The sequence below is a fragment of the Vibrio lentus genome (assembly GCF_002875945.1).
Classification (GTDB): Bacteria; Pseudomonadota; Gammaproteobacteria; order Enterobacterales; family Vibrionaceae; genus Vibrio; species Vibrio apostichopi.
In genome coordinates this window covers 1-57264 of record NZ_MCZK01000104.1, presented here as the reverse complement: position 1 = coordinate 57264, position 57264 = coordinate 1, and the positions used below count along the sequence as shown (strand labels likewise).

Here is a 57264-nt window from a genome sequence, read left to right as displayed (position 1 = left end):
AGTGTGGATGTCTCTTAACCCGCCGGGTGTTGATTTGATGTCCGGTTCTAGATTGTAGGTGGTGTCGTGGTAGCGAGCATGACGCTCTCTTTGCTCTTGAATCTTGGCTTTGTAAAATGTCTCACTTGGCCAGAATGAATCGGAATGAATCTTTAGTTTCAGCTCTTGGAAGGTGTCTTCACTGCCACACAGTAAGCGCGATTCTTGCAAGTTGGTCGCTACCGTTAAATCGTCACTACCAATCTCAATGCACTCGGCAATGGTACGCACCGCATGGCCAACTTCGAGTCTCAAATCCCAAAGTAGCGTGATGAACTGACTGACTTTTTCACCAAGCGCTGGAGGCAGCGTCTTTTGCGATACGATTAAGATATCAATGTCGGATAACGGGTGCAGTTCGCCGCGGCCATAACCACCCACAGCGACCAACGCAATATGAGGCAGTTTGCTGAACCCAAAATGATCCCATAATCGGTTGAGGAGCAAGTCCATATATTCAGAGCGTAGCAACACTAGGTCTGTCACAGGATGATGATTGAGAAATTCATCTTTCTGATACTGCGTGAAGATTTCGAGTTGATTTTTTAATTCGCAGATTTCAATTTGTTCGTCATTGAACGTAATAGGGCATTGATAAGGCATAGTCTGCTATCCGTGCAAGCAAATGAGAGTATTTAACAATTTAACAGAAGGTGATGGAAAATCGAAATTACGCAGATAAAAAAATATCCCCGACAATGCGGGGATATTTTTAAAAGTCTGATGTATTCAGCTTGTTGAACTAAGCGTTCTTCATGATACGTGGAATCGTATCGTCGCTGCGTAGTGTTAGTACTTCACAACCTGTTTCCGTTACAACCAGTGTGTGTTCCCACTGTGCAGAGTTCTTGCTGTCTGCTGTGTACACTGTCCAGCTATCTTCGTCATCAAGACGGCAGCCAAACTTACCAGCATTGATCATTGGCTCGATTGTGAAACACATGCCAGCTTTCAGTACGGTACGGTCACTGTTTTTGTAGTGAACCACTTGTGGATCTTCGTGGAACTCAGAACCGATGCCGTGGCCACAGTAATCTTTCACGATAGAGAACTTAGCGCGTGGGTTGTTCTTATTGTTGGTTTTGATGTACTTCTCGATAGCCGTACCAATTTGACCAAGCTGAACACCTGGTTTTACTTGGCGCATGCCTTCGTAAAGTGCTTCTTGAGCAACCATGCATAGACGTTTGTTTGCTGGAGAAACTTCACCCACAAGGAACATCTTAGATGTGTCACCGTGGTAACCTTGCGGACGAGTGCTTAGGTCAGCATTTTCGTCATCAGGAACAATCACAGTGATATCAACGTTTAGAATATCGCCATCTTTCAATACAGCAGGTTTGAATTGACCTGTACTACCAGTCTCATCTTGTGATGCTGGAATACCGTGACATACGATGTGGTTGATAGACGTACAGATTGACTTAGGGAAACCGTGGTAATCAAGTGGTGCTGAGTATGCGCCTCTTTCTAGAGCGTACTCATGACAGATCTTATTCAGTTCTTCTGTCGTGGTACCTACTTGGATATGAGGTTCAATCATCTCTAGAATTTCAGAAGCCAGCTTACCGGCAACGCGCATTTTTTGAATTTCTTCAGCAGTTTTAATTTTTACAGCCATTGCATATCTCTTAATTTGGTAGCACCTAAGTGTGCATATTGGGGCTATTCTAGCAGTGCAGCATTTTAGCGCAACATTCTGATACCCATATAATGCTGGTGGATACTACTAAGCGTGATTGAATAGTGTTCAACTTTAAGCCGATTGCCTCTTGCGTTATTGATACTATTTATAAGAGAAATACAGCGTCAAAGATCAGTATAGCAACCGCCATTTTTATATTTTTTTCTAGCCATAGATGGACAAAATATGGTATAAAGCGCGCCGGACATCAGGACTGTTTTCTCCAATTGGCGAAACAAGCTTCGTGTCCACTAACTTATATCTTTAAATCACACACATTCCGACACATGTTCCGGGGTGCCTCAACAACACAGATAACGGCTGAAAAAGTGGTTAGTTGTTAGGGGTCGGATTCATGGGGAGTGTGGAGGCCTAACCCCATAGAGGATTTTAAAATGGCAACTGTATCAATGCGCGATATGCTTAAAGCTGGTGTTCACTTCGGTCACCAAACTCGTTACTGGAACCCAAAAATGAAGCCATTCATCTTTGGCGCTCGTAGCAAAGTTCATATCATCAACCTAGAAAAAACTGTACCAATGTTCAACGAAGCTCTAGCTGAAATTGCTAAAGTTGGCGAGAAGAAAGGTAAAGTTCTTTTTGTTGGTACTAAGCGCGCTGCATCTGAAGCTGTTAAAGAAGCTGCTATCAACAGCAACCAGTTCTACGTTAACAACCGCTGGTTAGGCGGTATGCTAACGAACTACAAAACTGTTCGTCAGTCTATCAAGCGTCTGAAAGAACTTGAAGCGCAAGCTCAAGACGGTACTTTCGACAAGCTTACTAAGAAAGAAGCTCTAATGCGTACTCGTGAAATGGAGAAGCTAGAGAAATCTCTTGGTGGTATCAAGAACATGGGCGGCCTTCCAGACGCTCTATTCGTTATCGATGCTGATCACGAACACATCGCAGTTAAAGAAGCAAACAACCTAGGTATCCCAGTTTACGCTGTAGTTGATACTAACTCTAACCCAGACGGCGTTGACTTCGTTATCCCAGGTAACGATGATGCAATCCGTGCAGTACAGCTTTACCTAAACGCTGCTGCAGACGCGGTTAAAGAAGGTCGTAACAAAGATGTTGCTGCTGTAGCTGCTGAAAAAGACGGTTTTGTAGAAGCTGAATAATAGCGGCTCTGAGCCATATTTAGTTCATATTAAGCGGTCATAATCGATGGCTTAACGGACTGAATACAGTCAATATCAGGGGCCAATTAATTAGGCCCCTGTTTTTTATCTTTTTTAGAATTTACTAAGGAATAGAGAATGGCAACTGTAACTGCAGCTCTAGTTAAAGAACTTCGTGAACGCACAGCAGCGGGCATGATGGAATGTAAAAAAGCGCTTGTTGCTGCTGAAGGCGACATCGAGCTAGCAATTGAAAACATGCGTAAATCTGGCGCAGCGAAAGCAGCTAAAAAAGCTGGTAACGTTGCTGCAGAAGGCACAATCATCATTAAAGAAGAAGCTGGCGTTGCTGCTCTTCTTGAAGTGAACTGCCAAACTGATTTCGTAGCTAAAGATGCAGGTTTCCTTGCATTCGCTAACGAAGTTGCTGAAGCGGCTCTAGCTGAACGTCTAGACATCACTGCTCTTCAAGCTAAATTTGAAGACGCACGTATCGCTCTAGTAACTAAGATCGGTGAGAACATCAGCATCCGTCGTGTTGAGCTTGTTGAAGGTGTTGCACTAGCTTCTTACCGTCACGGCGAGAAAATCGGTGTTGTTGTTGCTGGTGAAGGCGAAGCTGAAACGCTTAAGCACATCGCTATGCACGTTGCTGCTTCTAAGCCTGAGTACGTTAACCCATCTGACGTACCTGCTGACGTAGTAGAAAAAGAAAAAGCTGTTCAAGTAGAAATCGCTATGAACGAAGGCAAACCACAAGAGATCGCTGAGAAAATGGTTATCGGCCGTATGAAGAAATTCACGGGCGAAGTATCTCTTACTGGTCAAGCTTTCATCATGGAACCTAAGAAAACTGTTGCTGACATTCTTAAAGAGAAAGGCGCATCAGTTACTACCTTCGTTCGTTTAGAAGTTGGTGAAGGTATCGAGAAAGCTGCTGAAATGAGCTTCGCAGACGAAGTTGCAGCGGTACAACAAGGTTAATCCTTAGCGTATTGATTGAAAAAAAGACCGTGGCAAATGCTGCGGTCTTTTTATGAATAGTGAATTATTTTTGGCTTTTAGCTGTTATGAATGCGAACTGAGCTAATCAGTTTTTATCCATGACTGTTAATCATCAACTCTTTGGAAGGTAAACTCCATGACTACGAACCCTAAACCGGCGTATCAACGTATTCTGTTAAAACTTAGCGGTGAAGCACTACAAGGCGAAGAAGGTTTTGGTATTGACCCGACGATCCTTGATCGTATGGCTCAAGAAGTAAAAGAATTGGTTGAACTAGGTGTTCAAGTAGGTGTTGTTATCGGTGGCGGTAACCTTTTCCGTGGTGCAGGCCTTGCTGAAGCAGGTATGAACCGCGTTGTTGGTGACCACATGGGTATGCTTGCAACGGTAATGAACGGCCTTGCAATGCGTGATGCTCTACACCGTGCTTACGTAAACGCACGTGTAATGTCTGCTATCCCTCTTAAAGGTGTGTGTGACGATTACAACTGGGCAGATGCAATCAGCCAACTGCGTCAAGGTCGCGTTGTGATCTTCTCTGCAGGTACTGGTAACCCATTCTTCACTACAGATTCTGCTGCGTGTCTACGTGGTATCGAAATCGAAGCTGACGTAGTTCTAAAAGCGACGAAAGTAGATGGTGTATTTACTGCTGACCCAGTAGCAAACCCAGACGCAGAGCTGTATGATACTTTGTCTTACAACACGATTCTTGAGAAAGAATTGAAAGTAATGGATTTGGCTGCATTTACGCTAGCACGTGATCACAAAATGCCAATCCGTGTATTTAACATGAATAAACCAGGCGCACTACGCCGCGTGGTTATGGGTGAAACTGAAGGTACATTAATCAGCGATGCTGACTAATTTTTCGGGCTTACTGAGGTTTACACTTTGGTAAGCTTATCCTTATCACTCCAAATAAAAAGCTTTCTTGAAGAAAGAACATAATCAAGGTGAAATTGTGATTAACGAAATCAAAAAAGACGCTCAAGAGCGCATGGTAAAAAGTGTTGATGCACTAAAAAACAGCCTGCAAAAGATTCGTACAGGTCGTGCACACCCGAGCCTACTTTCTGGTCTGACTGTTGAGTACTACGGTGCACCAACGCCTTTGACCCAAGTTGCTAACGTTATTGCTGAAGACGCACGTACTCTAGCGATCACTGTATTTGATAAAACACTGACGCCTCTTGTTGAAAAAGCAATCATGTCGTCTGACCTAGGCCTAAACCCTATGTCTGCTGGTACAGTTATCCGTGTTCCACTTCCACCGCTAACGGAAGAGCGTCGTAAAGACCTAGTTAAAATCGTTCGTGGCGAAGCTGAAGGTGGCCGTGTTGCTATCCGTAACATCCGTCGTGACGCGAATGGCGATCTTAAAGCACTTCTGAAAGACAAAGAAATTTCTGAAGATGAAGATCGTAAAGCACAAGACGAAATTCAAAAGCTAACTGACGTTGCTGTTAAGAACGTAGATGAAGTTCTAGCGACGAAAGAAAAAGAGTTGATGGAAGTTTAATTTCCCATATTCTTTACTTACCGGAAAAACGCTGTACTCACTGTTCAGCGTTTTTTTATGCTACTCTGTTCGACTATTAGAATTTGATTCACTCTTTTATGCATAATTCTCAAGCGTTCACAGACTCTCTTCCTAAACACATTGCTATCATTATGGATGGTAATGGCCGCTGGGCAAAAGCTCAGGGCAAGCCTCGCGTCTTTGGCCATAAAAACGGTGTTCAAGCCGTTCGAAAAACCATCTCTTCTGCTGCCAGACTTGGCATCAAAGCTGTTACACTTTTTGCATTTAGCAGCGAGAACTGGCGTCGACCAGAAGAAGAAGTCGGTATTTTGATGGAACTGTTTATCTCAGTCCTCTCTAGTGAAGTAAAAAAGCTTCATAAAAATAATCTACAGCTTCGTGTTATTGGTGATAAAAGTCGTTTCAACGATCGACTACAAAAGAAGATAGAAGAAGCTGAGGCTTTGACTAGCGCCAATACCGGTATGGTTATCAATATTGCTGCTAACTACGGCGGTAAATGGGATATTCAGCAAGCAATGACCTCTATTGCTCAGCAGGTAAAGTCTGGTGATATTAATGTAGAAGACATTGATGAAGCTATGATTACACAGCACCTAACAATGTCTGATATTCCTGAAGTTGATCTGCTGATTCGCACTAGTGGTGAATGTCGCATTAGTAACTTTATGCTTTGGCAATTGGCTTACGCTGAAATGTATTTCACTGAACAATTCTGGCCAGACTTTAATGAAGACAGCTTAGTAGAAGCTGTGACTTGGTTTGTAAACCGTGAGCGTCGTTTTGGATGCACTGGTGAGCAGATTAAAGCTCTGATGGACAGTTAATAAGGATTTTTTGGTTTGAAACAACGAATTATTACGGCGTTGATTTTGGCTCCCCTAGTTATTCTAGGTATTTTCGAGTTATCACTTCCCACATTTATACTTTCATTAGCGGTAATTACGCTATTGGGCTTTTGGGAGTGGACTCAGTTTGTTGAAAGCAAATCGCGTTATTTAGCGTTGATTCCAACGGTTGTGGTTAGTGCTGCCAGTTTTGCTTTTATCCCTTTTGATGCATTTAGCCTTAACAACCTTTCTAGTGCTCACTACGCCATTCTTAGTATTGGTTCGATCTGGTGGGTGATAGCGAGTTGTATGGCGGTGACTTACCCTAAGTCTATGCCAGCATGGAAAGACTCTTCTATTCTTAGACACGGCTTTGGATTGCTTACTCTGCTGCCTTTCTTTTGGAGTGTGGTGATTCTACGCGCTAACGGTATCGATACAGATCCTTACCATGGTGCAAAGCTAGTGATGTTTGTTTGCTTGCTCGTGTGGGCTGCAGATAGCGGCGCATACTTCTCAGGTAAGAGTTTTGGTAAACGTAAGATGGCTCCAGCGGTAAGCCCTAATAAGACGATTGAAGGTCTTATTGGCGGTATTATTACTGCGGTGATCGTGGCTTGGATCTTTGCTGACTTGTTTGATATCCAGTTTACCAGTCCTCTTCACATGATTGTTATCACCCTCGTGACGGTTGTTATCTCTGTTCTTGGTGATCTTGTTGAAAGCATGTTTAAGCGTGTTTCCGGGGTCAAGGACAGTAGTAATCTGATTCCTGGTCATGGTGGTATACTTGATAGAATAGATAGCTTAACGGCTGCATTCCCTGTCTTTGCTCTGCTTTATTTAGCATTCTAATAAAAAGGGCAGTGATTCTGCCCTTTATTACATTTCTACGGTCATATGCGATGCGAAATCTAACTATCCTTGGTGCTACAGGCTCTATCGGTGCAAGTACACTGAAAGTGGTCGAGAAAAACCCGACGCTCTATTCAGTTGTCGCACTAGCAGCAGGTACGAATGTCGACAAGATGTTGGCGTTAGTTGAAAAGTGGAACCCTAGCTACGTAGCTATGGCGTGCCCAGATGCAGCGTCTCGATTAGCTGAAATTTTGTCTGCCAGCCATCCTAAAACAGAGGTGCTCTCTGGTCCTGAAGGGATGTGTCAGGTCGCTTCTTTAAAAGAAGTAGACACTGTGATGGCCGCGATTGTTGGGGCGGCGGGTCTGCTTCCTACTATGTCGGCAGTTAAAGTTGGCAAACGTATCTTACTGGCTAATAAAGAAGCCTTAGTGATGTCAGGACAGCTGTTCATCGACGCAGTAGAAAAATATGGCGCTGAGCTACTTCCTGTCGATAGTGAGCACAATGCTATCTTTCAATGCCTACCGCAAAATGTACAAACCAATCTAGGTCGTTGTAATCTGGAAGAGAACGGTATCAACCATATTCTCTTGACGGGTTCTGGAGGTCCTTTCCGCTATACCGATGTTGCAGAGCTTGAATCAGTTACTCCAGAGCGTGCTATCGCACACCCTAACTGGTCAATGGGACCTAAGATCTCTGTTGATTCAGCAACTATGATGAATAAAGGCTTAGAGTACATTGAGGCTAAGTGGTTATTTAATGCCTCTCAAGAGCAACTCAAAGTCATTATCCACCCTCAGTCTGTGATTCATTCTATGGTTCAGTACAAAGATGGCTCGGTACTGGCTCAAATGGGCGAACCCGATATGGCGACCCCCATAGCTTTGACCATGTCTTACCCTGATCGTACTGAAGCGGGTGTTAAGCCGTTGGACTTCACTAAGATTGGCGAGCTGACATTCTTAGAGCCTGATTTAACTCGTTACCCATGTTTGAGATTAGCAATCGAAGCGTGCTACTTAGGTCAGCATGCGACAACAGCAATTAATGCGGCAAACGAAATTGCAGTCGATGCTTTCTTGAACAATCAAGTGAAGTTTACCGATATTGCTATCATTAACGAGCATGTTATGAGCAAAGTATGTGAACAATATAACTCTGAGGGCTTAGATAGCTTGGAAAGCCTTCTTGAGCTCGATAATATGTCTCGTCAAATAGCCATTCAATTTATTAAAGAGCAGCTAGCATGAGTGGAATTCTGTGGAACTTCGCATCTTTTATTGTAGCGCTTGGCATTCTGGTCGCTGTTCATGAGTTTGGACATTTCTGGGTTGCTCGTCGTTGTGGTGTAAAAGTCGAAAAATTTTCGATTGGTTTTGGTAAATCAATCTGGAGCAAAGTTGGCCGTGATGGCACGGAATACAGCTTGTCAGTGATTCCATTGGGCGGCTACGTTAAAATGCTTGATGGTCGTGTTGACGACCTTTCTGACGAAGAGCAGCAATACGCTTTTGATAAGAAGCCGTTATGGAAACGAACAGCGATAGTGGGTGCAGGTCCTGCATTTAACTTTATCTTTGCGGTGTTCGCATATTGGTTAGTATTTTTGATCGGCGTACCAGCGGTTAAACCGGTAATTGGAGAAGTCACTCCTCAATCTATCGTGGCACAAGCCGGAATTGAAAGTGGAATGGAACTTAAATCTATTTCAGGAATCAAAACCGCAGATTGGGAATCAGTAAACATGGGTTTGATATCACATATTGGTGATCAATCCATGACTGTAACGGTTTCTTCTCCAGATGATATTGGCTTTGAGCAACAAATGACATTGGACATTTCAGACTGGTCGTTTAACCCAGAAACTGAATCTGCAATGACAACGCTTGGTTTTAGACCGTATTCGCCAGAAATATCGACAACGCTCGCTCAAATTATTGAAGACGGTGCAGCATACTCTGCAGGATTCGAAGCGGGTGATAAAATTGTCGAAATTAATGAGCAACCTATTGAACAGTGGCAATCGGTTGTTGAGTTAATTCGAGCGAATCCGGAAACCTCGATAAACGTCAGCGTGTTGCGAAATGGTGTGAAGCAGCAATTGGTTCTTACTCCAAAAAGTCGCGAGCTTTCTGATGGTTCAACAATCGGCTATGCGGGTATTGCTCCAGAAGTCGCAGAATGGCCAGAAGATTATCGCTTTGAGTTACAATTTGGTGTAATTGAGTCTGTAGGAAAAGCATTTGATAAAACAGGTCAGATCATTGGTTTGACGCTGACAATGCTTAAAAAGCTCATCGTTGGTGATGTTGGCTTAAATAACCTAAGTGGCCCTATTTCGATTGCCAAAGGTGCAGGTACAACCGCCGATTATGGTCTGGTTTACTTCTTGGGCTTTTTGGCTTTGATCAGTGTTAACTTAGGTATCATTAATTTGGTTCCGCTGCCTATGCTTGATGGCGGACATTTGCTCTTTTTCGCTATTGAAGCCATTACTCGTAAACCCGTCCCTGAGAAAGTTCAGGAAATAGGGTATCGACTGGGAAGTGCAATTATCTTCTCTTTGATGGCTCTGGCAATATTTAACGATTTTACTCGTCTGTAAACGGTTTCTTACAGGCATTGTTAGTAGCAAGGAATAATTAGAATAAGTATGGCGATTAAGCAAATTCTGTTCGCAAGTCTATTGGCCACTAGTGTGGCTGCGAACGGAGCACAAAACTTTGTAGTTCAAGATATTAAGATCGAAGGTTTACAGCGTGTTGCACTTGGTGCTGCTCTACTGAAAATGCCGGTGCGTATTGGCGATCAAGTAGAAGAAGGCGATGTATCTGAGATCATTCGTGCATTATATGCTTCCGGTAACTTTGAGGACGTTAAAGTACTGCGTGATGAAGGTGTATTGATTGTTCAAGTTAAAGAACGACCAACCATCGCAAGCATTTCATTCTCGGGTAACAAAGCGATTAAAGAAGAGCAACTTCAACAGAACCTAGATGCATCTGGTGTTCGTGAAGGTGAAGCGCTTGACCGTACAACGCTGAGTAACATCGAGAAAGGTCTAGAAGATTTTTACTACAGCGTAGGTAAATACAACGCGACAGTAAAAGCGGTTGTGACTCCATTGCCACGTAACCGTTCTGACCTTAAGTTTGTGTTCACTGAAGGCGTATCTGCGAAGATTCAGCAAATTAACTTTATCGGAAACGAAGTCTATTCTGATGCTGAACTTCTTAGCCGTTTTAACCTAAACGTAGATGTTGCATGGTGGAACTTCCTTGCCGATGAAAAATACCAGAAGCAGGTTTTAGCGGGTGATATCGAAGCACTGAAATCTTACTATCTTGATCGTGGTTACCTTAAGTTTAAGGTGGATTCGACACAAGTTGCGATCTCTCCAGACAAGAAAGGCGTTTACATCACGCTCGGTATTGATGAAGGCGAAGCATACACCGTTAAAGATGTCGCGTTTCGTGGTGAGCTAATTGGCCGTGAGGCTGACTTTGATGCATTAGTCCCATTTGAAGATGGCGATACGTACAACGGCTCTTCTGTAACGTCTTTAGAAGAGGGCGTTAAGCGAATTCTTGGTGAATCAGGTTATGCCTACCCACAAGTTCGTACTATTCCTGAATTCGATGATGAGACCAAAGAGGTTTCACTTGTTATCAATGTAGAAGCGGGCAGCCGTATCTACGTTCGTGATATTCGCTTTACGGGTAACAACTCGACTAAAGATGAAGTTCTACGTCGTGAAATGCGTCAAATGGAAGGCAGCTGGCTTAACTCTCGATCGATTGATACTGGTAAGAGCCGACTTAACCGTTTAGGTTTCTTCGAAACGGTTGATGTACAAACAGTACGTGTTCCTGGTAGTGACGATCAAGTCGATTTGGTTTACAACGTAAAAGAAGCAAACTCAGGTAGCATCAACTTTGGTGTCGGCTACGGTACTGAATCGGGTGTGAGCTTCCAAGTTGGCCTACAACAAGACAATTTTGCTGGTTCTGGTAACCGTGTTGGCGTAAGTGCCATGATGAACGATTACCAAAAGAACGTGAGCTTGGACTACCGTGACCCATACTGGAACCTTGATGGTGTGAGTTTGGGCGGTAAGATCTTCTACAACGAGTTTGAAGCATCTGAAGCGGGTATCGTCGACTATACCAACCAAAGTTATGGTACCAGCCTAACATGGGGTTTCCCTGTGGATGAGCTTAACCGTATCGAATTTGGCGTAGGCTACACGCACAACAAGATCGGTAACGTTCCGACTTATATCCAAGTTGAGCAGTTCGCGAGAAGTATTGACCAATATGGTGACGAACACATCCTAACCGATGACTTCGATATCAATATCTCTTGGACTCGTAACAACCTTAACCGTGGTTTCTTCCCTACAGAAGGTAACCACCAACGTGCTTTTGCTAAAATGACAGTACCAGGCTCTGATGCTAAGTACTTCAAAGCTCAGTACGATGTAAAACATTACATCCCGCTGACCAAAAAGCATGAGTTCACACTATTGATGCGTGGCCGATTAGGCTATGGTAATGGTTATGGTCAAACGGATGGTAATGATAACTTGTTCCCATTCTACGAGAACTACTACGCGGGTGGTTTTACAACGCTGCGTGGCTTTGGTTCTAACTCAGCGGGTCCAAAAGCCGTTTACGGAAACAGCACGGGTAACAACCCTACATACGATTCTGCTACCGATGACTCGGTTGGTGGTAACGCGGTTGCTTTGGCGAGTTTAGAGTTAATTGTACCTACACCGTTTGCTTCTGATGAAGCGCGTAGCCAAATCCGAACCAGTGTCTTCTTCGACATGGCAAGTGTGTGGGATACCGAGTTCGTAGACCGTGGCGCACCTAACAGTGGCAGCCAGTACTACTACGATTACTCAGATCCAACCAATTACCGTTCATCTTATGGTGCAGCCCTTCAGTGGATGTCTCCGATGGGCCCACTGGTTTTCTCTCTAGCGAAACCAGTTAAAATTTACGAAGGTGATGATGAGGAATTCTTCACATTTACCATTGGTAGAACTTTCTAATATTTAAAGGACAATATTTTGAAAAATATGATTAAAGCAGCAGGTTTAGGCCTTGTAGTTCTTAGCTCTTCTTTCTTTGCAACAGCTGCAGAAGCTGCGCAAAAAGTGGGTTATGTAAACACTGCACAAGTATTCCAGGCTCTACCTCAGCGTGAAGTTGTTCTTCAAAAAATGCAGGAAGAGTTCAAAGATAAAGCGGCTGAGCTTCAAAGCATCCAAGCTGAAGCTAAGACTAAGATCGAAAAGCTTAAGCGTGATGGCGAATTGCTAGGTCCTGATGAAATTGAAAAGCTTCGTATCGAAGTTGGTCAATTGGACAGCAAGTACAAAATCAAAGCTCAAGCACTAGAAAAAGCAAGCCAACGTCGTGAAGCACAAGAGAAGCAGAAGCTATTCAAAGTGATTCAAGATGCTGTAACAAAAGTTGCAGAGAAAGAAGGCTACGACATGATTGTTGATATTCAAGCTCTGCAATATGGCAAGCCAGAATACAACATCTCTGAGAAAGTAATTAAAGCACTGAAATAAGTTTTATGAAGAACCTGACTTTAGCCGAATTGGCAACGATTACCGGGGGAGAGCTACACGGAGACGGTACTATTACTGTTTCAGCTGTGGCTCCTATGGATAAAGCGCTAGAAGGAAACATTACGTTCCTTTCAAACGTGAAGTACAGCAAACACCTAGGTGACTGTAAAGCATCCGCTATTATGGTTAAAGAGAGTGAACGCGAACTGTGTAAAACCAATGTAATAGTGGTTAATGATCCTTATATTGCTTTTGCTAAAGTTGCTCAAGCGCTGGACACGACCCCTGCACCTGCTGCGGCTATCGCTGATTCAGCTTCAATCTCTGGTGATGCAACCATTGGACAAAACGTGTCTATTGGTGCAAATGCTGTGATTGAATCTGGTGTTGTCCTTGGTGATGACGTGATCATTGGTGCTGGTTGTTTTATTGGTAAGAATGCTCAAATTGGCTCAGGTACTAAGCTTTGGGCTAATGTAAGCATTTATCATGAAGTGATCATTGGCACTGCGTGTTTGGTTCAATCAAGCACAGTGATTGGTTCTGATGGCTTTGGTTATGCGAACGAGAAAGGCGAGTGGGTTAAGATCCCTCAAGTCGGTTCGGTTCGCGTTGGTAATCGTGTAGAAATTGGCGCGTGTACTACCATCGACCGTGGCGCGTTGGACGATACAGTGATTGAAGACAACGTTATCTTAGATAACCAACTTCAAATTGCTCACAATGTTCACATCGGATATGGTTCAGCCCTTGCGGGTGGTACTATTGTGGCTGGCAGCACTACGATAGGTAAGTACTGTATTATTGGTGGCGGTTGTGTGATTAATGGTCACATTGAAATCGTTGACGGCGTTACTATCACCGGTATGGGGATGGTAATGCGCAGCATCACTGAGAAAGGTATGTACTCTTCAGGTATTCCTTTACAGCCAAACAAAGATTGGCGTAAAACAGCAACGCGTGTTCATCGTATTGATGAAATGAACAAGCGTTTGAAAACCGTCGAAAAACTTATCGAGAAGAGCGCGGAATCATAATTCCAGCATTTCTAATAAAAGGCTCGCGTACAGCGAGTCTTTTTCGTTTATAATCCTTCTAATTAAATAAAGAATATATATAGGAATACGACTTTGACTACTGAACAGACAACGATGAACATTACTGAAATTCAGGAACTATTACCTCATCGCTACCCATTCTTAATGGTTGATCGTGTGACTAGCTTTGAAAAAGAAAAAACACTGACCGCGATTAAGAATGTTTCTGTTAACGAACCTCAGTTCACAGGCCACTTCCCACAGCTTCCTGTATTCCCGGGCGTGTTGATCTTAGAAGCAATGGCTCAAGCTACAGGTCTTCTTGCATTTAAATCTTTTGGTGCCCCTTCTGGCAACGAACTTTACTACTTCGCAAGTGTTGATAAAGCAAAATTCCGTAAGCCAGTGGTACCTGGTGACCAATTGGTTATCGAAGTTGAGTTCCTAAAAGAACGTCGTGGCATTGCATCATTTAACGGTGTGGCTAAAGTTGACGGCGCTGTAGTGTGTTCAGCTGAACTTAAATGTGCTCGTAGAGAGTTTTAATATGATTCATGAAACAGCGAAAATTCACCCGGCAGCAGTAATCGAAGGTGATGTAACTATCGGTGCTAACGTGACGGTTGGGCCTTTCACTTACATTGCTGGTACTGTGACTATTGGTGACGACACAGAAATTATGTCGCACGTTGTGATTAAAGGTCACACAACCATTGGTAAAGAAAACCGTATCTTCCCGCATGCTGTGATTGGTGAAGAAAACCAAGACAAGAAGTATGGCGGCGAAGAAACAACAGTAGTGATCGGTGATCGCAACGTGATTCGTGAAGCCGTTCAAATCCACCGTGGTACGACTCAAGATAAAGCAACCACAGTGATTGGTAACGACAACTTACTTTGTGTAAACGCTCACGTAGCGCATGATGTAATCGTTGGAAATCACACTCACATTGGTAACAACGCTATCCTTGGCGGTCACGTGACGGTTGGCGATTACGCTGGTGTAATGGCTCTTTCTGCGATTCACCCGTTCTGTTCAATTGGCGCTTATGCGTACATTGGCGGTTGTTCTGCGGTTGTTCAAGATGTACTCCCTTACGTACTTGCTCAAGGTAACCACGCAGCTCCATTTGGTTTGAACCTTGTTGGCTTGAAGCGTAACGGGTTTGAGAAACCAGAGATTCGTGCACTACAGAAAGCGTACAAAGAGTTATACCGTTCAGGTAAAACACTTGAAGAAGCGAAAGCGGCTTTAGTTGAAATGGCAAAAGAGTTTACTTCGGTTACTCCTATGCTAGAAATGCTAGAGAACTCTGAGCGCGGTATTATTCGTTAATACTTGATGTGATTGTGTACCAATCAGCGCAAGTATGACAATAATTACTTAATCAGATTGGTATGACAAAAAGATCGCTACTCATTAGGCGGTCTTTTTTGCTTTAGGCGAGAAGGGAAAACTATGGCACAGCAAGATACACAAACTAACACCTCGAATTTTGTTTCGAACGAACCACTGCGTGTAGGTATCGTTGTTGGGGAACTTTCTGGCGACACATTGGGTGAAGGCTTTATAAAAGCGATTAAATCACAATACCCAAATGCAGAGTTCGTCGGTATTGGCGGCCCCAAGATGAAAGCCCTTGGTTGTGAGTCTCTTTTCGAAATGGAAGAGCTTGCTGTGATGGGGTTGGTTGAAGTACTTGGACGTTTGCCTCGTTTACTCAAAGTGAAAGCTGAATTGGTGAAGTATTTCACTCAAAATCCACCTGATGTGTTTGTTGGTATTGATGCGCCTGACTTCAACCTAAGACTTGAGTTGGATCTTAAGAACGCTGGCATTAAAACGGTTCATTACGTTAGCCCTTCAGTATGGGCTTGGCGTCCAAAGCGTATCTTTAAAATCGACAAAGCAACAGACTTAGTCTTGGCTTTCCTGCCATTCGAAAAAGCGTTTTATGATAAATATAACGTTGCCTGTGAATTCGTTGGTCACACGTTGGCGGATGCGATTCCTTTGGAGCCGAGTAAACGAGACACTCGAGAACTATTGGGCTTAGATCAAGATAAGCAGTGGCTAGCGGTATTACCGGGTAGCCGTGGTGGTGAAATGAGCTTGATTGCTCAACCATTTATCGAGACCTGCCAGCGTATTAAGCAGAAATACCCTGATATTAATTTTGTTGTTGCGCTGGTTAATGAGCAGCGTAAGAACCAGTTTATCGAGATCTGGCAAGCGACGGCTCCTGAGTTGGAATTCACACTAGTTGAAGATACTGCGAGAAACGTGATTACCGCTTCCGACTCAGTTCTATTGGCTTCTGGTACCGTAGCGCTTGAATGTATGTTGCTTAAGCGCCCGATGGTCGTAGGCTACAAGGTAAACAAGCTCACTGGCTATATCGTGAAGAAATTGTCGATAACAGAATTTGTCTCGTTACCGAATATCCTAGCGGGTGAAGAAATAGTAAAAGAACACATTCTTGAAGAGTGTCACCCAGATTACCTTTTTCCATCGGTCGACAAGATGCTTTCAACGGACAACGCACCACTTATTGAGCGCTTTACTGAAATGCATCACTGGATCCGTAAAGACGCGGATAAACAAGCGGCTAACGCGGTATTGAAACTGATTAACCGACCATTTGTTGAGTCATAAAACGCTTGTTTACAGAACACGAAGAGAATAATGATGGCAGTAAAAGAGAAAAAAGAGCTTCCTCCGTTTGAATACCCTCAAGGTTACCAGTTGTTTGCTGGTGTGGATGAAGTGGGTCGTGGCCCTTTAGTTGGTGATGTCGTGACTGCGGCCGTTATCCTCGACCCTAATAACCCTATTAAAGGCTTAAACGACTCAAAAAAATTGTCAGAGAAGAAACGTCTTGCGTTGCTTCCTGAGATAAAAGAGAAAGCGCTGGCATGGTCGGTTGGTCGTTGCTCTCCGCAAGAAATTGATGAGTTAAATATTCTACAAGCAACCATGGTAGCGATGCAGCGTGCCATTGCGGGGCTGAGCATTCAGCCAGACATGGCTCTGATCGATGGTAACCGTGTTCCAGAATTACCTATGGATGGTTTGGCGATTGTGAAAGGGGACTTGCGAGTTGCTGAAATCAGCGCAGCGTCTATCATCGCTAAAGTGGTTCGTGACCAAGAGATGGAAGAACTTGATAAACTTCATCCTGAGTTTGGTTTTGCTCAACATAAAGGTTACCCGACCAAGGCGCATTTCGAAGCGATTGAAAAACATGGTGTAACTGAGCATTACCGCAAAAGCTTTAAACCAGTAAAACGTGTTCTTGGTATTGATTAGAGTGCGTTGAGTAAACTTTATATTGCTCTGGCTTCCTATTGATTGGAGCCGGCTATCGAATAAAGTTGCCTACTTGCAGTAGAAAAAAATAGAATACATCCAGTTGTAATCCTAGGCTCACGTCTAGAACTCAGGAAAAATAATGTCAGATCCAAAATTTGTTCACCTTCGCGTACACAGTGACTTTTCTATGGTGGATGGCCTGTCAAAGGTACCACCACTTGTTAAGAAAGTTGCTGAGATGGGTATGCCCGCACTAGCACTGACCGACTTTACTAACCTATGTGGTTTGGTGAAGTTCTACGGTACTGCCCACGGGTGCGGGATTAAACCCATTATTGGTGCTGACTTCCTGATGCAATCTCCTGAGTTTGGCGACGAACTGACTAAACTCACCGTTATTGCAACGAGTAACAAAGGTTACAACAACCTAACGTTATTGATTTCAAAAGCTTACCTTCGCGGCCATGTACAGCATCAACCAGTGATTGATAAAGAGTGGCTGATTGAACATGCCGAAGGCCTGATTCTTTTATCGGGTGCGAAAGAAGGTGAGATTGGTAAGGCGTTGCTAAAAGGCAACCGTGAGTTGGTTACAAGTAGTGTCGAGTTTTACAAAACACACTTTGCCGACCGATTTTATCTGGAGCTGATCCGTACTGGGCGTCCGGATGAAGAGTCTTATCTGCACTTTGCGCTGGAACTGGCCGAGCAAGAAGACCTGCCAGTTGTCGCGACCAACGAAGTGGTATTTATTTCTGAAGACTTGTTTGACGCCCATGAAATCCGTGTGGCGATTCACGATGGCTTTACCATGGTCGATCCACGTCGACCGAAAAACTACAGTCCACAACAGTACCTCCGTAGCGAAGAAGAGATGTGTGAGCTTTTCTCAGACATTCCTGAAGCTCTGGAAAACAGTGTTGAGATCGCTAAGCGTTGTAATGTCACCGTTCGATTAGGCGAATACTTCTTGCCTAACTTCCCGACCGAAGGTTTGGCGATTGAAGACTTCCTGATTAAGAAATCAGAAGAAGGCCTTGAGCGACGTTTAGCATTCCTATTTCCTGATGAGAAAGTTCGTGCTGAACGCAGACCTGAATACGATGAGCGACTCAAGATCGAACTTGAAGTTGTCAACAACATGGGTTTCCCAGGTTACTTCTTGATCGTAATGGAATTCATCCAATGGTCAAAAGATAACGACGTGCCAGTAGGTCCTGGTCGTGGTTCTGGTGCCGGTTCTTTGGTGGCTTACGCATTGGATATCACCGATCTCGATCCACTTGAATACGATCTACTTTTCGAACGTTTCTTGAACCCAGAACGTGTATCCATGCCCGATTTCGATATCGACTTCTGTATGGATAAGCGTGACCAAGTTATCGACCACGTTGCTGAAATGTACGGTCGTGATGCGGTATCTCAGATCATCACCTTTGGTACCATGGCGGCGAAAGCGGTAATCCGAGATGTAGGTCGTGTGTTAGGCCACCCATTTGGTTTTGTTGACCGAATTTCTAAACTGGTTCCGCCTGATCCGGGTATGACGTTAGAGAAAGCATTCCTCGCTGAGCCTGCCTTACCTGAACTCTATGATGGTGATGAAGAAGTTCGTGAGCTGATTGATAAGTGTCGCATCCTAGAAGGTTGTACGCGAAACGCCGGTAAACACGCGGGTGGTGTTGTAATCTCACCCACCACGATTACCGACTTTGCACCTATCTATGCCGATGCGGAAGGTAACTTCCCGGTAACGCAATTCGATAAGAATGACGTAGAAACTGCAGGCTTGGTTAAGTTCGACTTCTTGGGTCTACGTACACTAACAATCATCGACTGGGCGTTAGGCCTAGTGAACCCGCGTTTGGCTAAAGAGGGTAAGGCTCCGGTTCGTATCGAATCGATTCCTCTGGATGATCAAGCCTCATTTAACTTATTACAAAACTCTGAAACGACGGCGGTATTCCAGCTGGAATCTCGCGGTATGAAAGACCTGATCAAGCGTCTACAGCCCGACTGTTTTGAAGATATCATCGCATTGGTGGCCTTGTTCCGTCCGGGCCCTCTGCAATCAGGCATGGTAGATAACTTTATCGACCGTAAACACGGACGAGAGGCGGTATCTTACCCTGATGAAACGTGGCAACACGAATCGTTAAAAGAAACATTAGAACCGACTTACGGCATCATTCTGTATCAAGAACAGGTAATGCAAATCGCTCAGATCCTTGCGGGTTATACGCTTGGTGGAGCCGACATGCTGCGTCGTGCGATGGGTAAGAAAAAGCCTGAAGAGATGGCAAAACAGCGCGGTACCTTCAAAGAAGGTGCTGAAGCTAATGGTGTTGATGGCGAACTGTCCATGAAGATCTTTGACTTGGTAGAGAAGTTTGCGGGCTACGGCTTTAACAAATCTCACTCGGCTGCATACGCACTGGTTTCTTATCAAACACTATGGCTCAAAACGCATTACCCTGCAGAATTCATGGCGGCAGTAATGACCGCGGATATGGATAACACCGAGAAGGTTATTGGCCTTGTCGATGAATGTTTCCGTATGAAGCTCAAGCTCCTTCCACCTGATATTAACTCTGGTTTATACCGCTTTAATGTCGATGAAGATGGCGCGATTGTTTATGGTATCGGTGCGATTAAAGGGGTGGGTGAAGGCCCAATTGAAGCCATTATTGAAGCGCGTAACAAGGGCGGTTACTTTAAAGACTTGTTCGACTTCTGTGCACGACTTGATCTGAAAAAAGTGAACAAGCGTGTTATCGAAAAGTTGATTCTGTCGGGCGCCTTAGATAGATTAGGTCCTCACCGAGCAGCGATGATGGCCTCATTGAAAGATGCGGTTAAGGCGGCAAGCCAACATCACCACGCTGAGTCTTTTGGTCAATCGGATATGTTTGGTGTTTTGACTGATGCTCCGGAAGAGGTGGAACACAAGTACACCCAAGTACCGAAGTGGCCTGAAAAGGTTTGGCTTGAAGGTGAACGTGAAACTCTGGGCTTGTATTTAACGGGTCACCCGGTTAACGCTTACATTAAAGAACTCGCGAAATACACCAGCTGTCGCTTGAAAGATGCCACGCCAACTCGTCGTGACCAGTCATTAACGATTGCAGGCTTAGTAATTGCTGCTAGGGTAATGACCACGAAGCGCGGAACTCGAATTGGTTTGATGACCCTCGACGACCGATCGGGGCGAATGGAAGTGATGTTGTTCTCGGATGCACTTGATCGTTACGCTGAATTGCTCGAAAAAGATAAAATAGTGGTCGTTTCTGGACAGGTCAGCTTTGATGATTTCAATGGTGGGCTTAAAATGTCCGCGCGCGAGGTCATGGACTTAGGAAGCGCCCGTGAGAAATATGCTCGTGGGGTGTCGATATCTATCGACCAATCCCAAATTAATGGTCAATTTTTTGAACGCTTTAGTCAAATCTTAGAACCTTATAGAGCCGGAACGGTCCCAGTCAATGTATACTACCAGCGTGCCGACGCTAGAGCGCGGTTAACATTGGGCACAGAATGGCGTGTGACGCCAAGTGATACATTACTAGACGAATTAAAACAGCTGCTTGGAAATAGCCAAGTAGAACTCGAATTTAACTAAAATTTAGCTCCATGATTGTGGAGCTGAATCAACAAGGATTCATAGATGAGCCTGAACTTTCTAGAATTTGAAAAGCCTATCGCTGAACTTGAAGCAAAAATCGAAGCGCTACGTGACGTTTCACGTCACGGTGGTGACACAGCGGTAGATCTAGACAAAGAAATTGAACAACTAGAGAAAAAAAGCTTAGAGCTTAAACAGAAAATCTTTAGTGACCTAGGTGCATGGCAAGTAGCTCAACTTGCTCGTCACCCGCAACGTCCGTACACCAAAGATTACCTGGAGCATGCCTTCACAGAATTTGAAGAGATGGCGGGCGATCGCGCTTTCGCTGACGACAAAGCAATTGTGGGTGGTATGGCTCGTCTAAATGGTCGTCCTGTTATGGTTATTGGTCACCAGAAAGGTCGTGAGACTAAAGAAAAAGTGATTCGTAACTTTGGTATGCCAAAGCCAGAAGGTTACCGTAAGGCACTTCGCCTAATGGAAACAGCTGAGCGTTTCAACATGCCAATCATTACTTTCATCGACACAGCGGGTGCATATCCAGGTGTTGGTGCTGAAGAACGTGGTCAATCTGAAGCTATCGCAAAGAACCTTAAAGTTATGGCTGGCCTATCTGTGCCAGTTATCTGTAACGTTGTTGGTGAAGGCGGTTCAGGTGGTGCACTAGCGATTGGTGTTGGCGATTACGTGAACATGCTTCAGTACTCTACGTACTCAGTAATCTCTCCAGAAGGTTGTGCTTCAATCTTGTGGCGTGATTCAGATAAAGCACCACAAGCTGCTGAAGCGATGGGCCTAGTTGCTCCTCGTCTGAAAGATCTTGAGCTTATCGACGAAATCATTCCTGAGCCTCTAGGTGGCGCGCATCGCGATCCAGTACAAACGGCTCAGAACATGAAAGACATGCTAGTTAAACAGCTAGAAGAGCTAGAGCAGTTTGATAACGAAGCACTACTTGAGCGTCGTTACCAACGCCTAATGAGCTACGGTTACTGCTGATAAGCATGCCTTGAAATGAGGCAGCTTCAAGTAACAAGATGATGAAAGGGTTGGACTCAGTGCCAACCCTTTTTTATTATTAAAATATTATCCCTTCAAACCTACTCTCATGGTTCACTCGCTCATGACTCACTTAATCGAAACCTTCACATCGGTACTTCATCAAAGCGCACTCAAGCCTAGTCGGTTGATCGTGGCTTTTAGTGGCGGTGTTGATTCGCGAGTATTGTTAGAGTTAGCGGCGCAGTTCGCGCAAACGCATAACATTGAGTGTCGTGCGGTACATGTTCACCATGGGCTAAGCGACAATGCAGATTGCTGGGCGAATCAATGCCAAGCGTGGTGTGATGCTTTGTCTGTTTCGTTAGCAGTAGAAAGGGTATCGCTGGATATCAACAGTGGTGAGAGCGTTGAAAAGCTTGCTCGAGTTGCTCGATACCAAGCTTTTCAGCAACACATCCGACAGGGTGATGTGCTTGTTACAGGTCAACACATTGACGACCAACTTGAGACTTTCTTGTTGGCGTTAAAACGTGGCAGTGGCCCGAAAGGACTCTCTTCAATGGCTCAAGTGATGCCATTTGGAGAAGCGTTCATTGTGAGACCTTTGTTGTCGGTGACTCGATCGGATATTGAAAAGTCTGCGCGCGATATGGGCTTAACTTGGGTCGAAGATGAGAGTAATCAGGATCTGCGCTTTGATCGGAATTTCATTCGTCATCAAGTCGCGCCAACATTAACAGAACGCTGGCCAAGCTTTCGGGAATCGGTCAGTCGCAGTGCTCAGCTTTGCGCAGAGCAAGAGTTACTGCTCGATGAGTTGCTTGAATCACATTTCCAGAAAGCACTAAGTAGCAATGAAAGCCAAAGCTTAAGCATCGAGGCATTATCTAAGCATTCTGATTTACTACGAGCACGACTGATAAGAATGTGGCTTAGCCACTGTAAGCAATCGATGCCGAGTCAAAAACAGCTCAAGCTTATGTGGGATGAAGTCGCATGCGCTCAGACGGACGCCAACCCTAAGTTGGTGTTGAATGATGCCGAAGTTAGACGCTTTAATCATCAGCTCTATCTAGTGAGACAGACTAAAGATTTATCCGATTGGCAAAGTGGCCTCTCGATTGGAGATAACTTAGAGTTGCCAGATGGCTTAGGAATAATCCACTTAAAGTCAGTGACGAGTGATGCTGTTACTAACAGCCGTGATGCGCAAAGTTTTAGCCTGACGGGTGTTCAAGGAGCACTACGAGTCATCTTTAACCCTGAAGGGCTCTCGGCTCATCCTGTTGGGCGAGGGCATAGCAGAAAGCTTAAGAAGCTCTTTCAAGAATACCAAGTACCCAGTTGGTTACGACGCAGAACGCCAATATTAATGGATGGCGATCGAGTGATCGCTGTTATGGGCTTATTCGTAGATAAAAACTACGAAGGTCAAGATTGTGAAGCGCTTTGGAGCAAGTAAAAAAAGTTTGTGTCACAATTCGACGTCACTTTAATAAAAATAATTAATGGAATATGCAATGAAGAAAATTACACTAGGATTAGTTCTTGGATTTGGACTATTGAGTGGTAACGCTCTGGCGGGTGATGTTGCTGCGGGTCAAGCTAAAGCAGCAATCTGTGCAGCATGTCATGGTGCAGACGGTATCGCAGTGATCCCAGGTTACCCAAACCTTAAAGGTCAAAACGAGCAATACATCGCTTCATCAATTAACGCATACAAGAACGGCCAGCGCACCGGCGGTTTGGCTGCTGTAATGCAGGCTCAAGCTTCCATGTTGAGTGATGAAGATATCGCGAATCTAGCTGCTTACTACGCAAGCCTTAAGTAAAACCTTCTCAAAGCGCTGATTAAACAAGATGATAAATTTCGAGCCAGAGCTTTAAAGCTCTGGCTTTTTTCATTGAATGTTTACTATAGCTAACCGATAATGAGCCATTCGCACAGTTTAAGGGATGAACATGAAAAAGATTGAAGCCATTATCAAGCCATTCAAACTTGATGATGTACGTGAAGCACTTGCAGAAGTGGGCATTACGGGCATGACAGTATCTGAAGTTAAAGGCTTTGGACGTCAAAAAGGTCATACTGAGCTATACCGCGGCGCAGAGTACATGGTCGACTTTTTACCTAAAGTGAAATTGGAAATTGTTGTGACTGACGAAGTGGCTGACCAATGTGTTGATACCATTATCGAAACAGCGCAAACAGGTAAAATCGGCGACGGTAAGATCTTCATTACTGACGTTGAACGTGTGGTACGTATTCGTACTGGCGAAGAAGACGAAGACGCCGTATAAAAAAACTATTACCCTAAAAGGAGCGTTTATCGCTCCTTTTTCATTTCTGGTAGGGTGCTGTATGTTTAAGAAAACCATCATTGTTATCGCAGTCTTGATAACACTTGCTGTTGCTAGTTTTCATCTTATCTTCGTGATCCCGAATAAACCCAATCTGATCACTTCCTCTCAAAACACCAGTAACGATATCTATAGCTGCTACCAAAACTCGAAACCGAAGGCGATTGATGTGTCTGACGGGTTGAGCCTCACCGTGTGGAATATATACAAGCAAAACCGCAGTAACTGGCAGAGTGAGTTAAATAAACTCTCGGCAGGAAGCGATCTAGTCTTACTGCAAGAAGCGAGTATGACAGAAGGGCTTCGCCAATGGGTGACCAGTGGCCAGTGGGGAAGTACTCGAGTGAATGCGTTCGAAGCCTTTGAGCAAAGTGCTGGTGTACTCAATCTAGCGACACATTTGCCGATCGAAGCTTGTGCTTATACTCATGAAGAGCCTTGGCTTCAACTGCCCAAATCGGCACTTTGGTCTCGTTATCAATTGAGTAATGGTGAAGAGCTAGCGGTCATCAATATCCACGCGGTGAACTTTACGTTTGGTACTGAAGATTACGAAGCTCAACTCGAGAGCTTGACTGATAACCTGCAGCAATATCGTGGGCCTGTCGTTTTTGCTGGCGACTTTAACAGTTGGAGTGAGGCGCGCTTTTCTGTATTAAAAACTGAACTGGAAAAGGTAGGCTTGAAAGAGGTCGCTTTTGAACCCGATAACCGCACCCAATTTATTACGGGTTTGGTACTAGACCATGTGTTTTATCGTGGCTTAGAAGTAGAAAAAGCAAAAGCGCCCATCACGGACGCTTCTGATCATAACCCTATGCGAGTGACCTTTAAGGCTAAATAGTAAGAAGCTATCAGTTATCAGCTACTGGCTATTAGTTATTGGATCTTAGCTATTTGCCATTCGCCCTGTGGTTATTTTTGGTAATAAGCAATGGAATAAATAGGCTAGAGAGTTTTCGCTAGCCTTATCTCTTCAACTTAAAATATTAAAATGTAGAGCGCCCAGATTAGGTAGTAGCCAACCCATGGTAAGCCTGAAATCACAAGCGCTTGCCCGCGTTCAAACTCAGTCCATGTTAATACCGCGGCATAACCCAGCACGATGTACCATGGCAGTAATAGTGGTAATGAGCTAGCAAACTGCGACCAGTCATTGGTTAGCGGTAACTTGATTAAGCCGTTTAAGCTGTTCAAGTCAGCAGCGTAGTTCATCACATGTCCGTGCTTGAGTATAAGGCTTGCGTAGCTCGCCACGTCACCTAAAACAGCCGGGAACATCACAACAGATGAAGCTGCAAACCATCGCCAGTAACTGTGCTGATGTTGGCTTGGTTTGGTTGCTAGGTTAAACCAGAACGCCAACAGAGCGATGGTTAACGTTCGGCCAAACACATCGCTGATGATTTCACTCGCGAGTAGGGTATTGCTGTCAAGTAACGCCAATTGATCAGGGTTAGTTTGAGCGAGTTGCTGTGACAGCTCTGCGCTCAACCATGCAAAATCCACATTCGAAAAATAGGCACCCCAAAATAAAAATGGACTGAGTATTAATACGACGTAGGGTTGCCATCCCCAAGCACTTCGCTGATAAAGCGCTAAGAAACAAGCTGTTGGTGCTCGGAAAATATCCAACAGCATGACGAGTGGGTTACTTGACGGATTCATACACTTACCTTAGTTACATCAACATACAGCTTCAGTTTTTGTCCTGGCTGTAGGTATTTTTTGTTCTGCAAAGTGTTCCATTTTACAACATCTGCACTTTTTACTTTGAACTTTGATGCAATACCGCTGACTGTGTCACCCGATCTTACGTTATAAAAGATAGTACGGATGATGGCACCGTCTGAACCATTCTTCCAAATGACCAGTTCTTGACCAATACGCAGTGTGTCACGTGGTCCCATGCCATTCCACTTAGCCAGTGATTGGTGAGATACCTTATTTGCGCGTGCAATCGTCCATAGGCTGTCACCACTTCTTACCGTATGGCTGAGCTTATATTGACCACGACTCTTCGACTGTGTGCTTGCTAGGCGGTTTGAAGCGCTTAGTGCGTACGTTTTGTCGTCTTTGGTTGAGGTTGGGATAAGTAGGTGCTGACCAATACGGATATTGTTGTTGCTCATCCCGTTTGCAGAACGAATCACTTTGCTGGTGGTGTTGTATTTACTCGCCAGTACGCTGATGCTATCGCCAGATTGCACTTTATAACGCACCAACTTCATGCCTTTGCCTTTATTGGAAGCCACTTCTTTGTTGAACTTCTCAACAGAGCTTAGAGGAAGCAATAATTGCTGATGCTTTTCTGGTGCCGTCGCCCATTGGTTATAAGCTGGGTTATAGCCTTGCAGCTCTTTTACCGGAATGCCTGCGTAGTTTGCCGCAATCGCCAGATCAAGTTGTTCGTCTGGGTTAACCAGAGTCAATACCGGCTTGTTAGGGATTGCAGGAATGTCGATGCCATACTTTTCTTGGTTGGCAATCACGTCAGCCAGTGCAAGTAGCTTAGGCACGTAGCTGCTGGTCTCTTTTGGTAAATCCAAAGAGAAGAAGTCGATTGGCTTACCCAGCTTCTTGTTCTTGCGGATAGCACTGCTTACACGACCACCGCCACTGTTATAGGCAGCAATGGCATGATTCCAATCGCCATCGAAACGTCTGTTAAGGTCTGATAGGAAATCCAATGCAGCATCAGTAGAAGCGGCGACATCACGACGACCGTCGTACCAGAAGTTCTGTTCAAGCCCGTAATCTTTGCCTGTGCCTGAAATAAATTGCCATAGACCTGCAGCACTACCATGTGAGTAGGCGAACGCATCGAAAGAACTTTCTACAACCGGCAACAATGCCAATTCTAGTGGTAAGCCTTTTTCTTCAATCTTAGTTGTGATCAGATAAAGGAAGGGTTCAGCACGTTGTGAGACGGTTTTTAGATGACTAGGGTGCTTTAGATACCAAGTTCGGTAGTAATCGACCTTCTTTTGGTCTGGTACTTCCATTTCAAGTTGCATCGCAATACGTTTCCAAACATCTTCTTGTGTTTGTGGAGTAACGACAGGTGCTTCAACTTTTGGTTCTTCTTTGGTCGCTTCTGATGAAACGTTCGTTTGAGAAACTTCTTTAGTAGGAGATGTGTTGGTTTGCTCGGAAGCTTGGTCTGGATTCTCTGACTGAGTTAATTGGCAACCAGAAAGTAGTAGTACCAAAGCCCAGCTGTACTTAACTCGCATGTTACAGCCTTTTTAATAAACGGCCGATGATAATACTTGCCACCCCCTATGAGTGACAAGTCTGGATTTGTTAAAATTCGTTCTTCCACGTACGTAAAGCGGTGAACACTGACAGAGGATCGGTGTTTTCGGTGCGGTTAGAGACTGATTTGATTACACTTGGCTCGGTGTAACGTAAGAAAGGGTTCACGAACTTCTCTTGTCTCAAATTTGTGGGGATGGTCGACTTATTTTGCGCGCGCAGTCGGTTTACTTGGTCGCGATATTGCTGCAAATGTTGGTTATCAGGCTCAACAGCCAGTGCGAAAGCGATATTGGCGGCTGTGTATTCGTGTGCACAATAGACTTCGGTTTCTTGAGGTAGCGCTGTGATCTTGTTCAGTGCATCAAACATCTGTTGTGGTGTGCCTTCCATGATTCGGCCGCAACCTGCTGAAAACAGCACATCACCACAAAATAGCTTAGCATCACCCACATAGCCAATGTGTCCTGCAGTATGGCCACTAAGCCCTAGCACGAGGAACACTTCTCCAAACAGCTCCAACTGGTCACCGTCATCGACTGGATGAGTCAGAGTTGGAATTGGCTCATTTCTAGGGCCAACGACGTCTACGTTTGGGAATTGTCTGACTAATTCTGGAACGCCACCAATGTGATCATGGTGGTGGTGTGTAATCAAGATTGCATCTAAAGTTAGCTCATGGTGTGCTAAGTACTCTAATACTGGAGCAGCATCACCAGGGTCGACGACAGCACAACGGCGATCGCTATTTTCAATCAGCCAGATGTAATTGTCGTTAAATGCAGGTATGCTTTTGATATGTAACATTATTGGTTCTCCAGTCACTTTTAGTGAGACAGAATAAGTGAGACAGATTATTGATGAAGCCAGCACGTAGCAGAAAAAAGTTTGAGTGTCCTTACACTTGGGCACAGTTGCACAATGGGGACTGGTTGAGAGAATCTATTCAAACTCGACTCGATGAGTGGTGCCCAAAGCTATTTGGTTACCATATGCTCAAGCTCGGCGGCCTCAGTAGTGAGATTTCTAGCTGCACATGCAACATTCAACATCAAGTAAACCTAGATATCCAGAACCCATTACATAATGTGATAGCGGATGGCTATAATTTACCCTTTTTAGAGAAAAGCTTTGATGTTGTGGTGCTCAGTCATCAATTAGATTATAGCAACGACCCTCACCGATTATTGAGAGAGGTTGATCGAGTGATGATGGACGATGGTTATATCATCATTACTGGCTTCAATCCGTTTAGTATTACCGGACTTGCAAGTTTACTGCCTTGGCGTAAGAACAGTTTGCCTTGGAGTGGACGCATGTATACGCCAAACCGAATTAAAGACTGGTTAGGTGTATTGAACTATGAAGTGATTCATTGCGATACCTATGCGTTGTTTCCGATGAGTAAATATCAGGCAGTGTGGACGTGGTTAGAGAACAGCTTGGGTGGCTGTGCTTCCTTTGCGGGAAGCCAATATTTTATTGTTGCTCGTAAGCGTACTTATCCGCTCAAACCGATTAAGCCTCATTGGCATCTCAAACGACGCTTTTCTCCTGTTGGAGCAAGCTTTAGAACCAATAGCCGTCCCACGCAGCATTCAAACAAGGCTTCATATCCGCTAAAAACAGAAAAAGCCGACTAGTAGTCGGCTTTCATCTATTAATTAGGCTAAGGAATTATCAATCAGTTTAAGACATTATAAATCTGGTTCGAATGTCACATTGTATTGAACCCAGATCATTAGCTAGGCTGATAGCCTGTATCTTCTTGAGTCGGGTTTTCAGCCGCGTTTCTTGCTAAATCATCACACATTTCGTTTTCTCTGTGTCCTGCGTGTCCTTTTACCCAACGCCAATCAACGCTATGACGCGCGGTCTCTTTATCTAGCCGTTGCCAAAGGTCGGCGTTTTTAACCGGCTTCTTATCGGCTGTTTTCCAATCACGCTTTTTCCAGTTATGGATCCACTGGGTGATGCCTTGACGTACGTATTGGCTATCTGTTGTTAGAATCACAGAGCAGGGTTCTTTGAGTGTTTGAAGCGCAATGACTGCGGCGAGCATTTCCATTCGATTGTTGGTCGTCAGTGTGAAGCCTTCTGCTAGTGTCTTTTCGACTTTTTTATAGCGAAGTACGATGCCATAGCCACCAGGACCTGGATTGCCTAAACAAGAACCATCAGTGAAAATTTCAACTTGTTTCGTCATGATTTGATACTATTACCTCAAGCACATTATCGGCATAGTCTGACACAGATATCCTTATGAATACCAGTAGCACTCCAGAACAAAGCGTTGACGCAGCAGCGAACTCCAAATCAGAAAATGGGGCGAACGCAGAAAACAAGCGCATCATTGTACTCGATACCGAAACAACCGGTATGAATACGGAAGGTGGCCCTCACTACATGGGTCATCGCATCGTAGAGATCGGTGCCGTCGAGATCATCAACCGTAGATTGACCGGACGTCATTTCCACGTCTACATCAAGCCCGATCGTGCCATTCAAGAAGAGGCGATTGGCGTTCACGGTATTACTGATGAGTTTTTGGTAGATAAGCCTGAGTATCAAGATATACACAAAGAGTTTCTCGACTTTATCAAAGGTGCTGAGCTGGTGGCTCACAATGCGCCCTTCGATACGGGTTTTATGGACTATGAGTTTGAGAAGCTTAACCCTGCGATTGGTAAAACGGATGACTACTGTAAAGTTACCGATACCTTGGCGATGGCGAAAAAGATATTCCCTGGTAAAAGAAACAACCTAGATATCTTATGTGACCGTTATGGTATTGATAACTCACACCGTACTCTCCACGGCGCTTTACTCGATGCGGAGATTCTAGCTGACGTCTATTTATTGATGACAGGTGGACAAACTTCGCTGCAATTTAACGCTGGCCAACAAGATGGCGGTGCAGAAAGTATCCGAAGAGCAGAAAGTGGTAGAAAATCCCTAAAGGTTTTACGAGCTACGGCCGATGAAGTAGAAGCGCATCAAAGTCGTTTAGATCTCGTCGAGAAAAGCGGAAGCTGCCTCTGGCGTCAGTAGGGAGAAAGTATGTTAAGGGTATTGGCTACCGGTTACTTATTGCTGTTAAGCTTTAGCTTGCATGCGGCAACGGAATCCGTAATGAGTTTATTGGACAACCGTTTTCGCGTTGATCCCAGTATTGAACAAGTCACCTTTGTGATTTATCGAGCCGATAACTCTAAACCTGTCGTTTTGGTTCGCCCTGATGGCAAGAAATACTACGCTTGGCGCAATGCCGATAATGTCCGTTGGTATGAAGAATCGTCAATGGACATCATATCTATCGACAACCCGATGCCAGGTCCTTGGCAAGCGGTTGGTAAGGTCTCACCTAAGAACAACATCAAGCTATTGTCTCACCTTGTTTTAGATGCCAATGACTTTCCTGACAAACTGTACCAAACCGAACACATTAAATTTACGGCTCGTTTGACCTCAGACGGCAAGCCTTTGGTGCTGCGTGACTTTTTAGATCGCGTAAAGCTTAAGGTCACTTTTACTAAGTTCGTTGAAAATGAAGAATCTTTGGTGAGAGAGGCGCGTCCCGTTCCGGTTGTGATGGGCGAGTTTGCCGATGATGGCAGTGGTCTGGATGAACAAGCCGGAGATGGCGTTTTTACTGTGTCGTTACCGATTGATATTGAGCCGGGTAAATACCGTGCGCGTATTACTTCTGGTAATGGTGTGTTCCTTCGAGCACAAGAACAAGAGGTCTTGGTCTACCCAACACCGCTCACCACGACGTTTATTCAGTCTCGTAAAGAAGGGCTGCCTCATACTATTGTCGTATCAGGTGAACCGGGCATGATAGCCCCAAGCTCATTAGCCGTTCATGTTGAGCATAAAGCCCCTGATGAGTATGTAACGTATAAGCAAGGCCAAGCTGAAGTCGATGCGATGAAAGTGCCTTTAGAGGTGCCTTACAATGGTGATTTGGGGATTTATAGTTGGTCAGGAATGGTTTACGCCACCGATGCTTCAAGTCAACGTCCACTGATCTTTCCAATTACAGAACAATCATACAGCGTTGTTGAAGATATCGATTTAGCTGAGTCAAGACGCCTTCAAGAAGAAGCGCTAGCCGAGCAAAAACGTATTGCGACAGAGTTGATGATTCTTCAGAAACGTGAAGATGACCGACAACGCAGTATGATCATTATTGCTATCGGTAATGTTGTCGCGATTCTATTGGGCTTGTTGATCTGGTTTGTGATTCGTAAAGTGACGGCAAAGAAACAAGCTCAGCCTGAGATGCAGCTAAGAGCTCCTAAATAAAACAGGAGTAGTCGCTGACGAGTTCATTCAGCGTTGGCTTTAGCTCTTCGAGGTAAGTCGCTCATCGATATAAGCTGCTCATGGATGTAACATTGCGACTACTTTATTGTGATATAAAAAAACGGGACTCTATGAGTCCCGTTTTTGCTTCTGGTCTATCTCGTGTACCTGGTTTCGTAACTGAATTGCTTAATTACATACCGATACAACTGATACTTTGGCTAGGCCACGTTATCAATCGATTGATCTGGGTATTGTGACTTTGCTGCGAGTTCCTCTGGTGCGAAGTCGTCAACGTTAATCGTATACAGACGGTGCTCTTCTGCGCTAACAAGCAACGCGGCTTCTTGTTCATTTAGAATACCTTTCTCAAGTCCTAATTGAGCAACAAGATCGAGTCTTAAGAAAGCGCGTTTTTGATGCGTCTCTTTGCAGACTTTGTCGAATAAAGGCTCTGCTTGCAGAATCACTTCTAGTGCTTTCTCGATCTTACCAACAGGGTTGTATTCTGTTGCTTCTAAGTATTGACCGCGGCCAATACGTGAACGAGTTTCACTTGGTGTTTGTAGTATGTTCGCTACTTGGCTGTCGAGTTTGTCATTAGGTGCACGGCGAATACGACCAAATGGCATTAACACAACACGAAGTAGACGACCAATTACCGGGTTAGGGAAGTTTGCTAGGAACTCATCAATCGCGACTTCAGTTTGACGTAAGCTATCTTGCATACCCCAATGTACTAGCGGTAGATCCTCAGCGTGGCTGCCTTCACTTTCAAAACGTTTAAGTGTTGCAGACCCTAAGTACAGTTGACTCAGGATGTCGCCCAGTCTTGCTGATAGACGTTCTCTACGTTTCAAAGAACCCCCTAGTACTGCCATTGAAATATCAGACAGTAGCGCTAGGTTAGCGCTGTAGCGGTTCAATTTTTGGTAGTAGCGCTGTGTTTGTTTATCGGTTTTATTCGCTGGTGTTGGCGTATCAGAACCGCGGCCATCGGTTAGACCAAACCATAAGCTGCGAACTAGGTTACTGAGCGTAAAGCTAACGTGGCCAGCTAATGCAGAATCAAACTTATCCAGTGCATCGCTGCTTTCAGAATAAGCTGCTTCCATTTCGCTTAGAACATAAGGGTGACAACGAATCGCACCTTGACCGTAGATGATCATTGAACGAGTCAGGATGTTTGCACCTTCAACGGTAATCGCGATTGGCGAACCTTGGTAGCCACGTGCTAAGAAGTTTGATGGACCTAAACAAATGCCTTTACCACCGACGATATCCATCGCATCGATGATGCTGCGTTGGCCACGGTGAGTACAGTGGTATTTAACGATAGCAGAGATAACTGAAGGCTTTTCGCCAAGGTCGATACCTGCAACGGTCAAGTTACTCGCAGCGTCCATCACGTAAGCATTACCCGCTAGGCGTGCTAGTGGCTCTTCAACCCCTTCCATACGACCGATTGGTTGTTTGAACTGGCGACGAATGCGAGCGTAAGCACCGGTTGCCAGTGCCGCAGACTTGATACCGCCGGTTGAGTTTGAAGGCAGCGTGATACCACGACCAACCGACAGACACTCAACCAGCATACGCCAGCCTTGGCCTGCCATTTTCTGACCACCAATGATGAAATCGATCGGTACGAAGATGTCGTCGCCCTGAGTTGGACCGTTTTGGAATGGGACATTGAGTGGGAAATGACGATTACCAATCTCAACACCTTTTAAATCAGTTGGGATAAGCGCACAGGTGATACCAAGATCTTTTTGATCACCAAGCAGGCCATCCGGGTCACGCAGTTTAAAGGCCAAGCCTAATACGGTCGCGACAGGCGCTAGGGTGATGTAACGCTTGTTCCAAGTTAGGCGCATGCCCAATACTTCTTCACCTTCCCATTCACCCTTACATACCACACCGTAATCTGGGATAGAGCCTGCGTCTGAGCCCGCTTCTGGGCTAGTTAGTGCGAAACAAGGGATCTCTTTACCTTCAGCTAAGCGCGGCAGGTAATGGTTTCTTTGATCTTCGGTGCCGTAGTGTTGCAATAGTTCACCAGGGCCTAGTGAATTAGGTACGCCAACTGTCGATGATAATACGCTCGAAACACCCGTTAGCTTCTGTAGAACCAAAGATTGAGCATAAGCTGAGAATTCTAAACCGCCGTATTTCTTTTTGATGATCATGGCAAAGAATTTGTGGTCTTTTAGGAATTGCCATACCTCTGGTGGTAGATCCGCTAACTCATGCGTCACTTGGTAATCGTTCACCATTTCACAAACCTGATTTACAGGCCCGTCTAAAAAGGCTTGTTCAGCTTCAGATAACTTAGGGTCTGCAATGTCTTGCAGTTTCTTCCATTCTGGTTTGCCTTTGAACAGTTCAGCTTCCCACCAGACCGTACCCGCTTCCAATGCTTCTTTTTCTGTCTGAGACATTGCTGGGAGTACTTTCTTAAACAAAGAAAGCGCTTTTTGACTGATGATGGTTTGACGAATTGCAGGTACAGCAAGCATTGCAACGGCCAAAAGGTAACAAAGCCAGCCAGTGACAGCTACGCCGCCAAACAATGTCAGTACAACCATTGAAGCGGTTAATACGATTAAAGCACGTACCAGACTAACTCTATGGTAAAGGCAGACACCAAAGATGGTTGTCATGGCAAGTAGGGAGAGCAATATGTTCATGATCGATTTCCTTTTCAGAGATCACTTATCGTTATGGTTTTAGGTAAGAGGTCTAACCAGTTAAGTGTAAACAAAATATTAAATATTTGTAAAACTCTAAATTGGGTAAAAAGTGATCTTAATAGAGTTAAAATTCTAATTGTGAGAGGTTGGTGGTGAATAATTGGACGGTTCTGCAGTGAGAGGTTAATTAACGTGGCAATCTTTTAGCTTAAGTATCGACACTATTTCATGTTTGTGGGTAAACTCAGTAATAAAGAGGGGAAAACCCTCAGCTCTCATTTCACGTACTTTAAGTTGCGTAAAAAAATATAAGAGATAAGCCTTATGTACCAAGACCTAATCAAAAGTGAATTGAACGAAGCTGCTGACGTTCTTAACAAGTTTTTGAGCGATGACCACAATATCGCTCAAATTGAAGCTGCGGCAAAATTGATTGCTGACTCATTTAAACAAGAAGGCAAAGTGCTTTCTTGTGGTAACGGTGGTTCACACTGCGATGCGATGCACTTTGCGGAAGAGCTAACTGGCCGTTACCGTGAAAATCGTCCAGGCTACGCTGGTATTGCGATTTCAGACCCTAGCCACTTATCTTGTGTTAGTAACGACTTTGGCTATGACCATGTCTTTTCTCGTTATGTAGAAGCCGTTGGTCGTAAAGGCGATGTGTTGTTTGGTTTGTCGACTTCAGGTAACTCTGCCAACATTTTGAAAGCGATTGAAGCTGCTCAAGCTAAAGGCATGAAAACCATCGCGCTGACCGGTAAAGATGGCGGTAAAATGGCAGGTTGTGCTGATATCGAAATCCGAGTTCCGCATTTTGGTTACGCTGACCGCATCCAAGAGATTCACATTAAGATCATTCACATTGTGATTCAGCTTGTCGAAAAAGAAATGGAATAATAGTTTTACAGACATTTGGAGCCCAGCTTAGGCTCCATTGGTTTTAAAAGGGAGTAGATTAAACCATGTGTGAATTGCTCGGTATGAGCGCGAATGTGCCAACTGATATTTGTTTTAGTTTCACCGGCCTGATGCAGCGTGGAGGTAATACCGGACCACATCGTGATGGGTGGGGAATCACCTTTTATGAAGGGAAGGGCTTTCGAACGTTCAAAGATCCTAACCCTAGCTGTGAATCAAAGATTGCTGAGTTAGTTCAAAACTACCCAATTAAAAGCCAAGCTGTTGTCAGTCATATTCGTCAAGCCAATCGTGGTGGCGTTAATCTAGAAAACACTCACCCATTTACTCGTGAGCTTTGGGGACGATATTGGACCTTCGCTCATAATGGCCAATTAACGGATTACGATGATCTGGTTAGTGGACGTTTCAGACCTGTCGGCGAGACGGACAGTGAGCTTTCTTTTTGTTGGTTAGTGAAGCAATTAGAAGATCGTTTCCCTGAACCACCACAAGACATGGAAGGCATGTTTCGCTTTGTTGCGGAATGTTGTGACCAGTTGCGTGAGAAAGGTGTCTTTAACATGCTACTCAGTGATGGTGAGTACGTCATGACCTATTGTACGAATCACTTGTACTGGATAACAAGACGTGCGCCTTTTGGTAATGCGAGCCTGATTGATGAAGATGTTGAGATAAACTTCCAAGAAGAGACCACGCCAAATGATGTGGTTACGGTCGTCGCAACGCAGCCTCTTACATGCAATGAAGAGTGGTTTAGAATGAAGCCAGGCGAATACGCCCTGTTTCATTTTGGTGAGCTGATCGGTAATAACCATAAAGCGTTGGAAGATGTTGCTTACGCACCTAAAAAGGTGGCAAGCCAAGCTCCGACGGAACCATTGAGCTAAGCTAAGTCTTCTGAATAGTATTATTCTGAAACGTATAAAAGAAAGGCCGCTTACTGAACTAATAAATCAGTAAGCGGCCTTTTTTTGATTTGATTTGATTTGATTTGATTTGATTTGATTTAATTTGATTTGATTTAATTTGATTTGATTTGATTTAGTTTCTGACGAATTACTCTTCTGCGTAACCGTACTTGCCTAATGGTTTTCCGTCTAAGATTGCTTGTCCGTTTGCCATTGATAAACGACCTTCCGCGAACCACTTGCAGACCATAGGGTAAATGCAGTGTTCTTGGGTGAGCACTCGGCTTGCTAGCATGTCGGCATCATCCTCTTCAAATATTGGCACCTTAGCTTGTAAGATTACAGGGCCACCGTCGAGCTCTTCGGTAACAAAGTGGACGCTGGTGCCATGCTCTTTGTCCTGAGCATCAATAGCACGCTGGTGGGTGTGCAGCCCTGGATATTTAGGTAACAAAGAAGGGTGAATATTGATCATTTTACCCGCGTAATGACGAACAAACTCTGAGCTCAGAATACGCATGTAGCCAGCAAGTACAATCAGGTCGGGTTGGTAAGCATCGATCTGAACCATCAATTCATGATCAAACTCTTCACGGGAGTTAAATTCTTTTGGATTCACCGAGTGAGCGTCAACACCTGCTGATTTTGCGCGATCTAGACCAAAAGCATCCGCTTTATTTGAGAAAACGGCCTTAACAGAGGCGTCAATCGTGTGGTTGTCACAGGCATCTAAAATAGCTTGTAAGTTGCTTCCGCTTCCTGAGACTAAAACGACGATGTTTTTCTTAGAGTGACTGTTATTCATAGAATGGCTGTTCTTCATAGACTGGATAATGCAATTGATTAATTAAAGTATTTACAATTTACCTACATAAACTAAGGTTTTCTGCGGGCCAAATAGCAAAATGAGGACCAATAGGTCCTCATTTATTAACTAAGTAAGTGAACGTATCACTTATTTAATTTCAACTTGCTCTTCGCCAGCTTCAGCGTTTGCGATCTCACCGATAACCCAAGCGTTTTCGCCTTCAGCTTTCAGTAGTTCAACAGCAGCGTCTGCTTGATCTTTAGGTAGAGCAACAATTAGGCCTACGCCACAGTTGAAAGTGCGGTACATTTCAAATGTCTCCACGTTTCCTTTCTCTTGTAGCCAGCTGAAAATAGCAGGCCATTCCCAGCTCTTGCCATTAATCACTGCTTTAGTGCCTTCAGGAAGTACGCGTGGGATGTTCTCCCAGAAACCACCACCAGTGATGTGCGAAATAGCATGAATGTCATGCTCTGCAATCATCTTAAGTGCCGATTTGATGTAAATCTTAGTAGGTTCTAGTAGGTGCTCACCGATAGTGCGGCCTTCTAGTTCTTCATTCTTATCAGCACCAGAAACTTCTAGAACTTTACGAATCAAAGAGTAACCGTTTGAGTGTGGACCACTTGAGCCAACCGCGATAAGTGCGTCGCCTGCTGCTACTTTAGTACCATCAATGATGTCAGCTTTTTCTACAACACCAACACAGAAGCCAGCAACGTCGTAGTCGTCGCCTTCGTACATGCCTGGCATTTCAGCCGTTTCGCCACCGATTAGTGCACAACCTGCTTGAACACAACCTTCAGCAATACCTGAAACAACGTCTGCTGCTGTATCTACATCTAGCTTACCTGTTGCGTAGTAGTCTAGGAAGAATAGCGGCTCACCACCTTGAACGATTAGATCGTTCACACACATTGCCACTAGGTCGATACCAATGGTGTCGTGTTTTTTCATATCCAAAGCAAGGCGAAGTTTAGTACCAACACCATCAGTACCTGAAACAAGCACTGGCTCTTTGTATTTCGTTGGAAGTTCACATAGGGCGCCAAAGCCACCAATACCGCCCATTACTTCAGGGCGACGAGTGCGTTTAACGGCACCTTTAATACGGTCTACTAGTGCATTACCTGCGTCGATATCAACACCAGCGTCTTTGTAGCTTAGAGAAGAAGTATTACCACTCACGGGATAGTCCTCGAACTTAAGTTGGATGTGAAAACGGCGCTATTCTAACAGGGCTTGATTACCAAGAGCAAACGTTTGCGCGGTTTTTTTTATTAGAATAAAGATTCTGAAATAACCTTAGAGTTCGTGTATAATCTACAGGTTTGTTTAAATATTGCCGGAGTTGGAAATGAAAGTTGTTGAAGTGAAACACCCGCTAGTAAAACATAAAATTGGCCTGATGCGTGAAGGTGAGATTAGCACTAAGCGTTTTCGTGAGCTAGCGACAGAAGTGGGTAGCCTTCTAACATACGAAGCGACATCAGACTTTGAAACTGAGCGTGTAACTATTAATGGTTGGAACGGTCCAGTTGAAGTTGACCAAATTAAAGGTAAAAAAGTAACTGTAGTGCCAATCTTGCGTGCTGGTCTAGGCATGATGGACGGCGTTCTTGAGCACATCCCAAGTGCACGTATCAGCGTTGTTGGTATCTACCGTGACGAAGAAACGCTTGAGCCAGTACCATACTTCAACAAGCTTGCATCTAACATCGACGAGCGTATTGCTCTAGTGGTAGATCCAATGCTTGCGACAGGTGGTTCTATGATCGCAACGATCGACCTAATGAAAGAGAAAGGTTGTAAGCACTTTAAGATTCTTGTGCTTGTAGCGGCTCCTGAAGGTATCGCAGCTCTAGAAAAAGCGCACCCAGACGTTGAGCTTTACACGGCTGCAATCGATGAGAAGCTAAACGACAAGGGCTACATTGTTCCTGGTCTTGGCGATGCTGGTGATAAGATCTTCGGTACTAAGTAATTCGGTTTCAGCTTAAGTTACTCTAAACCGTTTCTTAACTTGCTGAATTAGCCGTATTAATAAAAAGGGAGAGCATTCGATGCTCTCCCTTTTTTGATCTTGCTAGCTTGTGATGCTCTTTATTGAGTATCACAAGCCTCTATCAATTCGTCGATTTGCCGTTAGTCGATTTGCGCTTTATCTACAACGGTGTTGTCGCCTAGCTCTTCAGGAAGGACTAGGTTCAGTAGAATCGCCACGATACCGCATAAGCTTACGCCTTGAAGGCTAAAGTCACCGATGCCAAATGCCATGCCCGCCAATACCGAATACTAGAGTAATACCGACAATCACAAGGTTACGTGATTTGTGTAGGTCAACTTTGCTCTGAATTAGAGTGTTCAGGCCGACTGTTGCGATTGAACCAAACAGTAGAATCATGATGCCGCCCATTACAGGAACTGGAATCGTTTGAAGTAGAGCACCTAACTTACCAACCAATGCTAGAACAATCGCTGTTACTGCTGCCCAAGTCATGATCACTGGGTTAAATGCTTTCGTCAGCATTACCGCACCGGTTACTTCACTGTAGGTTGTGTTTGGTGGCGCGCCTAGCATAGAAGCTGCAATCGTCGCCACACCGTCACCTGTGATGGTGCGGTGTAGACCTGGTTTCTTAAGGTAGTCTTTGCCGGTTACGTTAGAGATAGCAAGCATGTCGCCAACGTGTTCAACGGCCGGTGCAATCGCAACAAACACCATAAAGAAGATAGCGTTGATATTGAACTCTGGCGCGGTGAAGTTAGGTAGAGCTAACCAAGCAGCTTGAGCAACTGGCGTGAAATCAACGACACCGTAAACCAAGCTTGTGATGTAACCCGCTACAATGCCGCCGAAGATTGGTAGCAGTTTAAGGAAGCCTTTCGAGAACACACTGATGACAATCGTCACTAGCAATGAAATAGATGAAATCCACAATGCTGCGTCTGCATCGATAAGCTGAACTGCACCATCACCTGTTTTACCTAGCGCCATGTTTACCGCAACAGGCGCAAGACCTAAACCGATCACCATGATCACTGGGCCAACCACGACTGGTGGAAGCAGCTTATGGATGAAGGCTACGCCACGCACTTTAATCAACGCACCCATTAATACATACACCACACCGGCTGCCATTAGGCCACCCATGGTTGCACCTACACCCCAAGTTTGAATACCAAACATGATAGGGGCGATGAATGCAAAAGAAGATGCTAAGAAGATTGGCACTGAACGGCGTGTAATAAGTTGGAATAAAAGGGTACCGATACCTGCGCCAAAGAGTGCAACGTTGGGATCAAGTCCTGTTAGTAGCGGCACCAGTACAAGCGCACCAAACGCTACAAACAGCATTTGCGCACCTTGCAGAGCATTTTTCATGTTATGTCCTTAAAAATGGTCGTTATATGAAAAGTGAAAAATAAAATTCGCGGGATTCTATCACTTAGCAATCGATTGCCACACCAAATAGATCAAATTTATTTATCTTAGTGATGTTTTATATCCATCGTCGCCCGAAAAACTCAGTTTATAAGTGAGCGATTTATCATGGCCAGGTGATATTTTAAGGTTATTAAACACAGTGGGCGCTATCGACCTTGCCCCTCAATCCATAGTTGCTTATCATCTAGGCACAAGATTTGAATATTAGGATCAGTATGCGCTACATAGCATTGTTGTTGATGGGACTATTAGCCTCTCCGAGTTATGCCTTAACTCAAGTAGATATTTTTAGTGCTGAAGTTGCGATTAACGCTGAAAACAAACAGCCAGAACAAGTGGCAAGAAATACAGGTATGGAGCAGGTATTAATACGTGCGACTGGCCAAACCGATGTCGCTTCGAATGAGACGATTCAAAAGGCGATGCGTAAAAGTTCGCAGTATATGTCTCAAATGAGTTTTGGCGAAAGCAATGACCAATCAACATTGCGTATGCGTTTTAACGGTGCTCAAATCCGTTCTCTATTGACGCAAGCACAGTTGCCGTACTGGCCTGACACGCGTTCAAACATCCTTGTTTGGCTGGTGGAAGAACAGAACTACGACAAGAATATTGTGTGGGAACACTCCAATTCACAATTGGCTGCGGGTTTACAAGCTAACGCAAAAGAGCGCGGCCTACCCCTGACGCTACCTGTTGGTGATTTTGACGATATTACGGGTATTGCGACCTCTGACTTATGGGGCAGCTTTGTCTCGCCAATCAGCAAAGCGAGTCAACGTTACCCGGTTGATGCTGTATTGGTGATTAAGGCTCAATCTTCTGGATTGCGTTGGACTCTGTATGACCAAAAACCAAACCAACTGACGAGCGCACCAAAATCTCCAGTCAGCGGTTCAGTATCGGGCAACAGTGCGACGACTTCTAAGAAGCTTGTTGACCAAATCAGTAACTACTACGCGAGTAAAAGTGCGGTAACGGTTGCGAGTGAATCTTCGGAATCAATCTTAACGCAGTTTATCAGCCTGGATAACGCACAAGACTTCTTCCAGTTGGAGAGTGCACTTAAGCGTTTAAACTCAGTGGCAAGCCTAGATATCCTTAAGATTCAAAACAACGAAGTGACCTTCCGAATTCACTTATTGTCGACTCAACAAGAGTTTGAGCAAGAAGTTGAAAGTATTCGCCAAGTCGCGAAGGTTGAAGAGTCTTACATTGAACCTGAAGTGAGCCCTGAATTTGAAACGCAAGACAACTCCATGTCTGTCGGCGATGATTCAACAGACGCTGTTGATGCTGAGAGTAGCGAGATTGACTCAAGCGTTCAGGTGATTAAAGGCAGTGAGGTATCTATGGATGCTGAGCCAACAGGTACTTCTGATGTAACGTTAGACGAATCTGGTGAAGAAGAACTTACTGTAACAGCACCAGTACACGCTAAGCCAAGCCTAGTATATGAATGGGTTCGCTCGTAATCGTCTACCAAAATGACTGATTGAAATGACATTATGAAAAGCCCTGCAAGAGTTATCTCGCAGGGCTTTTTGTTGTTCTGGTGTTATGTAAGCTCTAAAGCATCGAATCAATATTATTGCTCGAATTTCGCTTTCTCTTTCTTTTCTACTTCAGAAAGGCGCTTAAGCTTAATACCTAACTCTTTGGCTCTAAAACGGGTAAACAAGATATTACCTGCGAAGCCTAGGCTAGTCAGGAGTAGTTCTACAGCTGCTAACAAACGCTCTCCACCGTCTACATACATAATCGTTAACGCGTGTAGGAAGTAGAGCATTAAGACGAAATTCGCCCAAGCGTGCGTATAAGGCTTGCCTGCTAGAATGCCCGGCAATGGCAGTAACAGCGGTACAGCCCAAGCAATCGCAAGTGTGACATTGCTTAGATGCGGGTGCGGCGAAAGCGTCATCTGCCAAGCCACTACCCAAAATAAAAGCAGCAAGTTACCTGCTAACGCTAGGTAGCGAAAGAGCTTTGTTTTGGGAGACATAGCCGTTTCTGGCATATACATCATTGAGAGATTCCCTTCTGGTTGATAGCGATGCGCGCTAAGCGTTTACCTAGGTTCTGCGCTAACTCAATTTCTTCTTTGCTTAATGAAGCGCTCTCTCCAGTACTGCTTGCACCATAAGGTGTGCCACCGGTTTGAGTGGTGTGCAGCGCAGGTTCCGAGTAGGGGATTCCCACGACTAACATGCCATGATGAAGTAGAGGCAACATCATACTTTGCTGTGTCGTCTCTTGACCACCATGCAGTGATGAAGAAGAAGTAAACACACAAGCTGGTTTATCGATGAGATCGCCATTGATCCACATTGATGTTGTGCTATCCCAAAAGTGCTTCATTGGCCCAGCCATATTGCCGAACCAAACTGGGCTGCCTAGTGCTAAACCATCGCAAGAACGAAGTTCTTGCAAGGTCGCAATAGGATCTGTCGGTTGATAACGCGAATCAGGCTGCTCTTCTACCGTGTACACGTCGTTCACCGTTCTTAGCATGGCTTCACAGTTCGGGATAGATTCAACCCCTCGTGCAATTTGTCTTGCTAGCGCTTGTGTGTTGCCGTGGCGACTGTAGTAGAGAACAAGAATGTTAATGCTCATATTGGCTTACAGAATCTCTAGTACTTGCTCTGGTGGGCGACCAATTTTTGCTTTGTTGTTCGCGACAACAACAGGGCGTTCAAACAGTTTTGGATTTGCTGCCATTGCTGAGAAAAGAGCTTCATCAGTCACCGATGCATCACCTAAGTTCGCTTCTTTGTAATCCGCTTCTTTGGTGCGCATCATCTCGCGCACACTAGTAAAACCAAGCTGAGTGAAAAGCACTTTAAGCTGCTCGATAGTTAAAGGTGTGTCTAGGTATTTGATAACCTCAGGCTGTACGCCGTTTGCTTCAAGCAGTTCGAGAGTTTGACGGCTCTTTGAGCAACGTGGGTTATGATAAATCACGACAGACATGGTTCTTCCTCATTATTATTTTTGATTTAGTTGTTCAGTTGAAGCCACCAGAGCGGCTTCTTTATTACGTAATGTTGAGCTTTATTTTTATGTTGTCACCAAGAATGACGGCTAATAAAACAAGCTTATTGCAACGATAAGAAACGTTCGCGCTGAATCATTAGCTGGTCAATTCGAGCATCATAACGTGCTTGTTTTAGGCTGCCGAGTTCTGCGATTTGGCTGGCTTGCGTGTAGTACTGAATCGCTTTGTTCCAGTTGGCTTGCAGTGCCAAAATTTCTGCGCGGGCAGCAAGATCTTCATCGCTATTACCTAAGCTCGTATTGACCTTTGAAAGTAAGTGCCAGCCATTGGTGTCGTTCGGATTATCGTGCGTGTAACGCTGTAATACTCGAACGGCTTCTTGGAAGTTTTCATTTTCAATCAGCGCATTGGCGTAGTTAATGGTCAGAACCGAGTTGTTTGGTTGACGAACCAGCGCTGATTCGAGTTCTTTAATCGCTATCTCAGGCTTTTTCTGTTCAATGTGCAGGTCTGAGATCGCATCTAAATAAAATAGGTTGGTTGGATCGCTGTTGATGAGCTTGGTCAGAATCGGCTCTGCTTTATCCAATTTTTTAGAATCTAGATAAACCAGTGCTTGGCCATATTCTAGTGAAGGCACCATAGCTTTTGGTGCTTTCTTCAGTTTACGTTCAAACCAATCCAAGGCCGCATCATTGTTGATACCCGCATAGCGCGCGACAATACGAGCTCTCGCTAGGTGGTAATCCAATGAAGGAGCCAGTTTAAGTGGCGGATAGCTGCGAGCACGGGCACGAGAATCTGTGATTCGGTCTTCTGGTAACGGGTGAGTTAGCAGCATTGGTGGTGGTGTGCTTGCGTAGCGGTATTCATCAGCCAAACGACCGAAGAAACGTGGCATCGCATTCACATCGAATCCAGCTTTTGCGAGCGTGTTGATACCAAAGCGGTCGGCTTCTTTTTCATTACTACGGGTGTAGTTGATTTGGCTTTGCATGTTACCCGCAGTTGTTGCGGTTAATGCAGCAATGCCCGCTTCAGGCGCTGCAATTGCCAGTAATACAGAGGCGGCAAGTGCTGCGATAGTCGCAGGAGAACGGCGAGCTTGGTCTTCCATACTACGTGCTAAGTGACGTTGGGTAACGTGCGCGATTTCGTGCGCTAATACCGAGGCGAGTTCACTTTCTGATTGAGCATGCAGGAACAGACCTGAGTGCAGCGCAACGTAACCACCAAAGAAAGCGAAGGCGTTAATGTTGCGGTCACGGATCATAAAGAACTGAAAAGGGGTCTTCACATCATTCGCGTTCGCGACAAGGCGATGGCCGAGCGTATCGATATATTGGTTGAGAACAGGGTCGTTGACGATGGGCTGGCTGCTTCTGATGATGCGCATGTAGGCATCACCATAGATAAGTTCTTGGTCGATAGTGAGTGTGCCGCCAGCAGCGGTGCCGATATCCGGTAGCTCCAAACCATTGGTATTCGCCAACGTTGGTGTGCTTAATGTGGCTGCGATGCATAAGCAAGCAATTGAACGAGCGCGTTTAAACATATTAGTCAGTAATACTCCGTTTCATCTGACAGTAAGACAAGTGCAATGCAAATTGGTTCTTTATCTGATTTAACCTTTACCAAGTGCGTGCGCTATCATGAAGGTAGTGAATGAATGAATGAATGAATGATGGCGCGTTTTCAAAAACAGATTACAATACGACCCTTATAATAAGCATCGAGCCCAAGAATGACACCTAATATTCTAGATTTACGCCAAGAGCGATGTCCAATGGCTTTATTATTAGCCAAGCGTCACAGTGTAAAGTTAGAAGTCGGACAGTCATTGTCAATTTATGTCTCTGATAATAGCTCGATGAAAGATATTGTTACTTTTTTGTCTAAGCAAGCCTATGACGTCATCACTGAGGTTTGCTCTAATTACCATCATCTCCTCGTCACTAAAAAGGAATTGCAGTCAGATGCTTGAAATGGTCAATCGTTGGTATAAACGACGTTTCTCTGATCCCCACGCTGTCAGTTTGGTTGCCATCATTCTATTCGGCTTTATTACGATCTACTTCTTTGGTCACCTTATTGCGCCATTATTGGTGGCAATTGTGTTGGCTTACTTGCTTGAGTGGCCTGTTACCCAACTTCAACGGTTAGGTGTTCCAAGAACCCCATCAGTGATGTTGGTGATCTTAATGTTCTTTAGCGTGATGCTATTGGCGATATTTGGTTTGGTACCGACCATTTGGGAGCAAGTGGGCAACCTAATCAATGATATTCCAAGCATGTATGGCAGCCTACAAAAGTTCATCGCGACGATTCCTGAGCGTTACCCTGAACTGGCTAACTTGCAGATTGTTGAGTCAGTTATGTCTAACGCAAAGAACAAAGCACTGGGCTTTGGCGAGAGCGTTGTTAAAGGCTCTTTAGCGTCTCTTGTGAGCTTGGCGACACTGGCGGTTTACCTGATTCTTGTACCACTGCTGATTTTCTTCTTACTGAAAGATAAAGAAGAGATGATCAGAATGGCAAGCGGAGTACTTCCTCGAAATCGTCGTTTGGCGACCAAAGTATGGGTAGAGATGAACCAACAAATCTCCAATTACATTCGCGGTAAGGTTCTCGAGATTTTAATCGTTGGTGGTGTGAGTTATGTCACCTTCGCGATTTTGGATCTTCGTTATTCAGTCTTGTTAGCGGTCGCGGTTGGTTTCTCTGTGCTGATTCCTTATATCGGTGCGGCAGCGGTAACGGTACCTGTGGCGATTGTCGGTTTGTTCCAATGGGGACTAGAACCTCAGTTCTACTGGCTGTTACTAGCGTACGGCATCATCCAAGCGCTAGATGGTAACGTGTTGGTTCCGGTTCTGTTCTCTGAAGCAGTGAACCTGCACCCAGTTGCGATTATTGTTGCGGTATTGGTGTTTGGTGGGCTGTGGGGGTTCTGGGGCGTGTTCTTCGCGATTCCACTGGCAACGCTAGTGAAAGCGGTTTGGAATGCTCTACCGAGTCATGCTCTCGATGATGACCCTGAACATCAGCAGTAGCCTCTGATAGCCAATAGCAATTGAACAAGCTATTAATTTGAATAAGTATAAAAAAGGCGACTATCGATGATAGTCGCCTTTTTGCATTTGGCTTAGTGAGTGGTGTATTTAGATTCGCTAGGTATGAACTTAGAGAATCAACTCACTGAAATCGAGATTAAGCTTCTGGGTTGAAGTAATCTAAAACCACTTCGTGGTGGGTCTTGGTTTTGAACTTATTGAAGACGTGTTCAATCTGACCTTCTTCATCGATTAGGAAGCTAATACGATGCAGACCATCGTATATTTTACCCATAAATTTCTTCTCGCCCCAAACGCCAAACTGTTCAGCAACGCTGTGGTCTTCATCTGATAATAGAGTGAAGTTCAGAGATTTCTTCTCAACGAAGTTTGGTAGGCGTTTGACTGGATCAACACTCACACCCAAAACCACGACATTGAGGTCATCAAGTTGTGCTTTGATATCACGCAGACCTTCCGCTTGCACGATACAACCTGGAGTCATTGCTTTTGGGTAAAAGTAGAAAAGTACTTTTTTACCCTTGAAGTCACCAAGAGATACGATATTGCCATCTTGATCTGGAAGAGAAAAAGCAGGTGCTGGAACACCAGCCGTTAGCGTATTCATGACATTTCCTTTTTAGAGACTGTTTTTAATAAAGTTGAGCGAGCCTTGTACGGATAGGCTCTGACACAGCGCGTCGAATTCTTCTTGTAGCTGCATCAAATTACATTCTGATTGCACAGAAGCGGTAATAGAGATATGGAATTGGTCGTTGTCGAGCTGAACCTTGGACTTATTGATGGTTCGGGCGCTCAGCGAGTCGAGTCCGATGTTGCGGTCAGCAAAGAACTGAGTGAACTGCTCGGTAAGGCCGATTTTATCTTCTGACTCAACGAAGACCTCTACGGTATAAGAGTTTTCAATCACATCGTGAGTTGAGGTGCGCTTCATTATTGTAATCAAGTCGTGCTCTTGACCAAGCAAGGGCAGAGTGGTTTCAACACGAGTGATGTTGTTTGCCTTTCCAGACAGTAGCATGATAAGCGTAAATTCTTCGCCAAATAGGGCGATACGGCTATCAATAATGTTACAGCCTGATTGGGTGACCAAATGAACCACTTGGTTACATACACCTGGGCGATCAGTGCCCACAGCTGTGATTACTAGATGTTGAGTCATAAAATCACGTCTCTATATATTCCATTGATGCATGCATGTTAGCACAGTTAACAAGAGGAATAAGTGTGCGAAGGGGGCTTTTATCAGGCGTTTGCCTTCCGGTGCGCAACAAATGGTAGGAATATCGAGGAGGCTAAAAAGCAAGATAACGCTGCGCTGCGACAGCTTACCTTTTACTGACATCTAGTTTAGCCCTATCCGTTAGATTGAGCGTAGATGACCTAAATTTTCAGATAGAACGGCGTTAGAAGTCGTTTTACCTCAAACATACGACAATATTTAATGCAGTTGTTGCCAGTAAGCCACTTTAATGTCTTGTGTTTATTGATCGGCTTACAGTAACATGCAAAAAGAATAAATTAAGGGAGATAGACATGTTTTCAGGAAGTATCGTTGCGCTAGTTACGCCATTTAATACAGATGGTGAAGTGGATTTCGACAGCCTTAAAAAGTTGGTTGAGTACCATGTTGCTGCAGGTAGTGATGGTCTGGTTGCGGTTGGCACAACAGGTGAGTCTTCTACGCTCACTATTGAAGAGCATGTCAAAGTCGTCAATAAGATCGTTGAATTTGCCGATGGTCGTATCCCTGTTATTGCAGGTACAGGCGCTAATGCCACTCACGAGTCAGTGTTATTCAGCCGTTTGTTGAACGGTTCTGGTATTGCTGGTTGCCTGAGCGTAACGCCTTATTACAACAAACCGACTCAAGAAGGTTTGTACCAACACTACAAAGCGATTGCTGAAGTTAGTGACGTTCCACAAATCCTATACAATGTTCCGGGTCGTACTGCCGTTGACTTGTTACCAGAAACGGTTGCTCGCCTTGCTGAGATCGAAAACATCGTTGCACTTAAAGATGCGACGGGTGATCTCGACAGAATTGCAATTCACCGTGAACTTTGTGGCGAAGACTTTATCTTACTAAGTGGTGATGACTTAACAGGTCTAGAATTTGTTAAGCGTGGTGGTGATGGTGTTATCTCTGTAACCAATAATGTTGCAGCTGCTGATATGGCAACCATGTTCAAACTAGCGAAAGAAGGTAAGTTTGAAGAAGCAGAAGCGATCAATGAGCGTTTGATGCCTCTTCACAAAAACTTGTTCGTTGAATCTAACCCTATTCCCGTAAAATGGGCGGTTCACAAATTGGGTCTGATTGCTGAAGGTGGCTTACGTCTACCGCTGACTGAATTGTCAAAGCCAGCTCAACCTGTTGTTGCTCAAGCAATGACTGAAGCGTGCATTTACTAAAACGTATGAAATGATGCCGAAGCGAACCTTCGGCATTTAGGAGTATAAATGAAGTATTCTCACCAGCTAGTGATTGGGTCACTGGCTGTTTTCGTTCTTACAGCATGTTCTGGTAGCCCGACTCAACGTCGTCAAGCCAAAGATGATTTCGAATACTTAGAAACACCTGAGTTTTCACAATGGCAATTGCCTGAAGATGCTCAACCTCAGTTCTACCCAAATTTTGATATCCCAAGCGGTGAATTCAGTGGTGGTACAGGTCGTCAAGTGGATATTCGTCCGCCTCAACAGGTTCTTGAACTGATCCCAGGTGCTCGTGCTGAGCGTCAAAACGGTGAAGTGACACTATGGCTTCTTCGTGCTGAAGAAGCAGACCGAGTGTGGCAAACGGCGGTAGACATGCTAGCTCAGCGTGGCATTGGCATTCGTGAGCAATCAGAGAACGACATTGAGACCGATTGGGTAACTTGGGTTTCTGAAGACGAAGAAGTAGAAATTGGCAGCCGCTATTCTATTTCTCGTTTCCAAGCGAACAATCGTCATGGCTTCAAGATTAACTTGATTGATTGGCGTGAAGGTTCTGAAGAGAAACCTGTATCGGCAACCAATAAAGAGCGTTACAACGCGTTCCTAACGAACCTTGTGATGGCTAAGTACGATGAAAACCTTCGTGCTGAAGCTGCACTGAAAGCGCAAGAGTTAGTGAAACGCATCCCAATTTCAATGGGTGCTGACCGCAGTGGTTTCCCTGTGATTATCGCGCGTACGCCTTACAACGTATTGTGGCAACGCTTGCCTGAACTGCTACCTCAAATGGGCTTCGAGCTTGAAGAGCGTAACCAGTCTCAAGGTACCGTGAAAGCGAAATACGCAGCGCCTGATGATGAATTCTGGGAAACAATTGGCCTACAACCTATTGATCTAGCGCCAGGTACTTACACCTTCTTGTTTGGTGATCTTGGTAACCGTACGTCAATTAACGTAACGGATGCATCAGGTAAGCCAGTAGAAGAAGAGCTACTGAAGTCAATGGTTCCGGTATTGGCACACGTTGCTGATCAAACCAAAGATAAGAAAGAAGCAAAAGCGGAATAAGCCCTGAGCTGATTTTGACAAATAAAAAGAGGACACACTGTGTCCTCTTTTTTTATGTCTGTTTGTCAGCGTTTTATCTATCTGTTGTCTATTTGTGTTGTTTATTTGCTAACAAGGGATAACAGCACGCCCGGCTTGTTGGGGCTAGCGCATCAAAGGCACTAGGTTAAGTGTCTTTGTTCTCTGTGGATTTATCTTCTTGAGCTTTCTCTTGGTTTTGTCTATCCAATTGATTGAGCTTGTCTAAGTCTTTCTCTGTTTTGTTACGACCTGTCAGATCCATATTGGCGGTCTGTTTGAGCGCAGCAATATTACCCACCACAACGCTAACCACGATGATGATGATAACCCAAGGGTTTGTAAGCCACTCCAACATAAGCGCTCCTAATGACTGATATTCGCCACGAAGCGCGCATAGATCTCGTCTAGCTGCTCCATAATTATCTCATACCCTAATATTGGCTTAGATTGGAGTTGCTTGCCAAGTAAAGTGGGAGATAACTGTGATAAACACAACTGTGAAACTTTACGGTGGCTAATATGCCAAGGTTCTATCGCCACACCGCCGAGGTCTTGGCTGTAAGGAAAGAAGAACCCATATTGAGATGCATTGGCAACAAGCCATTGGTAAAACGCTTGCTGGTGGCCAGTAAGGTATTCCCATGGTTCCAGTTGTAACTGCGCGCCTTCAGGTAAGTGATTACGAGCAAAGACATCAAAGTCACAACCCCAATGGTGACGACTCGCTCCGGGAAGCGCAGACCATCTTAGGATCGCCGACAACTTTTGATGTTCACTGAGTGTTGAAGCATTCAGTGGCTGGCTTTCTGAGTCTAATATCGGTGCTTCACCAGAAAACTTACGATTCCAAATCAGAGATTGCCTTTCATAGTCGCGAAAGCCACTGGCAATCTCCATTTTAAAACCAGCGAGTTGAGCAGCTTCAATCAAGTTGTTCAGATCATCTTTGACGTCACTGTGGACCAAGAAGGTCTTGGTGCCAATCAGGCTAGGTTCCAGATGAGAATCTGATTGTCCGGTAAGCTGCTCTGGTGTCATAACGCGTCTCTCAATAATTAGATGCGATGAATCGCTGATGAAAGAACTATTTAGCGAACAGGTTCACTAGTGTTCTTTCGTACATGTCAGTTAGCTTCTCTAAGTCAGCCACTTTCACGCATTCGTTAACCTTGTGAATGGTTGCATTAACCGGACCTAGTTCTACCACTTGCCCTTTCATGCGTGCGATAAAGCGGCCGTCAGATGTACCACCAGTGGTCAGTAGTGCTGGTTTTACGTCATTAACGTGGCCAACGGCATCCACAATAGCATCAAGCAGTGAGCCTGCGTCGGTTAAGAACGGGTCGCCATTGAATGTCCATTTCAAATCGTATTCGAAATCGTACTTGTCGAGTGTATTTGTGATTCTCTCAACGATGATGTCGTTGTTTAACTCTGTGCTAAAGCGAAGGTTAAACTGAACATTAAATTCACCAGGAATTACGTTTGACGCACCAGTGCCCGCACTTACATTTGGGATCTGGAAGCTGGTTGGTGGGAAGTAATCATTACCTTTGTCCCACTCGGTCGTAGCCAGTTCATTGATCGCAAGCAGAGAGCTGTGTACAGGATTGTTCGCTAGGTGAGGGTAGGCAACATGACCTTGTGTGCCTTTAATCGTTAGATCGCCAGTGATAGAACCACGACGGCCGTTCTTCACGACATCACCGACGTACTCAGTACTTGATGGTTCACCTACAATACACATGTCGATGTTCTCACCACGAGCCATCAGTGCTTCAACAACACGTACTGTACCGTTGATGAAAGGGCCTTCTTCATCTGACGTGATAAGGAAACCGATTGAGCCTGTGTGATCAGGGTGCTTAGCGATGAACTGTTCTACTGCAACGATCATTGAAGCTAGAGAACCTTTCATATCTGCCGCGCCGCGACCGTGTAGGAAACCATCTACGATAGTCGGTTCGAATGGTTTAGTGTTCCACTGCTCAATTGGGCCTGCAGGTACAACATCTGTGTGGCCAGCAAAGGCAAATAGAGGCGCTTCTGTACCACGGCGAGCCCAGAAGTTCATCGTATCTTCAAATACCATCACTTCGATTTCAAAGCCTAATGCTTTTAAGCGTTCAATCATCAGGTCTTGGCAACCTGCATCTTCAGGGGTTACCGATTGACGGCTAATGAGGTCTTTTGCCAGAGCCAAAGTTGGGCTATCTGTCATCCTTGAATTCCTTGTTTAAATAAAACGTCTAGTCATTAATTGTTGAGCGCTGAATAGGGGAGGTTCAACGCTTTTTTTGTTTAATTTTATGCGGCTACTTAAGCAAAAATAGCGGCATATTGATCAGCTTTGAAGCCGATGTGAAGCTTGCCATCCACTTTCAAGATTGGGCGCTTAATCATTGCTGGTTGTTCAACAAGCAGAGCCACGGCTTTTTCTTCCGTTAGCGTGTCTTTTTGTTCTTGAGTCAGTTGGCGATAAGTCGTACCACGTTTGTTTAGCACCAACTCCCAACCAAGCTCTGAACAGAAGCTTGTTACTAACTCTTCAGTGATACCTTGTTTACGATAATCGTGAAATTCGAACTCGATACCTTCAGCTTCTAGCCATTTTTTTGCTTTTTTGATGGTGTCGCAGTTCGGAATGCCAAACATAGTGATAGTCATTATTCTTCCTTTGGGTGATTTTATTTCGTTGTTATGAGTTGAATCCTATCAGGAAGCTGCAATTCAGACAAAATAGAGTGAGGAATATTTCATAGAGTGAAAAAAAACAGTAAGAAAATGTCACTATTGGAGACTTATTGATCAGCCTCAACATGTTGTCAGCGAAAAAAGAAATAATTGAGTTGCACATATATAGGAGGTGTCAATGGAGTTGAGTCCTGTTTTTGCAAGGCGGCTATATTTAGCATTGTTAGTGGAAAGCCTTGATAGGCCAAATGTGCCTAAACTCATCGAAAAAACGGGTTGGCCTCGTCGTACTATTCAAGATGTACTCAAGGCGTTACCGGGGATCGGTATCGAACTTATGTTTGTTCAAGATGGGCGGCGTCATAATGATGGTTATTACCAGTTATCCGACTGGGGGCCATTTGATAGTCAATGGGTTATCGAACGTAAAGGCGATATAGCAACAAGCCTTGGATTTAGTGCATAAGCCAGCGAAAGCTGGCTTTCTTTTGGGCGTAGTAAAATCAAAGCATATTGAGATGCCGATTTACTGATTAATTTTCTCTCTTACACAGGTAGGCTGTACCAAGCATAGTGACGGAAGTACTAAAGTCTTGGGGAAGGGTAAATATGATGGTGTCTGCTCCTAATTCAATGGCGTTGGATTTTAATTCGTTCATTGCGCCTTGAATCAGAGTGTCATTTGGGAAAAATAGGTAGCTGTACCAGTGGCCTTCGCTGCCTGTGACTTCCCCTTTGTACTCGCACTTGTTGATATCAATCAGTCCGTGATAATCCATTTGTACTTGGTCAGCTTCGTTATGCGGGACTGTCGTCGGTGTCGTGCACCCTAATAACATGCCAGTCATAGCGAAAGTGACTAATTCCTTTTTCATACGTTTACCTTGCTATTTCATCAAATAAATCGCGAAACCTACCCAGCTTGCGATCAATAGTAACCACGGTAATTTGCTGGCGTGATTTGATGTTGTTTCAACATTCGCGCCTACATTGTTCTCTTCGTCTAGATTCGCTTGTTGAGTCTGCTTCTCTTTCTGTGCGCGTTTTTTTGCTTTATCAGCTTGGCGACCGCGTTCTTTTTGCTGTTTCTTGTAAAGTGCGATGCCTTTCTCGATACCCTGAGCAATCAACTTCGTTTGTTCTTTGGTTTGAGCTGGCTTTTGAGTCGCTTTGGCTATCTTCAGTGCTTCTTGTTGAGATTCAACAGACGGTGTATTAGTTTTCTTTTTCATACTGAGTTCGATAATTAAAACGGATTAACTAATAAGATAACGCAAACCTAGTTAAGTATGAATGATTTGCGTTAAAGTGTTGGTTTGAAAATAAGTGAAAGTGAGATTTGTGCGGTACTCCATAGAACAATACGACAAACACGGCTTTTTGAAAGCCCCAATCTTATTATGGTTAGGTTGGCTGTTTCTTGCGAAAGCCTTGGTCGTTTTCATTGTTGCGGGCGCAAGCCGAGAGTCAGGAACGGATATCCTCGAGATCATCTATCCAGACCACCAGATGTTTTATGTCGGAATTGCTTTGAGTGTCCCTAGCTTGCTACTGATGTGGTTGTTTGGACTCAGAACACCAGAGAGAAAGCGTCTCAATAAAGTCGTGTCATGGGGCCGTTGGGTCACCATGATGGCTATCTTGGCACAAGGCTCTCATACACTTTATTTAATCTATTTGGATAACGGATGGTTCCGTTGGTCAAATGGCATCACCTTGTTGTTGCTCCTGTGGTTAGCGCTTTTTCTAACCAATAGTCATGCCGCGAGGGATTGCTTTAAAGTGGTTGAGCACGAAGACTGATTCTCATCAAAACATTTGTCCCATTCACAATTATACTTAGAAGCTAAAACTGGAAGGAATAATCTATGCTTAATGTCTCAAATGAGCAGCCTAACGTTCAAAGTGCTATCTTGCCAGAAGCTGGGCCTTTTGCTCTTTACGTTCAATTAAAAGTGAATGCTAACACTGCTAATGTACTAGCAGAAATTCAAAAGATTCCTTCGCTAATCGAAGAGCTCAACCAAACTCAACCAGATGCGAACTTAACGGCGTCAGTTGCGTTCTCAAAGGCTTTTTGGAATAAGTTCGAGCAAGCTGCTCCGTCTGACCTCATTGATTTCCCTGCGCTTGGTGAAGGTGATGTCACTGCACCGAGCACATCGTCTGATGTTTTGATTCATTGTCATTCAAATCGACACGATCTGCACTTCTTCATCCTGCGTAAATTGCTATCTGAAGTAGCTGCGGACGTTGAAGTAGTGGATGAAACCTACGGTTACCGCTTCCTAGATTCACGTGACATGACCGATTTCGTTGATGGCACCGAAAACCCGAAAGACGCACAGCGCGCTGAAGTGGCGATTGTACCTGAAGGTGAATTTGCTGGCGGTAGTTATGTGATGGTGCAACGTTTTGTGCATAACCTACCTGCTTGGAACCGATTGAATGTATCGGCACAAGAGAAAGTCGTTGGTCGTACTAAGCCCGATTCAATTGAGCTAGATGATGTTCCTGCGGCGTCTCACGTTGGTCGTGTAGATATCAAAGAAGAAGGCAAGGGCCTTAAAATTGTTCGTCACAGCCTACCGTATGGCACAGCAACGGGCGACCATGGCCTATTGTTCATTGCTTACTGTAATGTTCGTCATAACTTTGATGCGATGCTAGAGAGCATGTACGGCGTAACAGATGGTAAAACAGACCAACTGCTGCGTTTTACTAAAGCGGTGACAGGCGCTTACTACTTTGCTCCTTCAACTGACATGTTGAGTGCATTAACGGTTAAGTAAATCGTCTCAAAATAGAATAAACAAAGGGAGCCTCAGGGCTCCTTTTTTATTAAAGCTTTAGATAGATTGGTCGATATAAGAGCAATCGTGAGTTTTATTCATCTTTTTGTAAGTGAAGGTCTATGGCTATAACTGTTAATACAAATGTCTCAGCGCTGGTGGCTCAGAGAAATCTGTCGAATGCCAACAACATGCTGAACCAATCTTTGGAGCGCTTAGCTTCAGGGAGTCGTATTAATAGTGCAAAAGACGATGCGGCTGGCTTACAAATTTCGAATCGATTAGAAGCGCAGATGAGCGGCATTGATGTCGCGGTTCGAAACGCTAACGATGGAATCTCCATTATGCAGACTGCAGAAGGGGCGATGAACGAAACCACCAATATTATGCAACGCATGCGAGATTTGTCACTGCAAGCGAGTAATGGTTCGAATAGCCAGTCGGAAAGGACGGCGATTCAAGAAGAAGTGACTGCTCTAAATGATGAGTTGAATCGAATTGCTGAAACCACCTCGTTTGGTGGTAAAAAACTCCTTAACGGTAGTTTTGGTAGTTCGTCATTTCAAATCGGTGGCAGTTCTGGTGAAGCGGTGCAGATAGGTTTGAAAAACATGCGCACCGATGACATCAATATGGGTGGCTTTAGCTATGTCGCCAATGGCATGGTTAGTGACTCGTGGGAAGTCAAATCCAACCAGAATGATATGACGATGTCGTTTACCGACCGTTTTGGTCAGCCACAAGAGATCACCATCAACGCGAAAGCGGGCGATGATATCGAAGAGTTGGCGACTTACATTAATGGTCAAACAGATCTGGTCTCGGCTTCAGTTAATGATGAAGGGCAGCTTCAGATCTATATGTCAGGCGAAGACACGGCAGGCACGATCTCTTTCTCAGGTTCGTTAGCCAGTGAGCTTTCGATGTCGGCGGGTTATTACGAATCAGTCGATGACATCAATGTGACCGATGTGGGTGGCGCGCAGCGTGCTGTCTCTATTTTGGATACAGCGATGAAGTATGTAGATAGTCACCGCTCTGAACTCGGCGCGATGCAAAACCGCTTTGATCATGCCATAAACAATCTCAAAAACGTTCATGAGAACTTGGCTACATCCAACAGTCGAATCAAAGATACCGACTACGCCAAAGAAACCACTCAAATGCTCAAGCAGCAAATACTGCAACAAGTGAGCACCACAATATTGGCTCAAGCCAAACAAGCGCCGAATCTTGCTTTAACCTTACTGGGTTAATAAATCGCCTCGAATCTTATAAAGGTAATTCAGCTTAACTAAAGCCCTTTGGTTAATAAAAATACAACTTTTCGCTCGACTGACATCTCGACAACTTTAGCGTTTTTCTCATCTTTTTTTGATAATTTTACTGCTAGTCACGCTTTCTTCCCCTTTCTCGCTATTTCTTTAATTTTATTGTTTTTTTCCTAAAGGTTTCAGTATTCACGCCGTTATTAATAGTAACTTAGAGATAACTACTTGGTTTTCCGAGACGTCGGAAACCGCTATACCGGAAAATCAATTGGAGAAGTCACCATGGCAGTGAATGTAAATACCAACGTTTCAGCGATGACAGCACAACGTTACCTAAACAACGCAAACAGCGCACAACAAACATCAATGGAGCGTCTAGCTTCTGGCTCTAAAATCAACAGCGCGAAAGATGACGCTGCGGGCCTACAAATCTCTAACCGTTTGAACGTTCAGAGCCGCGGCCTTGATGTTGCTGTTCGTAACGCGAACGACGGTATCTCTATTGCACAAACTGCTGAAGGTGCAATGAACGAGACAAC

57 protein-coding genes and 2 pseudogenes (1 of these 59 only partly in view) are annotated in these 57264 nt (G+C 44.6%); 37 read left to right on the top strand and 22 right to left on the bottom strand.

The window, feature by feature from the left end; translation table 11 throughout:
- Both glnD and map read right to left on the bottom strand, forming a co-directional pair.
- A protein-coding gene (gene glnD / locus BCT49_RS09890; RefSeq protein WP_102435073.1) for a bifunctional uridylyltransferase/uridylyl-removing protein GlnD crosses the window boundary here: on the bottom strand, positions 1–642 show its 5' portion. The gene continues 1980 nt to the left of window position 1, outside the view; the window shows 642 of its 2622 coding nt (coding positions 1–642); it begins with the start codon at positions 640–642; its stop codon lies beyond the left edge, outside the window.
- 139 nt (positions 643–781) lie between these two features.
- Positions 782–1660 carry a type I methionyl aminopeptidase gene (map, locus tag BCT49_RS09885; protein ID WP_076668294.1) on the bottom strand — a complete coding sequence of 293 codons (879 nt, stop codon included), beginning with the start codon at positions 1658–1660 and terminating at the stop codon, positions 782–784.
- 458 nt (positions 1661–2118) lie between these two features.
- On the opposite strand from map, the gene rpsB reads away from it, so the two are divergent.
- The 21 genes from rpsB (at position 2119) to BCT49_RS09780 (ending at position 24865) form a co-directional block, all read left to right on the top strand.
- Positions 2119–2850: a 30S ribosomal protein S2 gene (rpsB, locus tag BCT49_RS09880; RefSeq protein WP_032500394.1), complete on the top strand. Its 732-nt coding sequence runs from the start codon at positions 2119–2121 to the stop codon at positions 2848–2850.
- A gap of 138 nt (positions 2851–2988) precedes the next feature.
- The gene (gene tsf, locus BCT49_RS09875; protein WP_017107181.1) at positions 2989–3834 is read left to right on the top strand and encodes a translation elongation factor Ts; all 846 of its coding nucleotides are present in this window, start codon (positions 2989–2991) and stop codon (positions 3832–3834) included.
- Between the two features lie 157 nt (positions 3835–3991).
- A complete protein-coding gene (gene pyrH / locus BCT49_RS09870) occupies positions 3992–4723 on the top strand; it encodes a UMP kinase (RefSeq protein ID WP_009847418.1) in 732 nt (243 codons plus the stop codon).
- Between the two features lie 97 nt (positions 4724–4820).
- On the top strand, positions 4821–5378 hold the full coding sequence (gene frr / locus BCT49_RS09865) for a ribosome recycling factor (RefSeq protein ID WP_029225913.1): 558 nt from the start codon (positions 4821–4823) through the stop codon (positions 5376–5378).
- 98 nt (positions 5379–5476) lie between these two features.
- On the top strand, positions 5477–6229 hold the full coding sequence (locus BCT49_RS09860; RefSeq protein ID WP_102314158.1) for an isoprenyl transferase: 753 nt from the start codon (positions 5477–5479) through the stop codon (positions 6227–6229).
- A 15-nt stretch (positions 6230–6244) separates the two neighbouring features.
- Entirely contained in the window at positions 6245–7087 is an 843-nt protein-coding gene (locus BCT49_RS09855; RefSeq protein ID WP_102435072.1) for a phosphatidate cytidylyltransferase, read from the top strand.
- A 50-nt stretch (positions 7088–7137) separates the two neighbouring features.
- A complete protein-coding gene (ispC, locus tag BCT49_RS09850) occupies positions 7138–8346 on the top strand; it encodes a 1-deoxy-D-xylulose-5-phosphate reductoisomerase (RefSeq protein WP_102435071.1) in 1209 nt (402 codons plus the stop codon).
- A complete protein-coding gene (gene rseP, locus BCT49_RS09845) occupies positions 8343–9701 on the top strand; it encodes a sigma E protease regulator RseP (protein ID WP_102435070.1) in 1359 nt (452 codons plus the stop codon). Before ispC ends, rseP begins: the two co-directional genes overlap by 4 nt.
- Positions 9702–9749: 48 nt before the next feature.
- Positions 9750–12155 (top strand): outer membrane protein assembly factor BamA, encoded by a 2406-nt coding sequence (gene bamA, locus BCT49_RS09840; RefSeq protein WP_017107187.1) that lies wholly within the window; start codon positions 9750–9752, stop codon positions 12153–12155.
- Positions 12156–12182: 27 nt separating this feature from the next.
- A complete protein-coding gene (locus tag BCT49_RS09835; protein ID WP_029223473.1) occupies positions 12183–12683 on the top strand; it encodes an OmpH family outer membrane protein in 501 nt (166 codons plus the stop codon).
- Positions 12684–12688: 5 nt separating this feature from the next.
- Positions 12689–13720: a UDP-3-O-(3-hydroxymyristoyl)glucosamine N-acyltransferase gene (gene lpxD, locus BCT49_RS09830; RefSeq protein ID WP_102435069.1), complete on the top strand. Its 1032-nt coding sequence runs from the start codon at positions 12689–12691 to the stop codon at positions 13718–13720.
- Between the two features lie 93 nt (positions 13721–13813).
- Positions 13814–14266, top strand: coding sequence for a 3-hydroxyacyl-ACP dehydratase FabZ (fabZ, locus tag BCT49_RS09825; RefSeq protein WP_017107190.1), 453 nt, complete (start codon positions 13814–13816; stop codon positions 14264–14266).
- 1 nt (position 14267) lies between these two features.
- Positions 14268–15056 (top strand): acyl-ACP--UDP-N-acetylglucosamine O-acyltransferase, encoded by a 789-nt coding sequence (lpxA, locus tag BCT49_RS09820; RefSeq protein ID WP_102435068.1) that lies wholly within the window; start codon positions 14268–14270, stop codon positions 15054–15056.
- A 123-nt stretch (positions 15057–15179) separates the two neighbouring features.
- Positions 15180–16376, top strand: coding sequence for a lipid-A-disaccharide synthase (gene lpxB, locus BCT49_RS09815; RefSeq protein ID WP_102435067.1), 1197 nt, complete (start codon positions 15180–15182; stop codon positions 16374–16376).
- A gap of 33 nt (positions 16377–16409) precedes the next feature.
- Positions 16410–17030: a ribonuclease HII gene (rnhB, locus tag BCT49_RS09810; RefSeq protein ID WP_102435066.1), complete on the top strand. Its 621-nt coding sequence runs from the start codon at positions 16410–16412 to the stop codon at positions 17028–17030.
- A gap of 142 nt (positions 17031–17172) precedes the next feature.
- A complete protein-coding gene (gene dnaE, locus BCT49_RS09805) occupies positions 17173–20652 on the top strand; it encodes a DNA polymerase III subunit alpha (RefSeq protein ID WP_102435065.1) in 3480 nt (1159 codons plus the stop codon).
- A gap of 45 nt (positions 20653–20697) precedes the next feature.
- A complete protein-coding gene (accA, locus tag BCT49_RS09800; RefSeq protein WP_004734336.1) occupies positions 20698–21657 on the top strand; it encodes an acetyl-CoA carboxylase carboxyl transferase subunit alpha in 960 nt (319 codons plus the stop codon).
- Positions 21658–21781: 124 nt separating this feature from the next.
- Positions 21782–23122: a tRNA lysidine(34) synthetase TilS gene (tilS, locus tag BCT49_RS09795; protein ID WP_102435064.1), complete on the top strand. Its 1341-nt coding sequence runs from the start codon at positions 21782–21784 to the stop codon at positions 23120–23122.
- 46 nt (positions 23123–23168) lie between these two features.
- Positions 23169–23492, top strand: a complete 324-nt coding sequence (locus BCT49_RS09790) for a c-type cytochrome (RefSeq protein ID WP_197275896.1) — start codon at positions 23169–23171, stop codon at positions 23490–23492.
- Between the two features lie 130 nt (positions 23493–23622).
- Positions 23623–23961 (top strand): nitrogen regulatory protein P-II, encoded by a 339-nt coding sequence (glnB, locus tag BCT49_RS09785; protein WP_004738609.1) that lies wholly within the window; start codon positions 23623–23625, stop codon positions 23959–23961.
- A 61-nt stretch (positions 23962–24022) separates the two neighbouring features.
- On the top strand, positions 24023–24865 hold the full coding sequence (locus BCT49_RS09780) for an endonuclease/exonuclease/phosphatase family protein (protein WP_102435063.1): 843 nt from the start codon (positions 24023–24025) through the stop codon (positions 24863–24865).
- A gap of 137 nt (positions 24866–25002) precedes the next feature.
- Here BCT49_RS09780 and BCT49_RS09775 read toward each other — a convergent pair whose 3' ends face one another.
- The 3 genes from BCT49_RS09775 to gloB all read right to left on the bottom strand — a co-directional run bounded on the left by BCT49_RS09775 (position 25003) and on the right by gloB (position 28086).
- On the bottom strand, positions 25003–25689 hold the full coding sequence (locus BCT49_RS09775; RefSeq protein WP_102435062.1) for a YIP1 family protein: 687 nt from the start codon (positions 25687–25689) through the stop codon (positions 25003–25005).
- Positions 25686–27257, bottom strand: a complete 1572-nt coding sequence (locus tag BCT49_RS09770) for a LysM peptidoglycan-binding domain-containing protein (protein ID WP_102435061.1) — start codon at positions 27255–27257, stop codon at positions 25686–25688. Before BCT49_RS09770 ends, BCT49_RS09775 begins: the two co-directional genes overlap by 4 nt.
- A 70-nt stretch (positions 27258–27327) precedes the next feature.
- Positions 27328–28086, bottom strand: a complete 759-nt coding sequence (gene gloB / locus BCT49_RS09765; protein WP_102435060.1) for a hydroxyacylglutathione hydrolase — start codon at positions 28084–28086, stop codon at positions 27328–27330.
- A 53-nt stretch (positions 28087–28139) separates the two neighbouring features.
- Between gloB and BCT49_RS09760 the strand changes: the two genes are divergently transcribed.
- The gene (locus tag BCT49_RS09760; protein WP_102435059.1) at positions 28140–28922 is read left to right on the top strand and encodes a class I SAM-dependent methyltransferase; all 783 of its coding nucleotides are present in this window, start codon (positions 28140–28142) and stop codon (positions 28920–28922) included.
- 98 nt (positions 28923–29020) lie between these two features.
- Here BCT49_RS09760 and rnhA read toward each other — a convergent pair whose 3' ends face one another.
- A complete protein-coding gene (rnhA, locus tag BCT49_RS09755; protein ID WP_102435058.1) occupies positions 29021–29485 on the bottom strand; it encodes a ribonuclease HI in 465 nt (154 codons plus the stop codon).
- A gap of 56 nt (positions 29486–29541) precedes the next feature.
- Here rnhA and dnaQ point away from each other — a divergent pair, with 56 nt between their 5' ends.
- The gene (gene dnaQ, locus BCT49_RS09750; protein WP_170960633.1) at positions 29542–30330 is read left to right on the top strand and encodes a DNA polymerase III subunit epsilon; all 789 of its coding nucleotides are present in this window, start codon (positions 29542–29544) and stop codon (positions 30328–30330) included.
- 9 nt (positions 30331–30339) lie between these two features.
- Entirely contained in the window at positions 30340–31587 is a 1248-nt protein-coding gene (locus BCT49_RS09745) for a TIGR03503 family protein (protein WP_102435057.1), read from the top strand.
- 221 nt (positions 31588–31808) lie between these two features.
- On the opposite strand, the gene fadE is transcribed toward BCT49_RS09745, so the two are convergent.
- Positions 31809–34274: an acyl-CoA dehydrogenase FadE gene (fadE, locus tag BCT49_RS09740; RefSeq protein ID WP_102435056.1), complete on the bottom strand. Its 2466-nt coding sequence runs from the start codon at positions 34272–34274 to the stop codon at positions 31809–31811.
- Positions 34275–34601: 327 nt separating this feature from the next.
- On the opposite strand from fadE, the gene lpcA reads away from it, so the two are divergent.
- Positions 34602–35177 carry a D-sedoheptulose 7-phosphate isomerase gene (lpcA, locus tag BCT49_RS09730; protein ID WP_017063379.1) on the top strand — a complete coding sequence of 192 codons (576 nt, stop codon included), beginning with the start codon at positions 34602–34604 and terminating at the stop codon, positions 35175–35177.
- Positions 35178–35242: 65 nt separating this feature from the next.
- On the top strand, positions 35243–36088 hold the full coding sequence (locus tag BCT49_RS09725; protein ID WP_017079424.1) for a class II glutamine amidotransferase: 846 nt from the start codon (positions 35243–35245) through the stop codon (positions 36086–36088).
- Positions 36089–36257: 169 nt separating this feature from the next.
- Here the strand turns inward: BCT49_RS09725 and purN are convergent, their stop codons facing one another.
- Positions 36258–36914: a phosphoribosylglycinamide formyltransferase gene (purN, locus tag BCT49_RS09720; RefSeq protein ID WP_102435055.1), complete on the bottom strand. Its 657-nt coding sequence runs from the start codon at positions 36912–36914 to the stop codon at positions 36258–36260.
- 150 nt (positions 36915–37064) lie between these two features.
- The gene (purM, locus tag BCT49_RS09715; RefSeq protein WP_102435054.1) at positions 37065–38105 is read right to left on the bottom strand and encodes a phosphoribosylformylglycinamidine cyclo-ligase; all 1041 of its coding nucleotides are present in this window, start codon (positions 38103–38105) and stop codon (positions 37065–37067) included.
- 169 nt (positions 38106–38274) lie between these two features.
- On the opposite strand from purM, the gene upp reads away from it, so the two are divergent.
- Positions 38275–38901 (top strand): uracil phosphoribosyltransferase, encoded by a 627-nt coding sequence (gene upp / locus BCT49_RS09710; RefSeq protein ID WP_017060716.1) that lies wholly within the window; start codon positions 38275–38277, stop codon positions 38899–38901.
- A gap of 161 nt (positions 38902–39062) precedes the next feature.
- On the opposite strand, the pseudogene BCT49_RS09705 reads toward upp, so the two are convergent.
- Positions 39063–40302, bottom strand: a pseudogene (locus BCT49_RS09705) (uracil-xanthine permease family protein).
- A gap of 278 nt (positions 40303–40580) precedes the next feature.
- Here BCT49_RS09705 and BCT49_RS09700 point away from each other — a divergent pair.
- Positions 40581–41840 (top strand): DUF2066 domain-containing protein, encoded by a 1260-nt coding sequence (locus BCT49_RS09700; protein ID WP_102435053.1) that lies wholly within the window; start codon positions 40581–40583, stop codon positions 41838–41840.
- A gap of 113 nt (positions 41841–41953) precedes the next feature.
- Here the strand turns inward: BCT49_RS09700 and BCT49_RS09695 are convergent, their stop codons facing one another.
- From BCT49_RS09695 to BCT49_RS09680, 4 genes are all read right to left on the bottom strand, one after another.
- Positions 41954–42391 (bottom strand): DUF2069 domain-containing protein, encoded by a 438-nt coding sequence (locus tag BCT49_RS09695; RefSeq protein ID WP_017107212.1) that lies wholly within the window; start codon positions 42389–42391, stop codon positions 41954–41956.
- Entirely contained in the window at positions 42388–42981 is a 594-nt protein-coding gene (gene wrbA, locus BCT49_RS09690) for an NAD(P)H:quinone oxidoreductase (protein WP_102364407.1), read from the bottom strand. The genes BCT49_RS09695 and wrbA overlap by 4 nt, the downstream gene beginning before the upstream one ends.
- Before the next feature lie 6 nt (positions 42982–42987).
- Complete coding sequence (gene arsC, locus BCT49_RS09685; RefSeq protein ID WP_102435052.1) at positions 42988–43338, bottom strand: arsenate reductase (glutaredoxin); 351 nt, start codon at positions 43336–43338, stop codon at positions 42988–42990.
- Between the two features lie 125 nt (positions 43339–43463).
- The gene (locus BCT49_RS09680; RefSeq protein WP_102435051.1) at positions 43464–44918 is read right to left on the bottom strand and encodes a beta-barrel assembly-enhancing protease; all 1455 of its coding nucleotides are present in this window, start codon (positions 44916–44918) and stop codon (positions 43464–43466) included.
- Positions 44919–45107: 189 nt separating this feature from the next.
- Here BCT49_RS09680 and BCT49_RS09675 point away from each other — a divergent pair, with 189 nt between their 5' ends.
- Both BCT49_RS09675 and BCT49_RS09670 read left to right on the top strand, forming a co-directional pair.
- Positions 45108–45347 (top strand): sulfurtransferase TusA family protein, encoded by a 240-nt coding sequence (locus BCT49_RS09675; protein ID WP_076656902.1) that lies wholly within the window; start codon positions 45108–45110, stop codon positions 45345–45347.
- Entirely contained in the window at positions 45340–46416 is a 1077-nt protein-coding gene (locus BCT49_RS09670; protein WP_102435050.1) for an AI-2E family transporter, read from the top strand. The genes BCT49_RS09675 and BCT49_RS09670 overlap by 8 nt, the downstream gene beginning before the upstream one ends.
- A 157-nt stretch (positions 46417–46573) precedes the next feature.
- Here BCT49_RS09670 and bcp read toward each other — a convergent pair whose 3' ends face one another.
- Together bcp and BCT49_RS09660 are read right to left on the bottom strand one after the other, a co-directional pair.
- Positions 46574–47044 carry a thioredoxin-dependent thiol peroxidase gene (gene bcp, locus BCT49_RS09665; protein ID WP_017107218.1) on the bottom strand — a complete coding sequence of 157 codons (471 nt, stop codon included), beginning with the start codon at positions 47042–47044 and terminating at the stop codon, positions 46574–46576.
- A 12-nt stretch (positions 47045–47056) separates the two neighbouring features.
- Entirely contained in the window at positions 47057–47599 is a 543-nt protein-coding gene (locus BCT49_RS09660; protein ID WP_102435049.1) for a glycine cleavage system protein R, read from the bottom strand.
- Between the two features lie 374 nt (positions 47600–47973).
- Here BCT49_RS09660 and dapA point away from each other — a divergent pair, with 374 nt between their 5' ends.
- Positions 47974–48852: a 4-hydroxy-tetrahydrodipicolinate synthase gene (gene dapA / locus BCT49_RS09655; RefSeq protein WP_029223468.1), complete on the top strand. Its 879-nt coding sequence runs from the start codon at positions 47974–47976 to the stop codon at positions 48850–48852.
- A 48-nt stretch (positions 48853–48900) separates the two neighbouring features.
- Positions 48901–49947, top strand: coding sequence for an outer membrane protein assembly factor BamC (gene bamC / locus BCT49_RS09650; RefSeq protein ID WP_017107221.1), 1047 nt, complete (start codon positions 48901–48903; stop codon positions 49945–49947).
- Between the two features lie 166 nt (positions 49948–50113).
- Here bamC and BCT49_RS09645 read toward each other — a convergent pair whose 3' ends face one another.
- The 4 genes from BCT49_RS09645 to BCT49_RS09630 form a co-directional block, all read right to left on the bottom strand.
- The gene (locus tag BCT49_RS09645) at positions 50114–50323 is read right to left on the bottom strand and encodes a DUF2897 family protein (protein ID WP_102435048.1); all 210 of its coding nucleotides are present in this window, start codon (positions 50321–50323) and stop codon (positions 50114–50116) included.
- Between the two features lie 8 nt (positions 50324–50331).
- Positions 50332–51006 (bottom strand): M15 family metallopeptidase, encoded by a 675-nt coding sequence (locus BCT49_RS09640; RefSeq protein ID WP_102435047.1) that lies wholly within the window; start codon positions 51004–51006, stop codon positions 50332–50334.
- A gap of 46 nt (positions 51007–51052) precedes the next feature.
- Complete coding sequence (gene dapE / locus BCT49_RS09635; protein ID WP_102435046.1) at positions 51053–52189, bottom strand: succinyl-diaminopimelate desuccinylase; 1137 nt, start codon at positions 52187–52189, stop codon at positions 51053–51055.
- A gap of 98 nt (positions 52190–52287) precedes the next feature.
- Entirely contained in the window at positions 52288–52635 is a 348-nt protein-coding gene (locus tag BCT49_RS09630; RefSeq protein ID WP_017110361.1) for an ArsC family reductase, read from the bottom strand.
- A gap of 205 nt (positions 52636–52840) precedes the next feature.
- Here BCT49_RS09630 and BCT49_RS09625 point away from each other — a divergent pair, with 205 nt between their 5' ends.
- On the top strand, positions 52841–53128 hold the full coding sequence (locus BCT49_RS09625) for a winged helix-turn-helix domain-containing protein (RefSeq protein WP_029223467.1): 288 nt from the start codon (positions 52841–52843) through the stop codon (positions 53126–53128).
- Positions 53129–53195: 67 nt separating this feature from the next.
- Here BCT49_RS09625 and BCT49_RS09620 read toward each other — a convergent pair whose 3' ends face one another.
- Entirely contained in the window at positions 53196–53537 is a 342-nt protein-coding gene (locus BCT49_RS09620; protein ID WP_102435045.1) for a DUF4156 domain-containing protein, read from the bottom strand.
- Between the two features lie 12 nt (positions 53538–53549).
- Positions 53550–53894 carry a DUF2956 domain-containing protein gene (locus tag BCT49_RS09615; protein WP_102435044.1) on the bottom strand — a complete coding sequence of 115 codons (345 nt, stop codon included), beginning with the start codon at positions 53892–53894 and terminating at the stop codon, positions 53550–53552.
- Positions 53895–54003: 109 nt separating this feature from the next.
- Between BCT49_RS09615 and BCT49_RS09610 the strand changes: the two genes are divergently transcribed.
- From BCT49_RS09610 to BCT49_RS09595, 4 genes and pseudogenes are all read left to right on the top strand, one after another.
- On the top strand, positions 54004–54465 hold the full coding sequence (locus BCT49_RS09610) for a DUF2919 domain-containing protein (protein WP_076668339.1): 462 nt from the start codon (positions 54004–54006) through the stop codon (positions 54463–54465).
- Between the two features lie 65 nt (positions 54466–54530).
- A complete protein-coding gene (locus BCT49_RS09605) occupies positions 54531–55454 on the top strand; it encodes a Dyp-type peroxidase (protein WP_102435043.1) in 924 nt (307 codons plus the stop codon).
- Between the two features lie 122 nt (positions 55455–55576).
- Complete coding sequence (locus tag BCT49_RS09600) at positions 55577–56710, top strand: flagellin (protein WP_102435042.1); 1134 nt, start codon at positions 55577–55579, stop codon at positions 56708–56710.
- A gap of 297 nt (positions 56711–57007) precedes the next feature.
- Positions 57008–57264 (top strand): annotated as a pseudogene (locus BCT49_RS09595) (flagellin); the annotation flags it as partial.

Excerpts from the sequence above, each read along its gene's own strand:
- map (WP_076668294.1), bottom strand. The coding sequence starts at position 1,660 with ATGGCTGTAAAAATTAAAACTGCTGAAGAAATTCAAAAAATGCGCGTT.
- rpsB (WP_032500394.1), top strand. The coding sequence starts at position 2,119 with ATGGCAACTGTATCAATGCGCGATATGCTTAAAGCTGGTGTTCACTTC.
- tsf (WP_017107181.1), top strand. The coding sequence starts at position 2,989 with ATGGCAACTGTAACTGCAGCTCTAGTTAAAGAACTTCGTGAACGCACA.
- pyrH (WP_009847418.1), top strand. The coding sequence starts at position 3,992 with ATGACTACGAACCCTAAACCGGCGTATCAACGTATTCTGTTAAAACTT.
- BCT49_RS09860 (WP_102314158.1), top strand. The coding sequence starts at position 5,477 with ATGCATAATTCTCAAGCGTTCACAGACTCTCTTCCTAAACACATTGCT.
- ispC (WP_102435071.1), top strand. The coding sequence starts at position 7,138 with ATGCGAAATCTAACTATCCTTGGTGCTACAGGCTCTATCGGTGCAAGT.
- rseP (WP_102435070.1), top strand. The coding sequence starts at position 8,343 with ATGAGTGGAATTCTGTGGAACTTCGCATCTTTTATTGTAGCGCTTGGC.
- bamA (WP_017107187.1), top strand. The coding sequence starts at position 9,750 with ATGGCGATTAAGCAAATTCTGTTCGCAAGTCTATTGGCCACTAGTGTG.
- BCT49_RS09835 (WP_029223473.1), top strand. The coding sequence starts at position 12,183 with ATGATTAAAGCAGCAGGTTTAGGCCTTGTAGTTCTTAGCTCTTCTTTC.
- lpxD (WP_102435069.1), top strand. The coding sequence starts at position 12,689 with ATGAAGAACCTGACTTTAGCCGAATTGGCAACGATTACCGGGGGAGAG.
- lpxA (WP_102435068.1), top strand. The coding sequence starts at position 14,268 with ATGATTCATGAAACAGCGAAAATTCACCCGGCAGCAGTAATCGAAGGT.
- lpxB (WP_102435067.1), top strand. The coding sequence starts at position 15,180 with ATGGCACAGCAAGATACACAAACTAACACCTCGAATTTTGTTTCGAAC.
- rnhB (WP_102435066.1), top strand. The coding sequence starts at position 16,410 with ATGGCAGTAAAAGAGAAAAAAGAGCTTCCTCCGTTTGAATACCCTCAA.
- dnaE (WP_102435065.1), top strand. The coding sequence starts at position 17,173 with ATGTCAGATCCAAAATTTGTTCACCTTCGCGTACACAGTGACTTTTCT.
- accA (WP_004734336.1), top strand. The coding sequence starts at position 20,698 with ATGAGCCTGAACTTTCTAGAATTTGAAAAGCCTATCGCTGAACTTGAA.
- tilS (WP_102435064.1), top strand. The coding sequence starts at position 21,782 with ATGACTCACTTAATCGAAACCTTCACATCGGTACTTCATCAAAGCGCA.
- BCT49_RS09790 (WP_197275896.1), top strand. The coding sequence starts at position 23,169 with ATGGAATATGCAATGAAGAAAATTACACTAGGATTAGTTCTTGGATTT.
- glnB (WP_004738609.1), top strand. The coding sequence starts at position 23,623 with ATGAAAAAGATTGAAGCCATTATCAAGCCATTCAAACTTGATGATGTA.
- BCT49_RS09780 (WP_102435063.1), top strand. The coding sequence starts at position 24,023 with ATGTTTAAGAAAACCATCATTGTTATCGCAGTCTTGATAACACTTGCT.
- BCT49_RS09775 (WP_102435062.1), bottom strand. The coding sequence starts at position 25,689 with ATGAATCCGTCAAGTAACCCACTCGTCATGCTGTTGGATATTTTCCGA.
- BCT49_RS09770 (WP_102435061.1), bottom strand. The coding sequence starts at position 27,257 with ATGCGAGTTAAGTACAGCTGGGCTTTGGTACTACTACTTTCTGGTTGC.
- gloB (WP_102435060.1), bottom strand. The coding sequence starts at position 28,086 with ATGTTACATATCAAAAGCATACCTGCATTTAACGACAATTACATCTGG.
- BCT49_RS09760 (WP_102435059.1), top strand. The coding sequence starts at position 28,140 with ATGAAGCCAGCACGTAGCAGAAAAAAGTTTGAGTGTCCTTACACTTGG.
- rnhA (WP_102435058.1), bottom strand. The coding sequence starts at position 29,485 with ATGACGAAACAAGTTGAAATTTTCACTGATGGTTCTTGTTTAGGCAAT.
- dnaQ (WP_170960633.1), top strand. The coding sequence starts at position 29,542 with ATGAATACCAGTAGCACTCCAGAACAAAGCGTTGACGCAGCAGCGAAC.
- BCT49_RS09745 (WP_102435057.1), top strand. The coding sequence starts at position 30,340 with ATGTTAAGGGTATTGGCTACCGGTTACTTATTGCTGTTAAGCTTTAGC.
- fadE (WP_102435056.1), bottom strand. The coding sequence starts at position 34,274 with ATGAACATATTGCTCTCCCTACTTGCCATGACAACCATCTTTGGTGTC.
- lpcA (WP_017063379.1), top strand. The coding sequence starts at position 34,602 with ATGTACCAAGACCTAATCAAAAGTGAATTGAACGAAGCTGCTGACGTT.
- BCT49_RS09725 (WP_017079424.1), top strand. The coding sequence starts at position 35,243 with ATGTGTGAATTGCTCGGTATGAGCGCGAATGTGCCAACTGATATTTGT.
- purN (WP_102435055.1), bottom strand. The coding sequence starts at position 36,914 with ATGAATAACAGTCACTCTAAGAAAAACATCGTCGTTTTAGTCTCAGGA.
- upp (WP_017060716.1), top strand. The coding sequence starts at position 38,275 with ATGAAAGTTGTTGAAGTGAAACACCCGCTAGTAAAACATAAAATTGGC.
- BCT49_RS09700 (WP_102435053.1), top strand. The coding sequence starts at position 40,581 with ATGCGCTACATAGCATTGTTGTTGATGGGACTATTAGCCTCTCCGAGT.
- BCT49_RS09695 (WP_017107212.1), bottom strand. The coding sequence starts at position 42,391 with ATGATGTATATGCCAGAAACGGCTATGTCTCCCAAAACAAAGCTCTTT.
- wrbA (WP_102364407.1), bottom strand. The coding sequence starts at position 42,981 with ATGAGCATTAACATTCTTGTTCTCTACTACAGTCGCCACGGCAACACA.
- arsC (WP_102435052.1), bottom strand. The coding sequence starts at position 43,338 with ATGTCTGTCGTGATTTATCATAACCCACGTTGCTCAAAGAGCCGTCAA.
- BCT49_RS09680 (WP_102435051.1), bottom strand. The coding sequence starts at position 44,918 with ATGTTTAAACGCGCTCGTTCAATTGCTTGCTTATGCATCGCAGCCACA.
- BCT49_RS09675 (WP_076656902.1), top strand. The coding sequence starts at position 45,108 with ATGACACCTAATATTCTAGATTTACGCCAAGAGCGATGTCCAATGGCT.
- BCT49_RS09670 (WP_102435050.1), top strand. The coding sequence starts at position 45,340 with ATGCTTGAAATGGTCAATCGTTGGTATAAACGACGTTTCTCTGATCCC.
- bcp (WP_017107218.1), bottom strand. The coding sequence starts at position 47,044 with ATGAATACGCTAACGGCTGGTGTTCCAGCACCTGCTTTTTCTCTTCCA.
- BCT49_RS09660 (WP_102435049.1), bottom strand. The coding sequence starts at position 47,599 with ATGACTCAACATCTAGTAATCACAGCTGTGGGCACTGATCGCCCAGGT.
- dapA (WP_029223468.1), top strand. The coding sequence starts at position 47,974 with ATGTTTTCAGGAAGTATCGTTGCGCTAGTTACGCCATTTAATACAGAT.
- bamC (WP_017107221.1), top strand. The coding sequence starts at position 48,901 with ATGAAGTATTCTCACCAGCTAGTGATTGGGTCACTGGCTGTTTTCGTT.
- BCT49_RS09645 (WP_102435048.1), bottom strand. The coding sequence starts at position 50,323 with ATGTTGGAGTGGCTTACAAACCCTTGGGTTATCATCATCATCGTGGTT.
- BCT49_RS09640 (WP_102435047.1), bottom strand. The coding sequence starts at position 51,006 with ATGACACCAGAGCAGCTTACCGGACAATCAGATTCTCATCTGGAACCT.
- dapE (WP_102435046.1), bottom strand. The coding sequence starts at position 52,189 with ATGACAGATAGCCCAACTTTGGCTCTGGCAAAAGACCTCATTAGCCGT.
- BCT49_RS09630 (WP_017110361.1), bottom strand. The coding sequence starts at position 52,635 with ATGACTATCACTATGTTTGGCATTCCGAACTGCGACACCATCAAAAAA.
- BCT49_RS09625 (WP_029223467.1), top strand. The coding sequence starts at position 52,841 with ATGGAGTTGAGTCCTGTTTTTGCAAGGCGGCTATATTTAGCATTGTTA.
- BCT49_RS09620 (WP_102435045.1), bottom strand. The coding sequence starts at position 53,537 with ATGAAAAAGGAATTAGTCACTTTCGCTATGACTGGCATGTTATTAGGG.
- BCT49_RS09615 (WP_102435044.1), bottom strand. The coding sequence starts at position 53,894 with ATGAAAAAGAAAACTAATACACCGTCTGTTGAATCTCAACAAGAAGCA.
- BCT49_RS09605 (WP_102435043.1), top strand. The coding sequence starts at position 54,531 with ATGCTTAATGTCTCAAATGAGCAGCCTAACGTTCAAAGTGCTATCTTG.
- BCT49_RS09600 (WP_102435042.1), top strand. The coding sequence starts at position 55,577 with ATGGCTATAACTGTTAATACAAATGTCTCAGCGCTGGTGGCTCAGAGA.